We start from the raw sequence: 57,671 nt of genomic DNA, 5'->3' as shown, positions 1-57,671 counted from the left end.
CCGATCGCCATCGTGATGGCGGTCATCGCCCTCGCCCGATCCACCGCCCGCCGCGGCCGCGCCCTTCTCGGACTCGCCCTCGGCATCGCCGACCTCGTCGTCCTGGCCTTCCTGGTCACCGGAAACGGCACCGTCTCCTGGAGCTTCGGCAGCTGACCGACGGCGTCCTGCGGCGGCACACCCGGCCGGATCGGGCTCCGGTTCGGGCAAGTGGCACGACACCTGTCCGGCGTGCGCGGGTACGGACCGCGATGCGCCCGGCATACGCCCCACCCCGGGCTCGTAGAATCGAGCCCACCATGGCTTACCTCGACCACGCCGCGACCACGCCGATGCTTCCGGAGGCGATCGCGGCGATGACCGCCCAGCTCGCCGTCACCGGTAACGCGTCCTCACTGCACGCCGCCGGGCGCCGGGCCCGCCGTACCGTCGAGGAGTCGAGAGAGACCCTCGCCGACGCCCTCGGCGCACGCCCCAGCGAGGTGGTCTTCACCTCCGGCGGTACCGAGGCCGACAACCTCGCCGTGAAGGGCCTCTACTGGGCCCGCCGCGACGCCGACCCCCGACGCACCCGCGTACTCGCCGGTCCCGTCGAGCACCATGCCGTGCTGGACGCCGTCGACTGGCTCGCCGAACACGAGGGTGCGACCGTCGAATACCTCCCCGTCGACTCCTACGGCCGCGTCCACCCGGACGCGTTGCGCGAGGCGATCGAGCGCAACCCCGACGATGTGGCGATGGTCACCGTGATGTGGGCCAACAACGAGATCGGCACCATCATGCCGGTACGTGAACTGGCTGCCGTGGCCGGTGAGTTCGATGTGCCGATGCATTCGGACGCGGTGCAGGCCTTCGGTCAGGTGGAGGTCGACTTCGCCCGGTCGGGACTGGCCGCCATGACCGTCAGCGCGCACAAGATCGGCGGTCCGTTCGGCATCGGCGCGCTGCTGCTCGGCCGCGCCCACACCCCCGTACCCGTGCTGCACGGCGGCGGCCAGGAGCGGCATGTGCGCTCCGGGACCCTCGACGTGCCCGCCATCGCCGCCTTCGCGGTGGCCGGCCGGCTCGCCGCCGACGGCCGCGAGGAGTTCTCCCGGGAGATCGGCGGACTCCGTGACCAGCTGGTCACGGCCGTGCTCGCGGCCGTTCCCGACGCGATCCTCGGCGGTGATCCGGCGCCGGGCGGCCGGCTCCCGGCGAACGCCCACTTCACGTTCCCCGGCTGCGAGGGAGACTCCCTGCTCCTGCTGCTGGACGCCCAGGGCATCGAGTGCTCCACCGGCTCCGCCTGCACAGCGGGAATCGCCCAGCCCAGCCATGTACTGCTGGCCACCGGCACCGACCCGGACCTGGCCCGCGGCACGCTGCGGTTCTCGCTCGGACACACATCGACCAAGCAGGACGTCGAGGACGTCGCACGGGCGATCGGCCCGGCGGTCGAGCGCGCGCGGACGGCGGGCCTCAGCTGAACCGGGCGGCGGGCCCCGCTCTCACCGGGCGCCCGCAGCCCGAACCAGTTCGATGTACCGGTCCCAGTCCCAGTGCGGGCCCGGATCGGTGTGGTCGGTGCCCGGCACCTCCACATGCCCGATGATGTGCGTCCGGTCCACCGGTATCCGGTACCGGCCGCAGATCGCGGCCGACAGCCGCGCCGACGCCTCGTACATCGCGGCCGTGAAGTCCTGCGGCCGGTCCACGAACCCCTCGTGCTCGATGCCGACGCTGCGCTCGTTGTACGACTTGTTCCCCGCGTGGAACGCCACGTCCAGCTCACGGATCATCTGTGTCACATGGCCGTCCTTGCGCACCACGTAGTGCGCCGCCGCACCGTGGCCGGGGTCCTGGAAGACCCTGACCGCGCCGCGGAAACTGCCCTGGGTCACATGGATGACGACCCGGTCTATGGCGTAGTCGGCGGGGCGGTCCGCCCGCCGCCAGTTCGCCGGGGACGCCGCTGTCCACCGCGCCCGTGCGTAATCCAGCTCGCCGGGCTTGCGGGGCTTCTCCACACCGGGCAGCCGCCACCAGGCGTGCTCCAGCTTCTCCCGGGCCAGCGCCGCCGTGCCCACCGCCGTGACAGCAGCACCGATCAGCAACCCGCGCCGGCTGACGCCGTGCTCCGGTCCGGTCCCCGCCGACCGCCCGGCGCCTGCCGTCTCCTTGGTCCCCATGAGATCGACAACGCATATCCGAGAGCATTCGGTTCCCGGCGCCCCGTACCCTGGTGGAGCTATGACTCAGACTTCCCAGCGCCCCCTCCGTGTGCTCGCCGCCATGTCGGGCGGTGTCGACTCCGCCGTCGCCGCGGCCCGCGCCGCCGAGGCGGGCCACGACGTGACCGGTGTGCACCTGGCACTCTCCGCGAACCCGCAGTCGTTCCGTACCGGAGCGCGCGGCTGTTGCACCATCGAGGACTCCCGTGACGCCCGCCGCGCCGCGGACGTCATCGGCATCCCGTTCTACGTCTGGGACCTGGCGGAACGCTTCCGCGAGGACGTCGTGGAGGACTTCATCGCCGAGTACGAGGCGGGCCGCACGCCCAACCCGTGTCTGCGCTGCAACGAGAAGATCAAGTTCGCGGCGCTGCTCGACAAGGCGCTCGCGCTCGGCTTCGACGCCGTCTGCACCGGCCACTACGCCACCGTCGTGCTGAACGAGGACGGCAGCCGCGAGCTGCACCGCGCCTCGGACATGGCCAAGGACCAGTCGTACGTCCTCGGTGTGCTGGACGAGAGGCAGCTCGCCCACGCGATGTTTCCGCTCGGCGACACCCTCACCACCAAGGACGAGATCCGCGCCGAGGCGGAGGCCCGTGGCCTGGCCGTGGCGAAGAAGCCCGACAGCCACGACATCTGCTTCATCGCCGACGGCGACACCCAGGGCTTCCTTGCCGACCGCCTCGGCGGCAAGGCCGAGGGCGACATCCTCGACGAGTCCGGCAACAGGCTCGGCACCCACGAGGGCGCCTTCGGTTTCACCATCGGCCAGCGCAAGGGCCTGCGCATCGGCCACCCCGCCGCCGACGGCAAGCCGCGCTACGTCCTCGACATCTCCCCGGTGAACAACACGGTGACGGTCGGCCCTGTGGAGGCCCTCGACGTCACGGCGCTGACGGCGATCAAGCCCCGCTGGTGCGGCACGGCCCCGGCCGGCCCCGGTACGTACACTGCGCAGCTCCGCGCCCACGGCGGTGAGACCGAGGTGACCGCCGAGCTCGTCGACGGCACGCTGAACGTCACCTTCACGGAGCCGGTACGGGGCGTGGCCCCCGGACAGGCGGTCGTGCTGTACGACGGGACACGAGTGGTCGGCTCGGCGACGATCGCGACGACGGTCCGGCGCACCGAAGCCGCGGTCGCGCGGGGCTGAAGCGGTTCCTCCGCGGCGGGCCGGGCTCGGGCCGCGACGAGGCGTCGCGGCCGCGGGACCTACGACGCCCGGCTGACGTACATGTCCTTCGAGAAGAACTCCGCCAGCACCGGCGCGACCACCTGTGGCGCCAGATCATGCGTCTGGCCCGTCAGTGTGCGGTGCCGGGCGCGCGGGATCGCGTCCGCGAGGACACGGGTCAGGGTGCGCATCGGGGTGGGACTGAACCCGCCCGTGAGCACCATGGTGCGCGCCGTGACGGATCCGAGACGCTCGGCGGGGACCGTGCCGTTGCCGAGGATCGCGTCGTCGTACGCCAGGGTGTGCGCCAGTGATTCGAGGCCGCGCCACATTGCGGCTTGCCGCATCCGGGCGATCATGTCGGCCGGGATCCCCGCGAGCGACAGGAACAGCTCTAGTGCCGCCGCCCGGTCCCCGGCCGACAGCAGGCGGTGCAGCCGGCTCGCGTAGCGCGCCTTGGCCCGGCGGCCCGGTGCGTCCGGGGCGAACGGCGGTTCGTACACCGCGAGCAGGTCGACGGGCAGCCCCGCGGCCTGCGCCTCCAGCGCCAGGGCGCCGCCGGACGACATCCCGAACACCGAGGCCCGCCCACCGACCCGATCGATCATCGCCGCCAGATCCTCGACCTCGCGCTCCACCGCGTACGGCGCACCGTCGCCGCTGGAGCCGCGGCCGCGCCGGTCATAGGTCACGACGCTGAACCGCGACGCCAGAAGTTCCGCCAGCGGTGCCTCGGTCGCCGCAGTGCTCAGCGCCCCGCCCACCAGAATCACGGGCGGCCCGTCACCGCTGCGCCGGTGGGCGATCAAAGTGCCGTCACGGGAAGGGGTCTTGTCCATGTGTGGATGGACCGTGGCGCACGGCAGAACTCATCGCTGCGGCGAGGAAGTGTTTCGAGATTCTTCAACTCCGCAGTTCAGCACGGTGTCCGGCGATCAGTCGGAGACCGTCTCGGTGTCGTAGAAGCAGAAGTGGTCCTTGATCGCGGTGACTTCGGGCTTGGGGTCCGGATAGGCCCAGACGAGATCGGCCGCGTCCGGCAGTGACCAGTACGAGGCATCCCCCTTGAACGGGCAGTGGGTGCGGGTGTCCGAGGCCGTGAGCAGTTCCGTGCGGACGTCCTCGGGCGGCAGGTAGTAGCGGACCGGACAGCCCGTCTCGCGCAGTACGAGCGGACGGCGGCTCTCGGCGAGCAGCTGACCGTCACGCACCACGCGCACATGCTCGGTGCCGGGCTCGACGGTGATCACATGTCCTGTGGTGGAAGTCATGTCTTGTTCAGCCGTGCCGTGCGCCGGATTCTTCCCCGGATCGACACCCCGTCCCGTCGCGTGTCCGTGGGGGCACTTACGGTTGATGCATGAACATCTGCGTCTTTCTCTCCGCCGCCGACCTCGACGACCGCTACACCCGGCCCGCCCGCGAGTTCGCCGAACTGATGGGCCGCGGCGGACACACACTTGTCTGGGGTGGCTCGGAGAGCGGGCTGATGAAGGTGGTGGCCGACGGGGTGCAGGAGTCGGGCGGGCGGCTCGTCGGGGTCTCGGTGGACTTCATGGCCGCCCTGGCCCGGACCGATGCCGACGAGATGGTGATCGCACGCGATCTCGCCGAGCGCAAGGCGCTGCTCCTGGAGAAGGCCGACGCCGTCGTGATCATGGTGGGCGGTATGGGGACGCTCGACGAGGCCACGGAGATCCTGGAGCTGAAGAAGCACGGCAAGCACGACAAGCCGGTCGTCCTGCTGAACACGGCGGGTTTCTACGACGGGCTGCGTCTGCAGTTCCAGCGCATGGAGGACGAAGGCTTCCTGCCCCTTCCCCTCACCGACCTGGTGTTCTTCGCGAAGGACGGGGTCGGGGCGCTGGCCTACCTGGAGGAGTGGTCCGGCATTCAGTAGCCACGCGGCCGGATGCGACCATGGGCGCATGTCCACTCACCTCATCACCGGCGCCGGCTCCGGCATCGGAGCAGCTGTCGCCCGCCGTCTCCTGGAGCGCGGTGACGAACTCGTGCTGCTGGCCCGTGACGCGGGCCGCGCCAAGGAGCTGGCCGCGCTCCACCCCGGGGCCCGCACGCTCGTCGGCGACCTCGGCAACCCGGACCGGCTGTCCTGGGCCTTCGCGCAGCAGTCGCTCCCGGAGCGGATCGACTCGCTGCTCCACGTCGCGGGTGTCGTGGAGCTGGGCCAGGTCGGGGAGCTCACGCCCAAGGCATGGCATTTCCAGCTCAACACCAACCTGGTCGCCCCTGCGGAGCTGACCCGGCTCTTCCTGCCGCAACTGCGCGTGGCCCAGGGCCATGTCGTCTTCGTGAACTCGGGTGCAGGGCTCAGCGCGAACGCCCAGTGGGGCGCGTACGCCGCGAGCAAGCACGGGCTGAAGGCGCTCGCCGACTCGCTGCGCCAGGAGGAGCACGGAAACGGTGTCCGGGTGAGCTCCGTCTACCCCGGACGTACTGCCAGCCCCATGCAGGCCAAGGTGCACCAGCAGGAGGGCAAGGAGTACGACGCCTCCCGGTTCATCGACCCGGAGTCCGTGGCGACCACGATCGTGATGGCGATCGACCTGCCGCGCGACGCCGAGGTCAACGACCTCACGGTCCGCCCCGGGCGCTGAAGCCCCGACCGCCGGGCCCGCGCCGGGCCCGGCGGCCCGGACCGTAGGCTTCCTGCGTGACCGAGAAAAGCAAGTTCAGCGGGTGCCGCGCGACCGGGGTCGGATCGATGCCCGGGGGAGATGCGCGGGAGGCGGCGAAGACCGTCACCGGGTCCTTCGCGGACGGTGAGGGTCTGCCGCATCTGCCGGAACTGCCCGCACGCGGGCCCGGCGCCGACATGATCGGGCGGACCATCGGACTGCTCGTCGACATGTACGGCCATGTCGAGCCGAGCGGCTGGCGCATCAGCGACCGGCCGGGCCGTGACACCCGGCGGGCCCGCTCCTGGCTGGGTGAGGACCTCGACGCCCTGGAGGAGTTCACCCAGGGGTACGAGGGGCCGCTCAAGGTCCAGGCCGTCGGCCCCTGGACGCTCGCCGCCGCGCTGGAACGGCGGGGCGGCGAGGCCGTGCTCGGCGACCCGGGGGCCTGCCGCGATCTGGCGGCCTCGCTGGCCGAGGGGCTGCTGGGCCATCTCTCGGAGGTACGGCGCAGGATGCCCGGCGCCCGGGTGATCCTCCAGCTCGACGAACCGTCCCTGACCGGCGTACTGCGTGGGCACATCAGGACGGCGAGCGGCTACCGCACCTACCGGGCCGTGGACCGGCAGGTGGTGGAGGGCACGCTCCGCGATGTCCTGGCGGCGAACGGGGAAGAGGCGACGCTCGTGCACACCTGCGCGCCGGACGTGCCGTTCGCGCTGCTGCGCCGGGCCGGGGCCGACGGGATCTCGTTCGACTTCTCACTGCTCACCGAGCGTGAGGAGGAGGCGATCGGGGAAGCGGTCGAAGGCGGTACGCAGCTCTTCCTCGGGGTCGTGCCCGGCACCGACCCGGCTTCGGACGCATTGTCGGACCCGGGCGGTAGCGTCATGGGTGTCAGGACGCTGTGGCGCAGGCTGGGGCTGAATCCGGGGACTCTTGCCGAGTCGCTGGTGATCACCCCGTCGTGCGGGCTCGCAGGTGCGTCGCCCGCGTATGCGCGCGCCGCGCTCGCCCACTGCGCCCGGGCCGCGAGATCGCTCGCAGACAACCCTGAGTAAGCGGGTATCGGGTAACGGGAGGACGAGACGATGGCCAGCGGACAGAAATCGGAAGTGCCCGCGGAGGCGCAGCAGCGGCATGCGCTCCTTGCCGAGCAGATCGAGGAACACCGCTTCCGGTACTACGTGAACGACCAGCCGGTCGTCAGCGACGCCGAGTTCGACCGGCTGATGCGCTCGCTGCAGGACCTGGAGGACGAGTACCCGCAGCTGCGTACGCCCGAGTCGCCGACCCAGAAGGTCGCGGGGCCGTACCGGACGGAGTTCACCTCGGTCGAGCACCGCGAACGGATGCTCTCCCTGGACAACGCCTTCGACGACGAGGGGCTGGCGGTCTGGGCCGAGCGCGTCGCCAAGGACGTCGGCGCCGCCCCCTACCACTTCCTGTGCGAGCTCAAGGTGGACGGCCTCGCGGTCAACCTCACGTACGAGCAGGGGCTGCTGACCCGCGCCGCGACCCGTGGCGACGGCCGCACCGGCGAGGACATCACTCCCAATGTCCGCACGATCGCCGAGATCCCGCACCGGCTGAAGGGCGACCGGATCCCGGCGCTGGTCGAGATCCGCGGCGAGGTCTTCTTCCCGATGGAGGCATTCGAGGAGCTCAACGCCCGGCTGGTCGCGGTCGACGACAAGCCGTTCGCGAACCCGCGCAACGCGGCGGCGGGCTCACTGCGCCAGAAGGACCCGAAGGTCACCGCCGGCCGCCCGCTGCACATGGTGGTGCACGGCATCGGTGCCCGTGAGGGCTTCCGGATCGACCGGCTCTCGCATGCCTACGAGCTGCTGCACGAATGGGGCCTGCCCACCGCGAAGTACAACAAGGTCGTCGACTCCCTCGACGATGTCAGGGAGTTCATCGCCTACTTCGGCGAGAACCGGCACTCCGTGGAGCACGAGATCGACGGAGTCGTCGTCAAGCTCGACGAGATCGCGCTCCAGGGCCGGCTGGGCTCCACCTCGCGCGCCCCGCGCTGGGCGATCGCCTGGAAGTACCCGCCGGAAGAGGTGAACACCAAGCTGGTGAACATCCGGGTCGGTGTCGGACGCACCGGCCGGGTCACTCCGTACGCACAGGTCGAACCCGTCGAGGTGGCAGGCTCCGAGGTCGAGTTCGCCACCCTGCACAACCAGAACGTGGTGAAGGAGAAGGGCGTCCTCATCGGGGACACGGTGGTGATCCGCAAGGCGGGCGATGTGATCCCGGAGATCCTCGGCCCGGTCGTCGATCTGCGGGACGGCACCGAGCGGGCGTTCGTGATGCCGACCCACTGCCCCGAGTGCGGGACGGAGCTGCGGCCCATGAAGGAGGCCGACATCGACGTCCGCTGTCCCAACGCGCGCTTCTGCCCCGCGCAGTTGCGCGAGCGCGTCGCCTATCTCGCGGGCCGCAAGTGCCTGGACATCGACCACTTCGGGTATGTCGCGGCGGCCGCCCTGACCAAGCCGCTGGAGCCCACCGAGCCGCCCCTGCGCGACGAGAGCGACCTCTTCGGGTTGACGATCGAGCAGCTGCTGCCGATCCGGGCCTACGTCCTGGACATGGACAGCGGACTGCCCAAGCACGACCCGAGGACCGGCGAGGAGAAGACCGCCCTGGTCTTCGCCAACCAGCACGGCGAGCCGAAGAAGAACGCCGTGGCGATGCTGGAGTCGATCACCGCCGCCAAACAGGCGCCGTTGGCCCGGATCCTCACCGGGCTCTCGATCCGGCACGTCGGCCCGGTCGCGGCCGAGGAACTGGCCCGGCAGTTCCGTTCGATGGACCGCATCGAGGCGGCGACCGAGGAGGAACTGGCCGCAGCGGACGGCGTCGGACCCATCATCGCCGCCTCGGTCACCCAGTGGTTCGCGGAGGACTGGCACCGGGAGATCCTGCGCAAGTGGCGGGAGGCCGGGGTCCGGATGGCCGACGAGAGTGCGGGTGAGGACGAGGCGCCGCGTCCGCTCGAAGGGCTCGTCGTCGTCGTCACGGGCACGCTGGCCGATCACACCAGGGATGGCGCGAAAGAGGCCCTGCAGAGCCGTGGGGCAAAGGTGACAGGATCCGTTTCGAAGAAGACCTCCTTCGTGGTGGTCGGCGACAATCCGGGCTCGAAGTACGACAAGGCGATGCAACTGAAGGTTCCGGTTCTGGACGGGGCGGGCTTCGCCGTACTGCTCGAACAGGGTCCTGACGCGGCACTCGAGGCGGCTGTGCCGGTCGTCGGACCGGTCGCGGAGTAGCCGGGCCGCTGCGGCCCGGACGGGCGAACGGCATGACCGGGAAGCCCGGTTCACCCGTTCGGTGCATACCAGATGCTGAGTGATGGTCAGTTCGCATTCGGGCAAGAGCTGTAGAGCGCTGCCCGTACGGGCGTTCCGCGGCCTACTGTTGAGATGTGCGCGTGCCGTGCCCGGTTGCGTGACGGTGATCCCGGCTGCGTGACAGCCGTGGGTTCGTGGTGGCATGGGAGCGGGACGAGCAGGTGACATCGGCACCGCCGGCTGTGAGAGGGACGGAATGAAACCGACCGAGAGCACCGCACCGGTGTCGCGGCTGCAAGGTTTCCTCGGCCTCATGCCCAAAGTGGGTGCCGCCGTTGTACTGGTCGCCACCGTTCAGCTGGCGACCGGCTTCTACCGGACCGTGAGCGCCGGGCACGCACTCTTCCCGAACGGTGCGGCCGGCTGGTCGCTCGCCGTCCTCACCGGGATCATCGTCGGCCATCTCGTCGCGCTCGGGCGGGACCGCTGGTGGGGCGGCACCGGATCGGGTGCCGCCCTCACCCTTGCCGTGCTGCTGCTCTACGGCTGGGTGCCCGCCGGCCTGGTCAGCCTGGTCGTCGTCGTGCTCGTCGGGGTGGCCCGCAGACACCGCTGGTGGCAGGGGCTGCTGCACGGTGCGGTGGACATCCTGGGGATAGGTGCGGCGGCTCTGGTCCTCGCCGCGTTCGGCGACGTGCAGAGCGTCGAGTCGCCCTGGAAGCCACTCGACTGGGGCATCGACGCCGTCCCGGAAGTCGTTCTGGCCGCGTCCACGTACCTCGTCGTCACCAGGGTCCTCCTCTGGTACGCACGGACACCCCAGGGCGGCGGGCTGCCGACCATCGCCCGCACCGCCCTGCTGCGCCAGGGGCTCGTGGCGGTCGCGCTCCTCGGGCTCGCCCCACTGATCTGCGTCGTCGCGATCGCCACCCCCGTACTGCTGCCGCTGTTCGCCGTTCCGCTGATCGCCCTGGACTCCACCCTCTGGATCGCCCGGGCGCGGGCCGAGGAGCAGCTGCGGGACCCGCTGACCGGGCTGCCCAACCGGCAGTGGCTGCTGGAGCGCACATGGACAGCGCTGGAGGACGCCGAGAACATCGGCGCCAGATCCGCGCTCGTCCTGATCGACCTCGACCGGTTCCGCGCGGTCAACGACACCCTCGGCCATCTCGCGGGGGACCGGCTGCTGCTGCAGATAGCGGAGCGCCTCCGGCTGGCCCTGCCGCGCGGAGCGGAGGCCGCGCGGCTCGGCGGCGACGAGTTCGCCGTACTGCTGCCGACCGCGGACTCCACCACCAGTGCCCAGCGCGTCGCCCGCCATCTGGTCGCAGAGCTCTCCTCACCACTGGACCTCGACGGCCTCACGCTGGTGCTGGAGGCCAGCGCCGGAGTCGCCGTCTACCCCGACCACGCGCTGGACGCCGAAGGGCTGCTCAGACGGGCGGACGTGGCGATGTACCAGGCCAAGCGGGACCGTACGGGCGTCGAGGTGTACGAGTCGAAGCGGGACAGCAACACCCCGGACCGACTCGGACTCCTCGGGGACCTGCGGCGCGCGCTGGACGCCGGCGAGGTGGAGCTCCACTACCAGCCGAAGGTCCGGTTCGACGGTCAGGTGGCCGGGCTCGAGGCGCTGGTGCGCTGGGTGCACCCGGAGCGCGGCCGGGTTCCTCCGGACGAGTTCATCGCCATCGCCGAGTCCTCGGGTCTGATGCCGCACCTCACCGATTACGTGCTGGAGACGGCGCTGGCCCAGGTCGCCCGGTGGCGGGCGCAGGGCCTGTTCGTCCCGGTCGCGGTCAACGTATCCCCGCGCGACGTCCACACCCCGGGCTTCGCGGGCGGCGTGGCGGCGCGGCTCGCCCGGCACGGCGTCCCGGCCGGCTCCCTCCAGCTCGAGATAACGGAACACGTGCTGCTGGAGGACCCGCAGCGCGCGGCCGACACGCTGGCCGGCCTCACCGGGCACGGCGTGAAGATGTCCCTCGACGACTTCGGTACGGGTTACTCCTCGCTGGTGCACCTGCGCCGGCTGCCGGTCAGCGAGCTGAAGATCGACCGGTCCTTCGTCGCCCGGCTGGCCGTCGACAACGAGGACGCGGAGATCGTCCGCTGCACCATCGACCTGGCCCACTCGCTAGGCCTGCTGGTCGTCGCCGAGGGCGTCGAGGACGACGAGACGTGGGAGCGGCTGCGGGATCTGCGCTGCGATGCGGTGCAGGGGTGGCTGGTCGCGGCCGCGATGCCGCCGCAGGAGACGACGGCGTGGCTGCGGGCGCGCGGCGAGCACGGCTGGCGGCGGCCGGCGGAGCTGAAGGCGGCGGCCGCCGCGGCCGCTGCCGCCGCCGCATCGGGGGTGACGGGCGTGACGGCAGCGGTGGCCGAGTTGGAGCAGCGGCAGCCCGGGCGGTCCGCGCAGTCGCGTCCGGCGACGACCTGAGCGGGCCCGGCGGCCCGGATCCCGGCGGCGGAATCGAGCCGATCACCCCCGATACGGGCGCGGCCGGGGGCTGACCGGAGGCGAGTGATCCATGGGTGGCGGCCCCGTCGGCGCCGGACCCCATAGGATTGGGGCCAAAACCACAACACTCACCCCTGAGGATCGCTGCATGCCTGGCATCACGCGCGAGGAGGTCGCCCACCTCGCCCGGCTGGCGCGTCTGGAGCTGAAGGGCGAAGAGCTCGATCACTTCGCCGGTCAGCTCGACGACATCATCGGCGCGGTCGCCCGCGTCTCCGAGGTCGCCGACCAAGACGTACCGCCGACCTCCCACCCGCTGCCGCTGACCAATGTCATGCGCGCGGACGAGGTCCGTCCGTCGCTCACCCCCGAGCAGGCGCTCTCCGGCGCCCCGGCCCAGGAGCAGCAGCGTTTCAAGGTGCCGCAGATCCTGGGGGAGGACTAGAAGTCATGACGGACAACAGTTCCATCATCAAGCTCACCGCCGCCGAGATCGCCGGGAAGATCGCTTCCGGCGAGCTCACGGCCGTCGAGGTCACCGAGGCGCACCTGGCCCGGATCGACGCGGTCGACGAGAAGGTCCACGCCTTCCTGCACATCGACCGTGAGGGCGCGCTCGCGCAGGCCCGCGCCGTCGACGCGAAGAGGGCCGCGGGCGAGAAGCTCGGCCCGCTGGCCGGTGTTCCGCTCGCGCTGAAGGACATCTTCACCACGAAGACGATGCCGACCACCGTCGGCTCGAAGATCCTCGAGGGCTGGGTCCCGCCGTACGACGCGACCCTGACCAAGAAGCTGAAGGACGCCGACGTCGTCATCCTCGGCAAGACCAACATGGACGAGTTCGCCATGGGGTCCTCCACCGAGAACAGCGCCTACGGCCCGACCGGTAACCCGTGGGATCTCACCCGGATCCCGGGCGGCTCCGGAGGTGGCTCCTCGGCCGCGCTCGCGTCGTTCGAGGCCCCGCTCGCCATCGGCACGGACACCGGCGGTTCCATCCGCCAGCCCGCCGCCGTCACGGGCACCGTCGGCGTCAAGCCCACCTACGGTGCGGTCTCCCGCTACGGCATGGTCGCCTTCTCGTCCTCCCTCGACCAGGGTGGCCCGTGCGCCCGCACGGTCCTGGACGCGGCGCTGCTCCACGAGGTGATCGCCGGACACGACCCGCTGGACTCGACGTCCATCGACGCCCCGGTCCCGCCGGTCGTCGAGGCCGCCCGCAACGGCAGCGTCGACGGCATGCGCATCGGCGTCGTCAAGCAGTTCTCCGGCGAGGGCTACCAGGCCGGTGTCGTCCAGCGCTTCAACGAGTCGGTCGAGCTTCTGAAGTCGCTCGGTGCCACCGTCGTCGAGCTGGACTGCCCGTCCTTCGACCTGGGTCTGTCGGCGTACTACCTGATCGCGCCGTCCGAGTGCTCCTCGAACCTGGCCCGCTTCGACGCCATGCGGTACGGCCTCCGGGTCGGCGACGACGGCACGAAGTCCGCCGAGGAGGTCACCGCGCTCACTCGCGAGGCCGGCTTCGGCGACGAGGTCAAGCGCCGCGTCATCCTCGGTACGTACGCACTCAGCTCCGGCTACTACGACGCGTACTACGGCTCGGCGCAGAAGGTCCGCACGCTCATCACCCGGGACTTCGAGAAGGCCTTCGAGCAGGTCGACGTGATCGTCTCGCCGACGACGCCGACCACCGCCTTCCCGATCGGCGAGCGCGCCGACGACCCGATGGCGATGTACCTGGCCGACCTGTGCACCATTCCGACCAACCTGGCCGGCAACTCCGCGATGTCGCTGCCCTGCGGTCTGGCGCCGGAGGACGGCCTGCCGGTCGGTCTGCAGATCATCGCCCCCGCCATGAAGGACGACCGGCTGTACAAGGTCGGGGCCGCCGTCGAGGCCGCCTTCGTGGAAAGGTGGGGGCACCCGCTGCTGGAGGAGGCTCCGTCACTGTGAGTGCACTGACCAAGGCCAAGGGCTTCAAGAAGTCCAAGACCGGTACGTACCTGTCCATCGGCACCACCGCGTTCGGCGCGGTCAGCGTGCTCAAGCAGGCCAAGAAGGCACGCTCCGAGCACGACACGCTCCGGCTGGTCGACGCCGTCGTCTCCGCTGCCGCCATCGCCACCGGCATCGCTCTTCTCTACCGAGAGCTGAAGCGCCTGGGCGACGACGACGTACTGCTGGGTTGAGAGGGAAAGTTTCACCGTGACTGTCACTGACCTGGTGCCGTACGAGGACGCCCTCGCGACGTACGACCCCGTCATGGGCCTGGAGGTCCATGTCGAGCTCGGCACCAAGACCAAGATGTTCTGCGGCTGCTCCACCGAGCTGGGCGCGGAGCCGAACTCGCAGACGTGCCCGACCTGCCTCGGCATGCCCGGCTCGCTGCCGGTCGTCAACGCCATCGGCGTCGAGTCCGCCATCAAGATCGGTCTCGCGCTGAACTGCGAGATCGCCGAGTGGTGCCGCTTCGCCCGGAAGAACTACTTCTATCCGGACATGCCGAAGAACTTCCAGACCTCGCAGTACGACGAGCCGATCGCCTTCGACGGCTATCTGGACGTCCAGCTGGAGGACGGGGAGACCTTCCGGGTGCAGATCGAGCGCGCCCACATGGAGGAGGACACCGGTAAGTCGCTGCACGTCGGCGGCGCCACGGGCCGTATCCACGGCGCGTCCCACTCCCTGCTGGACTACAACCGTGCGGGCATCCCGCTGATCGAGATCGTCACCAAGCCGATCGAGGGAGCGGGCGCGCGAGCCCCCGAGGTCGCGAAGGCGTACGTCGCCGAGCTGCGCGAGCTCATCAAGGCGTTGGGCGTATCCGAGGCCCGCATGGAGCAGGGCCAGATGCGCTGCGACGTGAACCTGTCGCTGCGCCCCAACGGCACCGAGACGTTCGGTACCCGCTCCGAGACGAAGAACGTGAACTCGCTGCGTTCCGTCGAGCGCGCCGCCCGTTACGAGATCCAGCGCCATGCCGCGGTGCTGAACTCCGGCGCCAAGGTCGTGCAGGAGACCCGGCACTTCCACGAGGAGGACGGCTCCACCACGGCCGGCCGCATCAAGGACAACGCCGAGGACTACCGCTACTTCCCGGAGCCGGACCTGGTGCCCGTCGCCCCGGCCCGCGACTGGGTCGAGGAGCTGCGCAAGGGGCTTCCCGAGCTGCCGCGGGTACGCCGCAACCGGCTGCGCGAGGAGTGGGGCGTCTCGGAGTTCGACATGCAGTCGATCCTCAACGCGGGCGCGGTCGACCTGATCGTCGCCACGACCGAGGCGGGTGCCCCGTCCGACCAGGCCCGCAAGTGGTGGATGGGCGAGCTGGCCCGGCAGTCCAACGAGACCGGTGTCGCCCTGGACGCGCTGGCGATCACCCCGGCGCAGGTGGCCCGGGTGACCGAGCTCGTCGCCTCCGGCGACCTCAACGACAAGCTGGCGCGCCAGGTCATCGAGGGTGTCCTCGCGGGCGAGGGCGACCCGGACGCAGTCGTCGAGAAGCGGGGCCTGAAGGTCGTCTCGGACGAGGGCGCGCTGGGCGCGGCCGTGGACGAGGCCATCGCCGCCAACGCGGCCGTCGCGGACAAGATCCGCGGTGGCAAGGTCGCGGCGGCGGGTGCGCTCGTCGGCGCGGTCATGAAGGCCACCCGCGGCCAGGCGGACGCGGCCCGGGTGCGCGAGCTGATCCTGGAGAAGCTCGGCGTCGAGGGCTGAGTCCTTCGCGCAGCCGCGGCTGCGTACGTACGTAGGTGAAGGGGCGGTACACCCGGCCGACGGGTGCACCGCCCCTTCATGATTCCTCGCGCTTCCGGAGAGAGAGTCCGCTGAACACCGTCACCGCCGAGATCGTCTCCGTCGCGCTGCTTCTCGCGGTGCTGGCGTTCGCCGTCGCACGCCCCCGGGGGCTGCCCGAGGCGACGATCGCCGTACCCGCCGCCGTACTGGTGGTGGGCATGGGCGCGGTGCCGTTCGCGGAGGCACGGGCCCAGGTCGGCAGCCTGCTGCCGGTCGTCGGCTTCCTCGCCGCCATTCTCGTGCTGGCCCAGCTCTGCGCCGACGAAGGACTGTTCACCGCCGCCGGCCATATGGTCGCCCGCCTCTGCCGGGGACGGACCGGGCCGCTGCTCGGCGGGGTCTTCGTCGTGGCGGCGCTGATCACGGCCGTCCTCAGCCTGGACGCCACGGTGGTCCTGCTGACGCCCGTCGTCATCGCCACCGCCGCCCGTGTCGGCGCCCACCCCCGCCCGTACGTCTACGCCTGCGCGCATCTCGCCAACTCGGCGTCCCTGCTGCTTCCCGTCTCCAACCTCACCAACCTGCTGGCGTTCACCGCGAGCGGCCTCTCCTTCACCCGCTTCGCCGCACTGATGTCGCTGCCGTGGCTGGCTGCCATCGCCGTCGAGTACGTCATCTTCCGCCGCGTCTTCGCCGACGACCTGGCAGCGGGCGCGCACCCGCCGGATCCGGACGAGGAGCCGACCGGCGTCCCCGTCTTCACGCTCGTCGTCCTCGCCCTGACACTGGCGGGCTTCGTCATCACCTCGTTCGCGGGCGCGGAACCGCTGTGGGCCGCGCTGGCCGGGGCGGCGGTGCTCGCGGTCCGGGCGCTCGGTCAGCGCAGGACGACGGTCAAGGGCCTGGTGCAGGCCGCCCACCCGCTGTTCTGCCTCTTCGTGCTCGCCCTCGGTGTGGTGGTCAAGGCGGTCGTCGACCACGGCCTCGGCGCCGGGATCGGCGCGCTCCTGCCCGGCGATTCGTCACTGCCCGCACTTCTGGCGGTGGCAACCGTGGCCGCCGTGCTCGCCAACCTGATCAACAACCTGCCCGCGATCCTCGCCCTGCTCCCGGTCGTCGCGGCGGCCGGGCCCGGGCCGCTGCTCGCCGCCCTGATCGGGGTGAACCTCGGCCCGAACCTCACGTACGTGGGCTCGCTCGCCACCCTCCTGTGGCGCCGCATCCTGCACACCCATGGCGTCGCACCCGAACTGGGCCACTTCACCCGGTTGGGGCTGCTGACCGTACCGGCGACACTGGTGGTGTCGACGGTCGCGCTGTGGGGGGCGCTGCACACGATCGGGGTATGACCGGTACCACGGCCGGGCGAGGCGTTCGGGCTCTCCGCGGTGGCCTGCTGGACGTTCACCGCCGGGCCGCACGGTGGTCTTTCTGCCGCCACCTGGCTTGATTAGCTTCCCGGCTGTAGGACCGGACTCGGGAGGCTCAACTTGACCACGGACATCTCACGGCGACGACTCCTCGCGCTCGGTGGCGGCGCCCTCGGTGCCGCGGCGGCCGGGTCGCTGCTGCCTCCGTCGCTGCAGGCCGCGCTCGCCGCGCAGCCGGTGCGCCCGGCGGGGTCCGGCGGCCTCGGGGACATCAGGCACGTGGTGATCCTGATGCAGGAGAACCGTTCCTTCGATCACTACTTCGGGACTCTGCGCGGTGTACGCGGCTTCGGCGACCGCAACGCGATCGAACTGCCCTCCGGCAAGCCCGTCTTCGAGCAGCCGGGAGCATCGGACACCTCCGTGCTGCCGTTCCCGATCCGGGACGCCGCCGCGACGCAGAAGAAGGACCTCCAGTACGTCAACGCCCTCGACCACTCCTGGAGCGGCGGCGGCAAGGCGTGGGCCGGCGGCTGGATGAACGGCTGGGTGACCGCGAAGACGGCCGCCACCATGGCGTACTACGACCGCCGCGACATCCCGCTGCACTACGAACTGGCCGACACGTTCACGGTCTGCGACGCGTACCACTCGTCCATCCACACCTCCACCAGCCCCAACCGAAACCACTTGTGGAGCGGGAAGACGGGCTTCGAGGCGAACGGCAGGCGGGCGGTCGGCAACGACGCGTACAGCGAGGGCACCCACCCGGGCTACGGCTGGAGCACCTACGCGGAACGGCTGGAGAAGGCCGGGCACAGCTGGAAGACGTACACCGAGTGGGAGAACTTCACCGACAACCAGATCGAGTTCTTCGCGACGTTCAAGGCGATCGCCCGCAAGGCGCTGGCGAAGACCGGCGGCCACACCTACATGGAGTCCTTCTACGCGGCAGTCCGTGACACGGACGACGCGGCGGAGCGCGAGCGGCTGCTCGGACTGCTGGAGGACGGGGTCGCCACGCTCACCGAGGCCGAGCGCAGCCTCTTCGAGCGAGGGCTGCGCCGGGTCGAGACCGGCACGCTGGCCGACGCGTTCGCCGAGGACGTCGCGGCGGGCACACTGCCCGAGGTCTCCTACCTGGTGCCGTCGGCGGTCGACTCCGAGCACCCGAGCGTCTCCTCCCCGATCCACAGCGCGACGATCGTCTACAAGGTCCTGGACGCGCTGGGCAGGCACCCCGATGTGTGGCGGCACACCGCCGTCATCATCAACTACGACGAGAACGACGGCTTCTTCGACCATGTCCCGCCGCCGGTCGCGCCGCCCGAGGTGACCGACGAACAGTGGGAGTCCAAGCCCACCGGCCTCGGAGTGCGCGTGCCGCTGCTCGTCGTGTCGCCGTGGACCGTGGGCGGCTTCGTCTGCTCCGAGGTCTTCGACCACACCTCCGTGATCCGCTTCCTGGAGCGGTGGACCGGCGTGCGGGAACCGAACATCAGCGACTGGCGGCGCACGGTCACCGGTGATCTGACGTCTGCCTTCGACTTCACGCGCGGACGGCGTCGGCCCGAGATGGAGCAGCCGGGCGTCATCCCGCCGTTCAGCGGACGCTGGGTGCCGAAGCCGCCCGCCGTCCAGCAGATGCCCGTACAGGAGCCCGGTGCCCGGCCCGCCCGTCCGCTGCCGTACCAGCCGGACGCGCAGGCGAAGATCGTGGACGGAGCGGTGCGGGTCGCCCTCAGCAACACGGGTCGTTCATCGGCGCACTTCGCGCTCTACCCCTACGCCGGAGAGTTCCCCGTTCCGCAGCACCGGGACGTGAGGGGCACGGCGATATGGACGGTGCCCGTCAGCGGTGAGGCGTACCGGTTCACGGTGACCGGGCCGAACGGCTTCCGCCGCGAGTTCGCCGGAACCGCCGAAGGCGGACCCGAGGTCGCCACCTGGGTCGACGCCCACGAGCGCGATGTGCACCTCACCCTGCGCAACACGGGGCGGCGGACACTCACCTACACCGTCCGGCCGCTGGGCTACGTCGACGAGGCGGACCTGCGGGACTGGACGAGGACGATCAAGGTCAAGCCGGGGCGGAGCCGTACGGTCGTCCACTCGGCGGCCGACGCGCACGGCTGGTACGACCTGGCCGTCACGGTCGACGGGGACGACGCCTTCAGCCGTCGGCTGATGGGACACATCGAGAACGGCCGGGCCAGCGTCTCCGGCTGACCGGAACAGGCCGTCGTGGGTGTGCCCACCTGGACGGGGACGCGCGGGAGGGCGGGAGATGGCCGGGACGCCGGGCATGTAAGGGAATAATCAGACACTGTGAGCATCGCCACGAAACGGGCAAATGATCAACAGTGGCTGCCAGAGTGACGGTTCTCAGGTCATGTGTTCTTTGCGGGCAGTTCATCAGATCTCCCGAAAAAGATCCACGAACCACCAGGGAGCACGTCCGTTGGCTGCCATCGCCCGCTGGTGCGTCACGCACCGTCTCCTCGCTGTCCTCGTCTGGCTGCTCACCCTCGGCGGCGCGGCCACCGCGGCGGGCATGGCGGGCTCCGCGTACTCCAACGACTACGAGGTGCCCGGCACGGAGTCGGGCAGGGCCACCCAGCTGCTCGAGGACGGCTTCACGAACCTCGGCGGTGACACCGACACCGTCGTCTGGCACACCACCGGATCCACCGTCCGGGCCACCGACGTCGTACAGACGATGACGCGGACGCTGCACGCGGTCGAGGAGCTGCCGGGTGTCGGAGGCGTCACAGGGCCCTACGGGGCCTCCGGCGTCGGGCAGATCAGCGCGGACGGACACACCGCCTACGCCGTGATCACCTTCGACCACCAGGCCGACGACATCCCGGTGCAGCAGGCCCGGGCCGTCGTCGAAACCGCGAAGGCGGCCGCAGGTGACGGGCTCCAGGTGGAGGTGGGTGGCTCCGTGGCCGCCCTCACCGAAGCGTCGTCCGCCCACCTCAGCGAGGTCATCGGCGTGGTCGTCGCCGCGGTCGTCCTCTTCCTCGCCTTCGGCTCGCTCGCCGCCAGCCTGCTGCCCGTCGCCACCGCCCTCGTCTCGGTCGGAACGGCGTACGCGGGCATCGTGCTGCTCGGGCACCTGATGACCGTCGCCGACTTCGCCCCCATGCTGGGCATGTTGATCGGGCTCGGCGTCGGCATCGACTACGCCCTGTTCATCGTCACCCGGCACCGCAGAGGGCTGCGGCGCGGCCTGCCGGTCGCCGAGGCGGCGCGGAACGCCGTCACGACCACGGGGCGTGCCGTCGTCTTCGCCGGGGCCACCGTCTGTATCGCACTGCTCGGCATGCTGATCCTGCGGCTCGGGTTCCTCAACGGCGTAGCCATCGCCGCGTCGCTCACCGTCGTGCTGACCGTCGCCGCCTCGGTGACGCTGCTGCCCGCACTGCTGTCGTTCGTCGGGATGCGGGCACTGAGCCGACGTGAACGCAGACAGCTCGCCGAGCAGGGACCGCAGCCCGAACTGCCCACCGGCTTCGCCGCGCGCTGGTCCGCCTTCGTCGAACGGCACCCCAAGCTGCTCGGCGTGGCCGCGGCCGCGGTGATGCTGGTTCTCGCGCTGCCGACGTTCTCACTGCATCTGGGCACCTCCGACCAGGGCAACAACGCCTCGTCGTCGACCACCCGACAGGCGTACGACCTGCTGGCCGACGGCTTCGGGCCCGGCGTCAACGGTCCGCTGACGATCGCCGCGCAGCTCGACGGCGCCGACGACCGGCTCGCGATGGACGCCCTGCCCGCCACGCTGCGGGCCACCGACGGCGTGGCATCGGTCAGCCCCGTCACGTACAACAGCAGCGGCGACACGGCGTTCGTCACCGTCGTCCCGACGTCGTCGCCGCAGTCCCAGCGGACGAGCGCCCTCGTCGACCGGCTGCGCGCGGACGTCGTGCCGCACGCCGAGGAGAACACCTCGCTCCGGGCCCATGTCGGCGGGGTGACCGCCGGCTACGACGACTTCGCGCAGGTCATCATCGGCAAACTTCCGCTCTTCGTCGGGGTCGTCATCGGGCTCGGCTGTCTGCTTCTCCTGCTGGCCTTCCGGTCGATCGGCATCCCGCTGAAGGCGGCCGCGATGAACGTCGCAGCCGTCGCCTCCTCGTTCGGGGTCGTCATCGCGATCTTCCAGTGGGGGTGGGGGAGCGAACTGCTCGGACTCGGCAGCGCCGGCCCCGTCGAACCCTTCCTGCCGGTGATCATGGTGTCCGTGCTCTTCGGGCTCTCCATGGACTATCAGGTGTTCCTGGTCGGCCGGATGTACGAGGAGTGGCTGGAGACCGGCGACAACCGGCGGGCGGTCCGGGTCGGCCTCGCCGAGACCGGCCGGGTGATCAACTCCGCCGCAGTGATCATGATCTCGGTCTTCCTGGCCTTCGTCCTCAGCGGGGACCGGGTCATCGCGATGTTCGGCATCGCGCTCGCGGCGGCGGTGGCGCTCGACGCCTTTGTCCTGCGGACTCTGCTGGTACCCGCACTGATGCACATGCTGGGTGGTGCGAACTGGTGGCTGCCGAGCTGGCTGGAACGGCGGCTGCCGCGCATCAGCATCGAGCCGCCCGAATGCTGGGAGCCGCATGCGAGCATTTCCGGAGCGCGCAGCAGCGAGGACGACGGATCGGCCGCACAGCGCGTCCACCGAGATCTCATGCGGTCTCCTGGGACGGACCTCCAGGAGGGGCGGACCTCTCGAGACCGACCTCGACCGACACAGAAGGAGCATGATGTTCGCGGTATCCCTGGGTGACGACGGTGCGGAACTGCGCCCGCTGGAGATCTGGCAGGCGGAGGAGTTCCTCGCCCACATCGACCGGGCACGCGAACTCGTCGACCCGTGGATCCCCTTCGCCTCCTTCGCCACCGACCTCGAATCGGCGCGCGCCCTGCTGCAGCGGTACGCCGACAAGCAGGCGGCCGACACCGGCCGGCTGTACGGCATCTGGTCGGACGGGACCCTCGTCGGCGGCGTCCTCTTCCGGGTCTTCGACACCGAGTCCGGGAACTGCGAGGTCGGCTGCTGGCTGGAGCCGGCGGGGGAGGGGCGCGGCCTGGTGACCCGCGCGGTGCGGAAGCTGATCGACTGGGCGGTCGAGGAGCGAGGCATGCACCGTGTGGAGTGGGTGGCGTCCTCCGTCAACACCCGCAGTGTCGCGGTCGCGAAGCGGCTCGGGATGACGTGCGACGGGGTGCTGCGCCAGAACTACCCGTACCGCGGGGTGAGGCACGACTCGGAGATATGGTCCGTCCTGGCGCCCGAGTGGCGCGCGCAGCGGGGCTGACGCGGCGCCGGGGAGCCGGGCGGGTCTGCCGGACCGGCCGCGGCCGTTAAGGGCGTTCTCATACGGGCCGCCTAGCGTGCGGCCCATGAACCCCACGACTTCCAAGACCCCCGCAGCTCCCACTGCCGAAGGCGACCACGAGGAGAAGGCGGCGGACCGCCTCGACGAAGGGGCGATCGAAGCCGAGGGCGACCGTGCGGTGAGCGACGGCAGCGGCCCCGACGCGGACCGGGACTCCGACCTGGACCACGACTTCGAGGACGACCTCGAGGACGACGACTCCGACCGGGCACCGTCCGGGCTCGCCGCGGCCGCCGCGGCCGTCGCCGCCGCCGGCCTCGGTGTCGTCGGTCTCACCGGGGCCTGGACCGGCCGGGTAGTCGCCGAGCGCGAAACCCTGCTGGGACAGATGAAGACCGCCTCCGGCGGCTCCGTGGCCCGGCAGATCTCCGAGATCTACGGTGACGCCTGGCACTCCACGGCTCTCGTCAACGGCCTCTTCGCCCTGCTTGCCCTGCTCGTCGGTGTATTCGCCCTGGTCCGCCCGGCCTTCGGCGCACCCGCCGAGGAACCGCAGCCCGGCTGGGTCCGCGCCGTCGCGACGGCCGGCATCGCGCTCGGCGTCCTCGGCGTACTGATCTCCGTCGGCATGTACTTCGACCTCATCGTCGCCCTGCCGGCGGCGAGCGCAGCCGCCGGCTGAGAGCCACGACCGAGCAGTACGCAACAACCGGCGGCGCCCTAAGGCATCCACTCGGGGGGCCTAGGTCCGCATGCGGCAACCGTCGCGTGCGCCTAAGGCCCCCACCCCGTAGAGATGCGGAACTCGCCCGATGTGGCGGCACCCCCTGGGAGACGACAGTAGAGGCACGGCAGAAGCCGGGCCCGGCAGATCCGGGCCGGCCCACCGACTGCCCCTCCACCAGGCCTCAACAGGCCGTCGTCATCAGGGAGAAGCACATGTACGCGTACGAACTCCACAAGATCAACGAAGCCGAACTCCTCCGCCGGGCCGAGCTGGAGCGCGTCGTCCGGCAGGCCCGCCGGGCCCGCCGCGCCGCGCGCCGGTCCGGACGCCAGGAGGACGAAGGGGTGGTGAGTACGTTCCGGAATCGGTTCGTCCGCGCCGCGTGACGAGCGCGCGATGAGCGCCGATTCCCCTTCCACCGCCACCGTGTCGGACCCATGTGCGATGCTCGGCGGCGTGGAGACCAGGTCCGTCAGTCCCGTGTTCGTCGGCCGCGCAGGTGAACTCACCTCGCTCACCGATGCGCTCGCCCGCGCCACCGCCGGGCCCCCCGGCCGTCCGGGAGCCCCGGGCGGAGAACCGCAGGCGCTGCTCATCGGTGGCGAGGCGGGCGTCGGCAAGACACGGCTGGTCGAGGAGTTCCTGACGGCGGCGGGCCGACGTGAGGCCGTCGTCGCCGTCGGCGGCTGCGTCGAGATCGGCGCCGACGGGCTGCCGTACGCCCCGTTCTCCACGGCGCTGCGCGCCCTGCGCCGCACCCTGCCCGACGAAATGGCCGCGGCCTGCGCCGGGCAGGAGGGCGAACTGGCCAGGCTCCTCCCCGAACTCGGCGACGCCGACCGGGACGCCACCGACGAGCACGGCACCGCCCGCCTCTTCGAGCTCACCGCGCGGCTGCTGGAACGCATCTCCGCCGACCGGCCCGTCGTCCTCGTCCTGGAGGACCTGCACTGGGCCGACGCCTCCACCCGGCACCTCCTCGCCTATCTCTTCCGCACGCTGCGCAGCGGCCGCCTCGTCGTGGTCGGCACCTACCGGGCCGACGACATCCACCGCCGCCACCCCCTGCGCCCCCTCCTCGCCGAACTGGACCGGCTCCGCACCGTCCGCCGGATCGAACTCGCCCGCTTCAACCGCGCCGAGGTCGGTCGCCAGCTCACCGGCATCCTCGCGGCCACCCCGGAACCTGCACTCGCCGACGAGATATTCGAACGGTCCGACGGCAACGCCTTCTTCGTCGAAGAGCTCGCCTGCAGCCTGGAGTGCGGCGACAGCGCCGGACTCTCCGACTCGCTGCGCGACCTCCTCCTCGTCCGTGTCGAGGCGCTCTCCGAAGACGCCCAGAAGATCGCCCGGATCATCGCCGAGGGCGGCTCCACCGTCGAGTACGGACTGCTGGCCGCGGTCTCCGGTCTCGCCGAGGACGACCTCATCGAGGCGCTGCGGGGAGCCGTCGGCGCCAACCTGCTGCTCACCACACCGGAAGGCAACGGCTACCGCTTCCGGCACTCGCTGGTCCGCGAGGCCGTCAGCGACGATCTGCTGCCCGGCGAACGCTCCCGGCTCAACCGCCGCTACGCCGAGGCACTGGAAGCCGACCCCACCCTCGTCCGCGCGGGTGAGCGCGCCACCCGCCTCGCCAGCTACTGGTACGGCGCCCACGATCCGGCCAAGGCGCTCCCCGCCGTGCTGAAGGCCTCCGTCGAGGCCCGCCGCCGCTACGCCTTCTCCGAGCAACTGCGGCTGCTGGAAAGGGCCATGGAGCTGTGGGACGACGTCCCCGACGAGGTGCGCCGCACTCTGCGCCCCATCGACTACGCCGAGGTCTACCCGGCGTGCGGCGGCGAACCGGACTCCACCCCGCTGCGCTACCTCGACCTGATGGCCGAGGCCACCGTCGCCGCCCGCTTCGGCGGCGACCGCGAACGAGCCCTCGCCATCTCCAAGAAGGCCATGCGGGTCCTGGACGGCGAGGCGGACCCGCTGCGGGCCGCCTGGTTCTGGGTCCAGCGCTCCCACTTGGTGCAGGCCCTCACCCGCGGTGACGGCTGGCAGGAACTGGCCACCGCCCAGGACCTGGTCCGTGGTCTGCCGCCGTCCGCCGTCCACGCCGACGTCCTCATGAGTGTGGCCGGCTGGGGCGCCCTGCACCGCCCCGGCGCCGAGACACTGGCCGCCGCCGACCGGGCCGTGGAGTACGCCCAACTCGTCGGCGACGAGTACATAGAGCTGCACGCCCGGCTCACCCGAGGCTGGCTCACCGCCGACGCCGGCGCCGTCGACGAGGGAATCGCCGAGATGTACGCCGTCCGAGACCGCGCCGATGAACTCCACCTCGTCGGCATCATGGGCCGCGCCAGCATCAACCTCCCCTCCACACTCGAATCGATGGGCCGCTCCCTGGAAGCCGTGGCCGCCGCGGACCACGGGATCGAGGTCTGCCACCGCCACGGCATCCCCGACACGGAGGCCTGGGTCCGCTCCAACCAGGCGATGTCGTACTTCTCCCTCGGCCATTGGGAGGAGAGCCAGGCCACCATCGACGTGGCCGCCCGCGTCGCCCAGTCCCGCAAGGCGCACGGCCTCGTCGCCTCGCACCGCACCGAGCTGGCCCTCGCTCGCGGTGACCTCGCCGAGGCCGAGGTGCAACTGGCCCTGAGCCAACGCTACTTCGGCTCCCGTGACCCGCAGCCCCAGCACCTCATCGCCCCGGTCCGTCACGCCGTGACCCTTGCCGTGCAGCAAGGCCGCCTCCCCGAGGCGCGGGCCGCATTCGAGGCCCAGGCGGAACAGGGCTTCCCGCCCGGTACCCAGCGGTACGCGCTGCCCCTGCTCCAGATCGCCGCCACGGCCGAGGCGGACGCCCGTGGCCTGCCCGCCACGGAGCCCGGACGCCCGGCGATCCTCGCCCTGATCCGTGAGCACCTGAAGCAGTTGCCGATGCTCGTCCCGGTCTGGGCCGCTTACGGTCTGCTGATCAACGCCGAGCTGGCCCGCGCGGAGGGCACCGACACCCCCGACCACTGGTCCCGTGCGGCCGCCGCCTTCGCCCCCCTGCGCCGCCCCTACGAGCTGGCGCAGGTCCACCACCGCTGGGCCGAAGCCCTCCTCATCGCCTCCGGCGACCGGCCCAGGGCCACCAGCCTCCTGTGCGACGCGCACTGCACCGCGGAACGGCTCGGTGCACGTCCGCTGACCGAGACCATCGAGCTGCTGGCCGGCCGCGCCCGTATCACGCTCGCCACCTCCGTCGACGAGATCCCGACCGCCGTCACCGTGCCGGCCGACGACGCCACCATGGACAGGGCGACGGAACGCGAGCACGCCGAGGAGCAGCTCCAGGCCGCGGCGGCCGCGGCGGTGGAGTCATTCGGGCTGACGCGGCGCGAGCAGGACGTGCACCGCCTCGTCGCCGCCGGGCACACGAACCGGAGGATCGCCGAGGAGCTCTACATCTCACCCAAAACCGCGAGTGTGCACGTCTCCAACATTCTCGCCAAGCTCGGCGTCTCCAGCCGCGGTGAGGCCGCGGCGCTCGCCCATCGCCTCCGTCTGTACCGTGCCCACGAGGTGTCCTAGCCGGGTGCGAGTGCGGGTGCGGGTGCGGTGGAGGTCCCGGCCCGTCTGTCGTCAATCGTCGGACGGGGTCGACGCCGCGTCCTCGTCCCCGGTCCCGTCCCCGGTCCCGTCCCCGTCCCCGTCCTGGTCCTCGTCCCCGCCCTCCGGCTCCGGACGGCGGACCGTCACCTTTCCCGACGCGAGGTCTATCGGGCCGCGGCCGGGATCGCCCACGCCCAGGTCCACCCGAGACAGTTCCAGGCGCTTCTGCTCCTCCGCGGCGTGCTTGCGGCCCGGGGCGAAGAGTTCCTCGAAGAAGTTGAACACCGGCTCGCCCTTTCACCTGCTGTAGCCGCTACCGCACCTCCAGCACCAGGGCTCTGTCGTCTCCCGGTTCCGGTGTGCCACGGGTATCCGTGTTGCTCGTGACCAGCCAGAGTCTGTTGCCGCCCGCCGCGAGCACGGTGCGCAGCCGGCCGTACTCACCTTTCAGGAACGATTGCGGGGCGGCCAGAGGTTCCTTGTCCGGGTTCTCCGACAGCGGGATCCTCCAGAGTCGCTCACCGCGCAGGCCCGCCATCCAGATCGAGCCCTTGGCGAAGGCGATCCCGCTCGGGGACGCCTCGGATGTCTTCCACTGTGCCACGGGGTCGACGAAACCCTTCTTTCCGACCTTCCCCTCGTGCTTCGGCCAGCCATAATTCCCACCGGGCACGATCTGATTGAGCTCGTCCCACGTGTCCTGACCGAATTCGGACGCCCACAGCTGTTTCCGGCTGTCCCAGGCCAGCCCCTGCACATTGCGGTGACCGTACGAATACATCAACAAGCCGGGTTCGGGGTTGCCCGGTGCCGGTCTGCCGTCCGGTGTCATCCGAAGGATCTTGCCCGCCAGGGAGGCCTTGTCCTGCGCCAGGCCGGTGTTCCCCGTCTCACCCGTCCCCGCATACAGCATGTGGTCCGGGCCGAATGCGATCCGGCCGCCGTTGTGGATGTTGCCCTTCGGGATGCCCCGCAGGATCGTCTGCGGCGCGCCCAGCTGCCGGCCGGCGTCACCGTGCTCGTCGTACCTCATGCGGGCGATGCGGTTGTCGGACCCGGTCGTGAAGTACGCGTACACCAGATGGTCCGAGGCGTAGGTGGGCGAGATCGCGATGCCCAGCAGCCCCCCCTCCCCGGCGGGTGACACCCCGGGCACCGTGCCCAGCAGCGTCTTGCCCCCCGTTCTCCCGTCGACCCGCGTGATCGTTCTCTCGTCGCGCGAGGACACCAGCAGATCGCCGCCGGGCAGCTCAGCCAGACCCCATGGTGAGGCGAGCCCCTCGGCCAGTGTCGACACCACCTTCACCGAGCCCTTCTCGGGCGGCAACGAGGTCGGCGGCGGCAGGGCGGAGGACGAGGAGGACACAGCGGGGGAGGAGGGCGGTGGGTGCGCCGTGCTCGCCGCGTCGCCCCCCGTGCTCCCTGAACCGTCGCTCGACGAACACCCCGCCGTCACCATCAGCGACCCCACCGCGACTGCGGTCACCATCGCGCGGCGCGCAACGGGAAACCCTCGCGGACGTTCCACCCGGGCTCTTACGGATCCGAATACAGAAGCGCGCACAGCACCGATCCCTTCGACGGCTGCCTGACTACTGTTCTTACACCGCAGCCCCGCCCCGGGTTCCGCATGACCGCCGAGTTTCTGCGTTCAGTCCCACGACCCGAGCGCCCGAGGCAGCCGCGCGATCTCCGCCAGGTCCTGCGCCGTCAGCTCCAGCCCGGCGGCCCCCGCGTTCTCCACCGCCCACCGCTCCCGCTTCGTCCCCGGCACCGGCACCACATGCGGGCCCTGGCGCAGCACCCAGGCCAGTGCCACCTGTGCCGGAGTCGCCCCGTGCCGTTCGGCGATCCGCCGCAGCCCCACCAGCACCGGCTGGTTCGCCGCCATCATCTCGGCCGTGAACCGCGGATGCCTGGCCCGTAGGTCGTCCGGCTCGAAGCCCTGGCCCGGCGTCAGCGTGCCCGTCAGATAGCCGTTGCCCAGCGGCATCGCCGCCAGCAGTCCCACGCCCCGCGCCTCGCACCACGGCAGCAACGTGTCGAGGGCCTCCGGCGACCACACCGAAAGCTCCGCCTGGACCGCGCTCACCGGAAAGACCTGCTGCACCCGCTCCAGTTGGCGAATCGTTCCGTCGTGCATCCGCGCTCCCGGCCGGCGCGAGGCCCGCGCCCCGACCGCGCTCAGCCCGAGCGCCCGCACCTTCCCGACGGTGACCAGCTCGGCCATCGCGCCCCAGGTCTCCTCCACCGGCACCTCGGGATCGGCCCGGTGCAGCTGGTACAGATCGATCACATCGGTCTGCAGCCGCCGCAGCGACGCGTCACAGGCCCGGCGCACGTAGCCGGGACGACCGTTGGCCACGATGTGCTGATCGCCCACCAGCAGCCCGCACTTGGTGGAGACGAAGGCATCGGCGCGGCGCCCCTTGAGGGCCCTCCCGATCAGCAGCTCGTTGGTGAACGGGCCGTACATGTCCGCCGTGTCGAGCAGTTGGACACCTGCGTCGAGCGCGGCGTGCACCGTCCGCAACGCACGGTCACCGTGCTGCTGGGACGTGCTGTACGCCCAGCTCATCGGCATGCAGCCGAGCCCGACCGCACCCACGGCGAGTGCCGCCGCACCGAGACTCCTGCGCTCCAACTCCCCGAACCCTCCCTCGGCCCCGCCGTCACGGGACCCCGCACCGCACCCAAAAGTAACCTCTGCCGTCGCGCGTACTTCGCATAGCCTCCTGACCATGACTTCTACGACGACTCCCGATGTATGGCTGCCGATTCCGGCCGATGAGATCGAAGGGCTCCCCGAGGGTCTCAACTACCGTTTCTGGGACGGCGAGCAGGACTTCCCCGCCGACCCCGCGGACTGCGCCTTCTACGTCGTTCCCTACATGAAGGGGCCGGAGATCGCGGTCCGCCCGCTCGCCGGGATGGGGGCGGTCCAGGTCGTCCAGACGCTCTCGGCGGGCATCGACCATGTCCAGCCGGGGCTCGGCCGGCTGTCCGCCGGGGTGCGGCTGTGCAACGCCAAGGGGGTCCACGAGGCCTCGACGGCGGAGCTCGCCCTCGCTCTGGTTCTCGCCTCGCTGCGCGGCTTCCCCGGGTTCGTCCACGGTCAGGACAAGGAGGAGTGGCGGGCAGGTTTCTACCCGGCGCTCGCCGACAAATCCGTTCTGATCGTGGGGTACGGATCGATCGGTGCCGCCATCGAGGACCGGCTCGCGCCCTTCGAGTGTGCGCGGGTGGCGCGCGTCGCGCGCTCCGCGCGGACAACAGCACGCGGCCCCGTACACACACTCGACGACCTGCCCGCACTGCTGCGCGAAGCCGACATCGTCATTCTGTCCACCCCGCTGAACCCTTCCACGCAAGGGCTGGTGAGCGCCGACTTCCTCGCCGCGATGCCGGACGGCGCGCTGCTCGTGAACGTCGCCCGGGGCGGAGTCGTGGACACCAAGGCCCTGCTGTCCGAACTCGAGTCCGGGCGGCTGTGCGCGGCACTCGACGTCACCGACCCGGAACCGCTGCCCGCCGGCCACCCCCTCTGGCATGCTCCGAACGTCCTGATCACTCCGCATGTGGGCGGCAGCACCTCTGCGTTCCTACCGCGTGCCAAGCGGCTGCTGGCCGGACAGCTCACCCGGTTCGCCGCGGGGGAGCCGGTACAGAACGTCGTACTCACCACCGGCTGACCACGCTGCGAATCCGTTCTGCTGCGCAGAGTGTCGGCAACTGCCCAGGTCGTCACGGAGAGTAGAGGAACTATGTCCCTGTGTGACGAGTCTGGTGTATCGTCCCGAATGGGGGCTGCGCCGTGGAAGGGACGGCGCGGGGTGGCAGCGGAACGCGAGGGGGGCGACGGGCGATGCAGGGCCGATGGGCGAACGATCCGACGCGGCACGGCGGTCGACGGAGACCACCTGGGCGCCCATCGTGCCGCGCCCTCACCCGCCCGACAGCGTCGGGGACACCTCGGTGAGCGCCCCGGCGAGCGCTCTCGGGGCGTTCTTCTCCCGGCGGTCGACCGCCGGACGGGCGTCCGGGGCGGTCTCGCAGATCCTTCTCGGCCTGGTCTGCGGAGGGTACGCCGTGGGGGCGGCCTTCGGCTGGGGCTCGTCCGAGCTGGCCCTCGTCATGGGCGACTTCGGCCTCAGCGCCGCTGCCCTGATCGCGGCCGTCTCCTGCTTCCTCTACGCGCGCTTCGGGTGCGACCGGTTCCGGCCCGCCTGGCTGCTGTTCTCGCTCTCCTCGCTGATGGCCGCCGGGGGGAATGCCGTCTGGGGCTGGTACGAAGTCGTGCTCGGCGTCGAAGTGCCCAGCCCGTCGCCGGCCGACGTCTTCTTCCTCTGCTTCGCGCCGCCCGCCATCGTCGGGCTGCTCGTGCTCGCCAAGCGCCCTGTCACCAGGGCGGGTTGGCTCTGCCTGGTGCTGGACTCCTGGCTGATCGGCGGATCGCTCCTCACGCTCTCCTGGAGCCTGGCACTCGCCCACACGGCGCATCTCGCCGACGCCGAGGGGGCGAGCGTGGCCCGCGCGGCGCTCTCGCTGGCCTATCCGCTGCTCGACATCGTGCTGGTCTCCATGGTGCTCGCCCTGCACTTCCGGCGGGCCAACGCCAACCGCTCCGCGGTGAACACGGCCATCGCCGCCCTCGCCCTGACGGTCCTGTGCGACGCGCTGTTCACCTCGCCGCTGCTGCGCCAGACGTACCATTCCGGCCAGTTGCTGGACGCCGGCTGGTTCGCCGGTTCGCTGCTCCTCGCGTACGCCCCCTGGGGTGCGAACCGGCTGGGAGACAACGCTGTCGAGCAGCGCCCGGCCCCGCGCACCACCAGCCGTCCGATCGCCGGTTCACTGGCCGCGCTCACGCCATATCTCGCCGCGGCCGTCTGCACCCTCGGCATTCTCTACAACGTCATCGAGGGCCGCCGGGTGGACCGCGTCGTGGTCTTCACCGGCTGCACGGTGGTGCTCGCCCTGGTCGTACGACAGGGCATCATGCTCGTCGACAACATCGCGCTCACCCAGGAGCTGGCGCAGAAGGAGAACCACTTCCGCTCCCTGGTCCAGGGGTCCAGCGACGTCATCATGATCGCCGCCCCCACCGGCATCCTCCGGTACGTCAGCCCCGCCGCCTCCGGTGTCTACGGGCGGGAGGCCGACGATCTCATCGGCGCCGAGCTCGCCTCGATCATCCATCCCGAGGATCTGGGGCGCGTGGTCCACGAAGTGCGGCGGTTCCTGGCCGCGCCGCCCAGCGAGGAACCCACCACCCGGATCGAGTGCCGGTTCAGATCCGGCACCGGTGACTGGCTCAACGTCGAGTCCACCGTCAACCGGCACCAGGGCGGGCTGATCCTCAACAGCCGGGACGTGACCGAACGGGTCAGGCTGCAGGCCCAGTTGCAGCACAACGCCGAGCACGACCCGCTCACCGACCTGCCCAACCGCGCCCTGTTCACCGACCGGGTCCGCCAGGCTCTCGGCGGCCGCCGCGCCGGTGACCCCGGTACCGCGGTGCTCTTCATCGACCTCGACGGCTTCAAGGCGGTCAACGACCGTCTCGGCCACCAGGCGGGCGACGAGCTGCTCGTCCAGGCCGCCCGCCGTCTCCAGGAGTCCGTGCGGGCCGGGGACACCGCGGCCCGCCTCGGCGGCGACGAGTTCGCGGCGCTCATCCTCGGAGACGGCACGCGCGACCAGGGCGCCCGGGAGTACCAGGTCCACGAGATCGCAGACCGGCTGCGCCTCGCGCTCTCCCAGCCGTACCGGATCGGCGGCGGCGAGGTCCGCGTAGCAGCCTCCATCGGGGTCGCCTTCGCCGAGCCCGCCATCACCCCCACCGACCTCATGCGCAACGCCGACCTCGCCATGTACCGCGCCAAGGCGGCCGGCAAGGACCGCGTCGAGCTGTACGCCCCGCAGATGCAGGCCGAAGTGGTACGCCGATCCGAGCTGGCGGCCCGGCTGCGCACCGCCCTGCGGGACGGCGAGTTCGCGCTGCTCCACCAGCCCGTGGTCCATCTGGCCACCGGCACCGTCGCCGCCGTCGCCGCACAGGCCCGCTGGCGCTCCGCGCAGGGAATCCTGTTCACCCCCGCGGAGTTCCTTCGCGTCGCCGAGGACAGCGACCGCACCGCGGAGCTCGGCCGCTGGCTTCTCGAAGAGGCCGTCGAGCAGGCCGCCGACCGGGCCAGGGCCGGGCACCAGGTCGCCGTGGCCGTCCGACTGTCCGCGCGCAGGCTGCTGGACAGGGCGATGCCGTTCGGCTCCGTCGAGGCGCTTCTCACCCGGCACGGCCTGCCCTCGGGGGCGCTGATGATCGAGGTCTCCGACAACGACCCCCGGGTCTCGTTCGACGAGCTCGAGCAGCGTCTCGTCGGGCTGCGCCGGCTCGGCGTACGGATCGCGCTCGACGGCTTCGGCAGCGGCTACGCGGCGATCAACGCGCTGCGCCGGCTCCCCATCGACGTACTGAAACTGGACCGTGGTCTCGTCGAGGGCGTCGTGGAATCGGCCCGCCTGCACAAGATCACCAGTGGGCTGCTGAGGATCGCCTGCGACCTCGGCCTGCAGTCGGTGGCCGACGGGGTCGACGTGCCGGAACAGGTCCTCGCGCTGCGCGCCATGGGCTGTACGCACGGCCAGGGGATGGCCTTCTCCGGGCCGCTGGACGAGTACCGTCTGCGCCGGACACTGGTGCGCGGCGAGTTCCCGGTGCCCGGCGGCCCCACTGCTCAGCCCGTCCTGACGGGCGGCTCGATTCCGCTGCTCAGCGGACCACATTCTGAGATGCCTATCCCACCTACTTGACACGTTGTGTGCGTCGGAGAGAGGGTCAATGCCATGCGCACCCGAATTCTCGTACTTGGAAAGCGCGTCGGCTGAAGCAGAGTCCCTCGTTGACACTCTGCAGACCGCACCGGCGCGCTCCCCTCGCTTGCCTCACGGCACGAGGGGTTTTTTGTTGCACTGGCACACCTCAAAACCCCGCAAAAACCCTCAGCTTCGAGAAGAGAATGCCGATGACCGAGCAGGCCACCGGGGCCCATCATCCCCAGCCGCGGGCCCGTAACGGCGGATCGTCCTCCGCCACCGTTGAGCACGTCACGGGTGCGCAGTCCCTCATCCGGTCTCTTGAGGAGGTGGGGGCCGACACGGTATTCGGCATTCCCGGCGGCGCCATCCTTCCGGCGTACGACCCGATGATGGACTCCACCCGGGTCCGTCATGTGCTGGTCCGTCACGAGCAGGGCGCCGGACACGCCGCCACCGGCTACGCGCAGGCCACCGGCAAGGTCGGTGTCTGCATGGCCACCTCCGGCCCGGGCGCCACCAACCTGGTCACCCCGATCGCCGACGCGCACATGGACTCCGTCCCGATGGTCGCGATCACCGGCCAGGTCGCCGCCAAGGCGATCGGCACGGACGCCTTCCAGGAAGCCGACATCTGCGGCATCACGATGCCGGTCACCAAGCACAACTTCCTGGTCACCCGGGCCGAGGACATCCCGCACACGATCGCCGAGGCCTTCCACATCGCCTCGACCGGCCGCCCGGGCCCCGTCCTCGTCGACATCGCCAAGGACGCCCTGCAGGCGCAGACCACGTTCAGCTGGCCGCCGACCCAGGACCTGCCCGGCTACCGTCCGGTCACCAAGCCGCACGCCAAGCAGATCCGCGAGGCCGCCAAGCTCATCACCCAGGCCAAGCGGCCGGTGCTGTACGTCGGCGGCGGCGTCATGAAGGCCGGGGCGACCGCCGAGCTGAAGGTCCTCGCAGAGCTCACCGGAGCGCCCGTCACCACCACCCTGATGGCGCTCGGTTCGTTCCCCGACAGCCACCCGCTGCACGTGGGAATGCCGGGCATGCACGGTTCGGTCACCGCGGTCACCGCGCTGCAGAAGGCCGACCTGATCGTCGCCCTCGGCGCCCGCTTCGACGACCGCGTCACCGGCAAGCTGGACAGCTTCGCCCCGTACGCCAAGATCGTCCACGCCGACATCGACCCGGCGGAGATCGGCAAGAACCGCGCCGCCGACGTGCCGATCGTCGGAGACGCCCGCGAGGTCATCGCCGACCTCGTCCAGGCCGTCCAGGCCGAGCACACCGAGGGACACACCGGTGACTACTCCGCCTGGTGGAAGGACCTCAACCGCTGGCGCGACACCTACCCGGTCGGCTACGACCTCCCCGAGGACGGCAGCCTCTCCCCGCAGCAGGTCATCCAGCGTATCGGCGAGCTCGCCCCCGAGAACACGATCTTCGCGGCGGGCGTCGGCCAGCACCAGATGTGGGCCTCGCACTTCATCCAGTACGAGCAGCCGGCCACCTGGCTGAACTCCGGCGGCGCCGGAACGATGGGTTACGCGGTCCCGGCCGCGATGGGCGCCAAGGCCGGCATGCCGGACCGTACGGTCTGGGCGATCGACGGCGACGGCTGCTTCCAGATGACCAATCAGGAACTCACCACCTGCGCGCTCAACAACATCCCGATCAAGGTCGCGATCATCAACAACGGCGCCCTCGGGATGGTCCGCCAGTGGCAGACCCTGTTCTACAACCAGCGGTACTCCAACACCGTGCTGCACTCCGGCGCGGACACCGAGGGCGCCCCGGCGAAGGGCACCCGCGTGCCGGACTTCGTCAAGCTGTCCGAGGCCATGGGCTGCTACGCGATCCGCTGCGAGGACCCGGCCGATCTGGACAAGGTCATCGCCGAGGCCAACGCGATCAACGACCGCCCGGTCGTCATCGACTTCATCGTCCACGAGGACGCCATGGTGTGGCCGATGGTCGCCGCCGGCACCTCCAACGACGAGGTCATGGCCGCCCGTGGTGTCCGCCCCGACTTCGGCGACAACGAAGACGACTGAGAGACAGAGAGAGACCGACTCCATGTCCACCAAGCACACGCTCTCCGTCCTGGTCGAGAACAAGCCCGGCGTCCTCGCCCGGATCACGGCCCTGTTCTCCCGACGCGGCTTCAACATCGACTCGCTAGCGGTCGGTACCACCGAGCACCCCGACATCTCACGCATCACCATCGTCGTGGGTGTCGAGGACCTGCCCCTCGAGCAGGTGACCAAGCAGCTCAACAAGCTGATCAACGTACTGAAGATCGTCGAACTCGAGCCGTCCGCTGCGATCCAGCGTGAGCTCGTCCTGGTGAAGGTCCGCGCCGACAACGAGACCCGCTCCCAGATCGTCGAGATCGTCAAGCTGTTCCGCGCCAAGACCGTGGACGTCTCCCCGGACGCCGTCACGATCGAGGCGACCGGCGGCGCCGACAAGCTGGAGGCCATGCTCAAGATGCTGGAGCAGTACGGCATCAAGGAGCTCGTCCAGTCCGGCACCATCGCCATAGGGCGCGGCGCGCGCTCGATCACCGACCGTTCGCTGCGCGCCCTCGACCGTACGGCCTAGCCGCCACCCCTCTCGCCGCTCGTATGGCGAGACCCGAAAACGTAATGGACGCACCCCGCCGTACGGTGGGACGCAACACCTGCACACCAAGGAGAAGACCCAGTGGCCGAGCTGTTCTACGACGACGATGCCGACCTGTCCATCATCCAGGGCCGCAAGGTCGCGGTCATCGGCTACGGCAGCCAGGGCCACGCCCACGCGCTGTCGCTGCGTGACTCGGGTGTCGACGTCCGTGTCGGTCTGCACGAGGGCTCCAAGTCCAAGGCCAAGGCCGAGGAGCAGGGCCTGCGCGTGGTGACCCCGGCGGAGGCCGCCGCCGAGGCCGACGTCATCATGATCCTCGTCCCGGACCCGATCCAGGCCCAGGTCTACGAGGAGTCCATCAAGGACAACCTCAAGGACGGCGACGCGCTGTTCTTCGGCCACGGCCTGAACATCCGGTTCGACTTCATCAAGCCGCCGGCCAACGTCGACGTCTGCATGGTGGCCCCGAAGGGCCCGGGTCACCTGGTCCGCCGTCAGTACGAGGAGGGCCGCGGCGTTCCGTGCATCGTGGCCGTCGAGCAGGACGCCTCGGGCAACGGCCTGGCGCTCGCGCTGTCGTACGCGAAGGGCATCGGTGGCACCCGCGCCGGCGTCATCAAGACGACCTTCACCGAGGAGACCGAGACCGACCTGTTCGGTGAGCAGGCCGTCCTCTGCGGTGGCACCGCCGCTCTGGTCAAGGCCGGTTTCGAGACCCTGACCGAGGCCGGATACCAGCCGGAGATCGCCTACTTCGAGTGCCTCCACGAGCTGAAGCTCATCGTCGACCTGATGTACGAGGGCGGCCTGGAGAAGATGCGCTGGTCGATCTCGGAGACCGCCGAGTGGGGCGACTACGTCACCGGTCCGCGGATCATCACGGACGCCACCAAGGCCGAGATGAAGAAGGTTCTCGCCGAGATCCAGGACGGCACCTTCGCCAAGAACTGGATGGCCGAGTACCACAACGGTCTGCCCAAGTACAACGAGTACAAGAAGGCCGACAGCGACCACCTGCTGGAGACCACCGGTCGTGAGCTGCGCAAGCTCATGAGCTGGGTGAACGACGAGGACGCGTAAGTCCTCAGCCGCGGGGCGGGTCTTCGGACCCGCCCCGCGGCGCATCCCCCGCATCACCGCTGGAAGAAGGCGGCGCCGTACGTGTGTACAAGTCGTCCAGCCCCATGTGGGTGATCCTTCCATCGGGGCGCAGAATGCGCCCTCGCGCATGACTACACTTCTCCACACATACACGCGTCAGGCCCACAGTGTCGTGCGTCTTCCACGCGGCAAGCCCCCTCCACCGCCTGCGGCCGTCGGGACGGCCGTCCGCACTGGACTTGTGAGGACTCACGTGAGCTCGAAACCTGTCGTACTCATCGCTGAAGAGCTGTCGCCTGCCACGGTTGACGCCCTGGGACCGGATTTCGACATCCGGCACTGCAACGGCGCGGACCGCGCCGAACTCCTCCCCGCGATCGCCGATGTCGACGCCATCCTGGTGCGCTCCGCCACCAAGGTCGATGCCGAGGCCGTCGCCGCCGCGAAGAAGCTGAAGGTCGTCGCCCGCGCGGGAGTCGGTCTGGACAACGTCGACGTGTCCGCGGCCACCAAGGCCGGCGTGATGGTCGTGAACGCCCCGACGTCCAACATCGTCACCGCCGCCGAGCTGGCCTGCGGTCTGCTCGTCGCCACCGCGCGTAACATCCCGCAGGCCAACACCGCCCTCAAGAACGGCGAGTGGAAGCGCTCCAAGTACACCGGCGTCGAGCTGAGCGAGAAGACCCTCGGTGTCGTCGGCCTCGGCCGCATCGGCGTGCTGGTCGCGCAGCGCATGTCGGCCTTCGGCATGAAGATCGTCGCGTACGACCCCTATGTGCAGCCGGCCCGCGCCGCGCAGATGGGCGTCAAGCTCCTCACGCTCGACGAGCTGCTGGAAGTCTCCGACTTCATCACCGTGCACCTGCCGAAGACCCCCGAGACCCTCGGTCTGATCGGTGACGAGGCGCTGCACAAGGTGAAGCCCTCGGTGCGGATCGTCAACGCCGCGCGCGGCGGCATCGTCGACGAGGAGGCGCTCGCCTCCGCCCTCAAGGAGGGCCGCGTCGCCGGCGCCGGTCTCGACGTGTACGCGAAGGAGCCCTGCACGGACTCCCCGCTGTTCCAGTTCGACCAGGTCGTCTGCACCCCGCACCTCGGCGCCTCCACCGACGAGGCGCAGGAGAAGGCGGGCATCGCGGTCGCCAAGTCCGTCCGCCTCGCGCTCGCCGGTGAACTCGTGCCGGACGCCGTCAACGTGCAGGGCGGTGTCATCGCCGAGGACGTACGTCCTGGCCTGCCGCTCGCCGAGAAGCTCGGCCGGATCTTCACCGCGCTCGCGGGCGAGGTCGCGGCCCGCCTCGATGTCGAGGTGTACGGCGAGATCACCCAGCACGACGTCAAGGTGCTCGAACTCTCCGCGCTCAAGGGCGTCTTCGAGGACGTCGTCGACGAGACGGTGTCCTACGTCAACGCCCCGCTCTTCGCGCAGGAGCGCGGTGTCGAGGTCCGCCTCACCACCAGCTCCGAGTCGCCGGACCACCGCAATGTGGTGACGGTGCGCGGCACGCTGGCGAGCGGCGAGGAGGTCGCGGTCTCCGGCACGCTGGCCGGCCCCAAGCACCTTCAGAAGATCGTGGCGATCGGCGAGCACGATGTGGATCTGGCGCTCGCCGACCACATGGTCGTCCTGCGTTACGAGGACCGTCCCGGTGTCGTCGGCGCCGTCGGCAAGATTCTCGGCGAGGCCGGTCTCAACATCGCCGGCATGCAGGTCTCGCGGGCGGCCGCGGGCGGCGAGGCGCTGGTCGTCCTCACCGTCGACGACGACGTCCCGGCAGCGGTCCTGAACGAGATCGCCGAGGAGATCGGCGCCGCCTCGGCCCGTTCGGTGAACCTCACCGACTGATCGCAGACCCTGTGCGAGCCGGCGTACCCGGCATGTAGACGTGCGTCTTACACAAACGTCTGCATGCCGGGTACGCTGCTTTTCATGGGACACCGTGAGGATCTGCTCGAAGGCGCCAAGCGCTGCCTGCTGGAGAAGGGGTACGCCCGGACGACGGCCCGCGACATCGTCGCGGCCTCCGGCACCAACCTCGCCTCCATCGGTTACCACTACGGCTCCAAGGAGGCCCTGCTCAACCTCGCCTTCCTCAAGGTGACGGAGGAATGGGGCGAGTTGCTCACCAAGCAGCCGGACGATGCCGGGCGCGACGACGGTTCCCCCCGGGCGCCTCTCGACCAGTTCCGCGACGTCTGGGAGCAGGTGATCGGCAGCTACGAACGGACACGGGCCGTCTGGCAACTCCAGATGGAGGTCGTGTCCCGGGTCGACTCCGACCCCGAGCTGCAGAAGGCCCTGGCGGGCCCGCAGCGCGAAGGCCGGAACGGGCTCGCCGAGAACATGCTGGGCATCGACCCGGAGACCGACCCGGAGCGGGCGCGGGTCGCCGGGCTGTTCTGTCAGGCGCTGCTGGCAGGTGTGATGGTGCAGTGGATGATCGACCGCGACTCGGCGCCGTCGGCGCAGGACCTGACGGACGGGCTGAAGGCGGTGCTCGAGGGACGGGTGTCGTAGGCGATCGCGTGGTCGCGGCCACGCCGTGTCCTCCGTCGCCGGACGGGCTGAGATGTGCGCGACCCGGCCCGGTCAGGCGCCGGGCGGTGGTGGCAGGGCCCGGCACAGCGCCTCCAGGGCCGCGCCGTAGGCATGGTCCGGCGGCGTCGCATAGCCCACCACCAGACCGTCCTCGGCGGGCATGGTGGCGGCCGGATGACGGAAGTCGGCGAGTGGGTCCAGGCCGAGACCCTGCCAGGCGGCGGCCTTGACGGTGGAGCGTTCGGTGCCGGGCGGCAGTCGCAGGACGGCGTGCAGTCCGGCGGCGACGCCGGTGGGCGTGATGTGCGGGGCGTGTGCGGCCAGGGCGGCGACCAGCTGGTCACGGCGGTGCCGGTAGCGCTGCCGCATCCGGCGGATGTGCCGGTCGTAGTGGCCGGATTCGATGAAGTCGGCGAGCGCGAGCTGGTCCAGGACGCTCGCCCAGCCCTCGCGTTCCCCCTTGGCGGCCAGCACGGCACCGACGAGATGCTCGGGCAGCACCATCCAGCCCAGACGAATGGCGGGGGAGAGGCTCTTGCTGACGGAGCCGAGGTGGACGACCCGGTCCGGACCGAGGCCCTGGACGGCGCTCACCGGCTCACGGTCGTACCGGAACTCCCCGTCGTAGTCGTCCTCCAGGACCAGACCGCCACGGGTACGGGCCCAGTCGACCACGGCGGTACGCCGCTCCGGGTGCAGCGGACCGCCCGTCGGGAACTGGTGGGCCGGGGTGAGCAGCACACTCCGTACGCCCGGCAGTCCGGTCAACTCGCCGGTACGGGCCCCGTGTTCGTCGAGCGTCAGCGGGACCGTACGTACCCCGGCTGCGACCAGCAGCGAACGGTGGAAACCGAGCCCGTACGACTCCACCGCCAGTGGGCCGCGCAGCACGCCGCCGCCGAACAGCAGCCGGAGGGCGTGCGCGAAGCCGGAGCAGATCACGATCCGTTCGGGGGAGCAGTGCACCCCGCGGACACGCGCCAGATAGCCGGACAGCGCACGGCGCAGCTCGACGCGGCCCTGTGGGTCACCCGGGCCGAAGGCGTCGTTCGGCGCGGCGTTCACGGCGCGGCGGGAGGCCGCGAGCCATGCGGTACGAGGGAAGGACGCGGCGTCCGGCTGCCCTTGGCGAAGGTTGTGCACGGGCGGGGCCGGGCGGGACGGCGCCTTCTTCGGGATCCGGGCAGGGGTGGCGGCAGGGGCGCGGTGCGCGACCCGGGTGCCGGACCCCTGACGGGCGGTCAGCCAGCCCTCGGCGACCAGTTCGGCGTAGGCGTCGGCGACGGTGTTACGGGCCAGGCCGAGGTCGGCGGCGAGCGAGCGGTACGGCGGCAGCCGGGTGCCGGGCGGCAGCCGTCCCGCCCGGACCGCGTCGCGCAGCGCGCGGATGAGAACGGCCCGGCGACTGCCCGGACCTGCCAGCTCCAGCAGCAGGTCACTGCCGATCCGCTCCGCCGAATTGACCCATGATTCCGACATCGGAATGCACCCTACGTGAGGTCGCCCGGCTCCGTAGCGTAGTGGTCATGACGAACACCGAAGCAGTCACCCGAACCGCCCGAGTCGACTTCGCCAAGGCCGCCCCGAAGGCGTTCAGGGCCCTCATCGGCTTCGACGCCGCGGCGCGGCAGGGCCTGGACCCGTCGCTCGTCGAACTGGTGCAGATCCGGTCCTCCCAGCTCAACGGGTGCGCGTACTGCCTGCACATGCACACCAAGGACGCCCGCAAGGCGGGTGAGAGCGAGGAGCGGCTGCACATGGTCGCCGTCTGGCCGGAGGCCGCCCACTTCTTCACGGAGAAGGAACAGGCGGCACTCGCGCTCACCGAGGCCGTCACCCTGGTCTCCCGCGGCGGCGTCCCGGACGACGTCTACGCCCGCGCGGCGGCCCACTTCGACGAGCCCGAACTGGCCGGGCTGCTGGCCCTGATCTTCACGATCAACACCTGGAACCGCATCGCCCTGAGCACCGCGAAGGTGGCCGGTACGGATGAGCGGGGGGCCCGCTGACCGGCGGCGTTCCCCGGCCTCGTCGCAGGGGCGTCCGTCCGGGATGTCCAGCCCTCAGAGTCGCGCCCTCTTCAGGGCCAGGTGCAGCAGCAGCCGGTCCTCTCCGTCGTTCAGATCCAGACCGGTGAGCTGCTCGACCCGGGACAGCCGGTAGTACAGCGTCTGGCGGTGGATGCCGAGTTCGGCCGCCGTGCGGCTCGCCTGGCCCGCGCAGTCGAGGAACACCTCGGCGGTGCGGGCCAGGTCCGTGTGCGGCGGGGTGAGCAGGGGGCGCACCGCGGGGTCCGGGGTGGTGTCCGGCGTCGGGGGGAGTGCGGTCAGCAGGCGGTACGGGCCGATGGCCGACCAGTCGGCGACCGGGCCGAAGCGCGACTCCGCAGCCGCCGCGCGGGCCGCCGCCGAGGCCTCGTGCCAGGCCGCCGCCAGCTCCGGCAGGCCCCGGCGCGGGAGCGCGACCCCGGCGGTGGCGGTCCGGCCTGCGTTGGTGCGCAACCGGTCCGCCGCCGCCGTCGCCGGGTCCAGTACGTCGGGGGAGCGCAATCGGATCAGCGCGGCCAGCGACAGGGTGCCCGCCCCGGCCGGTGACGGGACCGTCGACAGTGCCGCCGCGGACGGCACCGTACGGGCCGACGGGGTCTCGTCCGGCCACGGGGTCACACACACCACCGTGTGCAGCCCGTCCGCGTCCGGGCCCAGCGCCTCCCGCAGCGCGGCCACCGCCATGTCGTGCTGCCAGCCCCGGCCGGCTGTCAGCACCGCGCCGAACTCCCGGGACAGATCCGCGCCGGCCCGCGCCTCGTCGGAGAGCAGCGCCCCGATCCTGGCCGCCACGTCCATCGCCGCGGTCAGCTGTCCGTCGGTCGGTCCGGGGTCCGCGTCGAGCAGCCATACGTACCCGAGGACGACACCCCGATGGCGTACCGGCAGACAGATACGGCCGCGGAACACCCCGGCCTCCGGAGCGGCGGGGATGCGGACCGGGCCGGTGGCGCGGGCGATGCCGAAGCCCTCGAACCAGGAGCGGACCGCGGGTGTGGAGCGACGGGTGAGGATCGACCGGGTGCGGACCGGGTCCATCGCCATGTCGTCGTCGCTGTCGTGCGCCCCGAAGGCGACCAGGCCGAAGTCCCTGTTCTCCAGTGTCGCGGGGGCGCCGAGCAGCGCGGAGATCTCGTCGACCAGCTCCTGGTAATCGCCCTTCACCCGACCATTCTCCCACCCCTTCAGACATATGTCTGAGATCCAGGACATGGATGCGTGACAGCTGTCGATGGCACAGGATCGGAGGGATCCTTAGATTTCACGGTGGTTCTCCGTGCTGTACCGGTCTGATTCAGTTCCTGCCGGTTCGGCCCTCGTTCATATCTTTCCGTTGGAGGTGCCCCGTGCTGGCTCCCGTGATCCTCGCTGCGTCGCGCAGTGACAAGATGCGCCGTTTCATCTCGGCCGCTCCGGGGACCAAGCAGGTCGTCGACCGGTTCATCGCCGGCGAGACGGTCGAGCAGGTCGTCCCGATCATCAAGGACGCCACCGGGAAGGGCCTCGAGGTCACCCTCGACGTCGTCGGCGAGGACATCACGACGCCGGAGCAGGCCACCGCCGCGCGCGACGCGTACCTGGAGCTGATCGACCGCCTGAAGGACCTCGGCCTGGGCACCAGGGCCGAGATGTCCATCAAGCTCTCGATGTTCGGCCAGGCGCTTGAGGGCGGCCACGAGATGGCGCTCGCCAACGTCCGCCCGGTCGTCGAGGCCGCCGCCGCGATCGGCACCACGGTCACCCTGGACGCCGAGGACCACACCACTCTCGACTCGATGTTCGCCATCCACGAGGAGCTGCGGAAGGACTTCCCGCAGACCGGCTGTGTCATCCAGGCCTACCTGTTCCGCACCGAGGACGACGCCCGCCGCCTCGCCGCCGCCGGCAGCCGGGTCCGCATCGTGAAGGGCGCCTACAAGGAGCCCGCCTCCGTGGCGTACCAGGACAAGGCCGAGATCGACAAGGCGTACGTCCGCATCCTGAAGACCCTCATGGAGGGCGAGGGCTACCCGATGATCGGGTCCCACGACCCGAGGCTCATCGCCATCGCGCAGGAGCTCGCCCGCAAGGCCGGGCGCAAACTGGACGAGTACGAGTTCCAGATGCTCTACGGGATCCGCAGCGACGAGCACGTCCGGCTCGCGGCCGAGGGCCACCGGATGCGTGTCTACACCGCGTACGGCACCGACTGGTACGGCTACTTCATGCGCCGCCTCGCGGAGAAGCCGGCCAACCTGCTGTTCTTCGCCCGCTCCATCCTCACCAAGGGCTGACCCGCCCGCCCCGCTGCCCCCACCCCGCTGAAGCAAGGAGACAAGGCACTCATGGACGCTGTGACCCAGGTCCCCGCGCCGGTCAACGAGCCGGTCCACTCCTACGCCCCGGGTTCCCCGGAGCGCGCCCGTCTGGAGGCGAAGCTCAAGGAGCTCGCCGAGAACCCGATCGACCTGCCGATGACCATCGGTGGCGAGAAGCGGATGGGTGGCGGCGAGCGTTTCGACGTCGTACAGCCGCACAACCACAAGGCCGTCATCGGTACGTTCGCCGGAGCCACCGAGCAGGACGCCCGGGACGCGATCGACGCCGCCCTCGACGCCGCCCCGGCGTGGCGTGCGATGTCGTTCGACGACCGCGCCGCGATCATCCTGCGCGCCGCCGAGCTGCTGTCGGGCCCCTGGCGCGAGACGCTGGCCGCCTCGACCATGCTCGGCCAGTCGAAGACCGCCCAGCAGGCCGAGATCGACACCCCGTGCGAGCTCGTCGACTTCTGGCGCTTCAACGTGCACTACGCGCGCCAGATCCTGGCCGAGCAGCCCCCGGCCAACTCCCCGGGTGTGTGGAACCGCATGGACCACCGCCCGCTGGAGGGCTTCGTCTACGCGATCACGCCGTTCAACTTCACGGCGATCGCGGGCAACCTGCCCACCGCCCCCGCTCTCATGGGCAACGTCGTGGTGTGGAAGCCGTCCCCGACGCAGACCCACTCCGCCGTGCTGCTGATGCAGCTCCTGGAGGAGGCCGGTCTGCCCAAGGGCGTCATCAACCTGGTGACCGGCGACGGCATCGCCGTCTCCGAGGTCGCCCTGAACCACCGCGACCTGGCCGGTATCCACTTCACCGGCTCGACCCCGACCTTCCAGCACCTGTGGAAGACGGTCGGCAACAACATCGCCAACTACCGCACCTACCCGCGTCTGGTCGGCGAGACCGGCGGCAAGGACTTCGTCGTCGCGCACCCCAGCGCCGACCGCGCCGTCCTGAAGACCGCGCTGACCCGTGGCTCCTTCGAGTTCCAGGGCCAGAAGTGCTCGGCCTCCTCCCGGGCGTACGTCCCGGCCTCCATCTGGAACTCCGGTTTCAAGGAGGAGTTCGCGGCCGAGGTCGACTCCATCACCATGGGTGACGTCACCGATCTGTCGAACTTCATCGGCGCCGTCATCGACGAGCGTGCGTTCGCCAAGAACAAGGCCGCGATCGACCGGGCCAAGGCCGATGATTCCTGCACCGTCGTCGCAGGTGGCACGTACGACGACTCGGTCGGCTACTTCGTCCGTCCGACGGTCGTCGAGTGTGCCGACCCGGCCAACGAGGTCTTCACGACCGAGTACTTCGGCCCGATCCTCGCGGTCCACGTGTACGAGGACGACAAGTACGACGAGATGCTGGAGCAGATGGAGTCGGTCTCCGACTACGCGCTGACCGGCTCGGTCATCTCGGGCGACCGCGCCGCGGCCGCGTACACGATGGAGAAGCTCCGCTACGCGGCGGGCAACTTCTACATCAACGACAAGTCGACCGGCGCCGTCGTCGGCCAGCAGCCCTTCGGTGGCGGCCGTGCCTCGGGCACGAACGACAAGGCGGGCGCCCCGCAGAACCTGCAGCGCTGGACGCTGACCCGCGCCATCAAGGAGACGCTGGTCCCGCCGACCAACTACACCTACCCCCACCAGGGCTGACGCCCTCCGGGGTGCGGCACACCCGCACCCCGCCACAGATCCCGCCCCCGCCCGGCTCCCCCAGCCGGTCGGGGGCGGATTCCATTTCCGCCCGTCGGTACAGGAAGCATCGGCGCAGGAAGCGCTCCACCACCACGTCGCCCGCCTCGGCCGGCCGGCCGCAGCGGTCCAGCACCTGCCGACAGCGTCCGCGGGCACCCTGCTCGAGAACAGTCGGTGCGCCCACGGACAGCGGCCCGCGCCGCCGGGTGAGCCGTCGGGTGATCCGGACCCGCTACCGGTTCAGCGGTCGCAGGAGGTACGGCCCGGGGACCAGCGGCAGGCCACCGCGGCGAAGCCGCCGTCGGAAACCACATCCACCGACAGCGCGTCGCCGCCCCGCACGGTACGGGCCGTGCGCACCGGTCCCGCCGGTCCGTCCGTCAGCGTCTCGACCAGCCAGCGTCCGGATCCGATCCGCAGCGGCACCTCGGCGGTGTGCGCCGCACCCGCGTACACACCGCCGATGAACCACCTGTCGCCGGACCGGCGGCCCAGCACCGCACTGCTCCCCGGCTCCCCGGCCAGCAGCCGCGTACTGTCCCAGGCGTCCGGCAGCTGCTCCAGGAAGTGCCGGGCCTCCGGGCGTGCCTCGTACGACTCGGGTGTGCCCGCCAGGTTCTGGATGCCGGACTCGTACAGGACGGAGAGCCCCAACTCGCTCGCGTCGGAGCCCGCGTTGGGCCGGTTCGGGCGTTGGAAGGCGCCGGGCGTGAAGTCCATGGAGCCGATCACGTTGCGCGTGAAGGGGAGCGTGGTCAGGTGCTGGGCGGTGTTCGCCTTCTTCTCCTCACCGTTGACGCCCTCCAGCGACATGACGTGCGGCCAGGTGCGCTGGATGCCCTTGGGGATCGTGGAACCGTGGAAGTTGACCAGGAGGTGGTGGGCCGCCGTCTCCGGGAGGATCCGGTCGTACCACTGGAACGTCTCCTGCGCCTCCGAGTCCATGAAGTCGATCTTCACGCCCTTGACGCCCCACTTCTCCAGCGTCGGCAGCCACTGGGCCCGCTCCTCGGCGGTGTCGAGGTCGCGGTGATGGATCCAGACCTGGATGCCCACGCCCTTCTCCTTTCCGTAACGCACCAGTTCCGGGATCCAGCTGTGGGTCTGCCAGTCGGGGTCGGTGACGTCCCACTGCGCCGGGTCGAAGTACCAACCGGCGTCGACGACGGTGTACGGCCAGTGGCGGGCGGCCGCGTAGTCGACGTATCCCTTCTGCATCTCCAGGCTCTGTCCCGCCGGACGGCCGCCGGCCAGCCAGGTCCACAGGGCCCGGCCGGGCTTGATCCAGGAGGAGTCGCGGACCTTGGACGCCGGGGCGAGGTCGTCCGTGAACGTCGACTCGGTGACGGTCGCCAGGTCGCCGGTGACCACGGCGCGCCACGGGGTGGTGAGCGCACCGGTTGTCTGCACCTGCGCGTCCCAGAGCTTGACGCGGTAGGTGGAGGACCCCGCGTCGTGGGCCAGTCGGGCCCCGGAGTAGCTGCCGGTGAGATCGGACTCGGCGACCAGGGCATAGCTGCTCCCGGTACGGAACAGTGCCTGCATCATGTACTCGCCGGCCGGGGCGCCGGCCGCCGTGTACGCGTTGAACAGGTTCTCGTTGTCCTTGCGGTAGTCGCCGAGCCAGGCGGAGGAGCCCTCGGGCAGGGTGAACGCCGAGGCCTCCCGCAGTACGTCGCCCGTGCCGCCCGGCAGGTCGTACCGGTACGCGACCCCGTCGGCCGACGCCCGCACGACCACGTCGAGCCGGGCGCCCGCCCCGGTGCGGAAGCGGAAGCGTGCCTCACGCATGTGTACGGTGCGGTTGCGGGTCTTGCCCGCGGCGGTTCGGTAGTGCTCGCGGACCGTACGGTCGCTGCGGCCGAGGAACGACAGGCCGGTGGAGAGGTCGGCCCGTTCGGTGACGATACCGACGGGCGAGGGGGCGAGCACGGTCTCACCGGCGCGGGAGACGGACAGGTCCAGTGCCCCGCTCGCCCGGTCCAGCCGCAGTTCGGCGGTGGGCCCGTCAGGTCTGTCCCGTACCGTCCATCCGGCCTCCGCGGCGCGCGCGTCGACGGTGAGCAGCATCGTCGACGCGAGGGCGCCGCAGAGGACGATCGAAAGTGTCCTGATCCGGTTCCGTAATGACACGGGTCCTCCCTCAGTTCACGGTTCATATGACGGATCATTGATCCGATGATTGGGAGGATGATGGGCCCCTGAGGGGCAGTCAAGGGTCCTGACGGGTAATACATCGGATCACTTGTAGGGATGACTGAACGACGTCCAGGATCTCCTGCTGTGTCGGTGTTCAGTGCCAGCCATGCACGATGAGCGACAGTCCGGCCGCGAACCCGCAGCCGAGCAGTACCAGATACCCTCCGTACTGCCGCCGGTGACGCCGCATCAGCAGCCCGAACCCGGCGAAGCCCAGTCCCACCGTCAGAGTCCGTGAACCACGCGCCGTCGCCGACGCGGCGAGCCACTCCGCCGTCCCGGTCCCGGCCCGGCCCGCCTCGGCGCCGTACACCTTGAACGGGATGCCGTTCCACGGCTGGTGGCGCACCGCCGAGGCCCCCTCGAGCGCCAGCTCGTGCCGGACCTCGGCCCGCATCCGCTCCGTGGTCAAAGGTGCCGGCAACTGCACTCCCACGGAGGTCAGTTGGACGGCGAGCAGGCCGCCCGCCAGGCTGCCCGCGAGCGCGCCGAGGGACATCTTCAATGCCGTGCGCGGCACCGCCGCGCACGCCACCGCAAGCAGCAGCTCCGGCATCAGCGGCCAGCTCAGCGCCTCCGCCGCCGCCCAGCAGAACGCGAGCGGCAGACCCCACCGCGACGTGACGACCGCCGCCACCCGGCGCCGCGTCACCGAATCCCGCAACGGCTCGGCCGTCGTACACGCGTGCAGCGCCACGACCGCGTCACGGGCCTTCTCCGGGGTGACCGTCGGGGGCAGCGGATCGCCGATCGCCACCCGGACCAGCGACGAACGCAGCCGCCCGTGCTTGGGCAGCAGCCGGTCCGTCCCGCCGATCCCCACCGGCACGACCGGAACCCCCGCCCGCTCCGCCAGCACCAGCGCACCCCGGTGGAACGAGCCGAGCTCGCCGTTCCTGCCACGGGTGCCCTCGGGGAAGAGGACGACCGCCCGGCCTGCCCGCAGCTCGTCCGCCATGGACAGCAGATCGTCCATCCCGCCGCCGCTGCGCCGCACCGGGAACCCGGCCGCGAGCCTGCGGCAGATCCGGCGCCGCCAAGGCGAGCCGAACCAGTAGTCCGCCGCAGCCCCGATCGCCGGGGTGTGCCGGGCGTCGAGCGCTGCGAGCAGCGCGGCCGTGTCGGCGTGCGAGGAGTGGTTGGCGACCACCACACAGCCGCCCCGCGGCAGTCGGCCCCGCCGCTCCACCCCGCCGGTGAGGCTGAGGACCCCCCACCACAGGCCGCGGCGGACCGCGGCGGAAAGGCGGGAGCGTACCGGGAGCACGGACGGGACACCCTGGCCGTCGGTGCGCTCGAGCGTCGTCATCACACCGTCACCATCGTCAGGAGAAGGGCCACCAGCAGGGAGTCGATCCGGTCGAGCAGGCCGCCGAAGCCGGGCAGCCAGCTACCCGCGTCCTTCACCCCGGACTCCCGCTTGACCATCGATTCCAGCAGGTCACCCAGGACACAGCCGCCGAGCACCGCACCCCACAGCGGCAGCGCGAACGCGCCGATGAGCAGCAGGAGCAGCGCCGTTGCGACCGCCGCGCCCATCACCCCCGCCCAGGTCTTGTTGGGGGAGAGCGGCGACAGCGGCCGGGACAGCGGTCCGCGACGACCCATTGCCGTACCGCCGCACCAGGCACCGACATCGCCGAGCGCCACCGCCAGGCCCACCGCGACCCCCGTCCCGCCGAGCGTCACCAGGCCGGTCAGTGCGACCGGGATCCACAGCAGTCCGAACGCGGTACGGGCGGTGCGGGTGAAGCCGGATCTGTCGTCCCCGGCCAGCAGCGAAGGAACCGCGGCGGCGATCAGCAGCAGAGCCGCCGCCCGCAGGTCGAGGAGGTGCGGTGCCAGCCACGCGAGGGCCGGGAGGGCGACCGCCGCCGTGACGAGCACCGCATGGTCCCCGCGTGCCGACCCCGCCATCCGGACGAACTCGCTCACCGCGATCACCCCGAGCCCCGCGGCCAGGACGAACGTCCCGCCGTCGCCCAGGAGGTACGCCCCCAGGAAGACCGGTGCGACCAGCGCCCAGGTCCGCCACCGCCTGCGCAGCTCGGCGCGCATCCGGACCTTCGACGGCAGTACGGCGACGGCGACCCCGCCGGCCCCCAGCACGCCGGCGACCAGCGGCACGGCCCGCGCCGCCGCCTCCTCGGCGATCAGTGCCGCGCTCATGCGAGGTCCCGCCACAGCCGGACCAGCCGGACGGCCGCGGTCAGCAGCGAACCGACGGCGATCGCGGCCAGGACCGGAACCACCCAGCCGCTCGCCGCCGCGACGACGACCAGCAGGCAGCGCTCGGTCTTGCCGACCGGGCCGCCGTTGCGCCGGGGCGCGCCGGCCGCCGCGCCGGCCAGCGACACCCAGGACGGCAGGGTCGCCGCGAGCCCGGCCGCCGCCACCAGCCACAGCGGGGCGAGCGTCAGGAAGCCGGCCAGCATCAGCAGATCGGCCGCCCGGTCGCCGAGTTCGTTGAGTACCGCACCGCGCCGGGTGGTCCGGCCCGTCTCGCGGGCCAGCGCCCCGTCGAGGTTGGCGAAGGCGAGCCGGGCGGCGAGCAGTACGGCGACCGGCAGGGCGGCGAGGCCGGTGGGCAGCCAGGCCAGTGCGGCGGCGGCACCGGCCGCCGAGGCCACACCGGCGGCGGTGAGGGTGTCGGGCGACACCTCGCGGCGGACGAGCGTGGCGCGGACACCGGAGAGCCGGTCCGCGTACCACGGCTTCAGAGCGTAGAGGCCGTTCATGGGCTCAACTCTCTTTCGGCGCGCACCTCTTCGACACGTGGCAGGTACTCATATGCGCACTGAGTACCTGTTGGCGCAGGTGCCTGAGAGGCTGGGGGACATGACTGAGCCGTTGTGGCACACCGTGCACACCTACGAGCTGACCCCGACCGCCCGCGACGGGATCCGCGCCTTCCTCGACACCGCCTTCGAGGGCGGCTTCAGCGACGACGACTGGGACCACACCCTTGGTGGCATCCACACCTACGCACGCGACGACAGCGGGCTTCTCGCGCATGGGAGTGTCGTCCAGCGCCGGGTGATCCACGCTCACCGCTCGTACCGCGTCGGATATGTCGAGGGCGTGGCGGTCCGCGCCGACCGGCGGCGCGAGGGACTCGGCGACCGGGTGATGACGGCGTTGGAGGCGGTCATCGACGGGGCGTACGCCTTCGGGGCACTGTCCGCCTCCGACACCGGGGCCGCGCTGTACGCGGCGCGCGACTGGCAGGTGTGGCAGGGGCAGATCGGCGTGCAGGGGCTGAGCGGCGTGGTGCCGCTGCCGGACGAGGAGGGCAGCACGTACGTCCGTGGCGCGGCCGGACGCCCGCTGCCCTCCACGTCCCGGAAGTTGATCTTCGACTGGCGTGACGGCGATGTGCTGTGACGGGACCTACCGCAGCGCCCCGCGTCCCGGGCCGCGCGGCGCTGCAAGCGCAGGGGACACGGCTGGAGCCGCTGCGGGCAGGGCCTGACCGTCGGGGCGTGACCGTCAGATCCTGGCCGGTCAGCCGCTGATGCTCGCCGCACCCGTCTCGATGTGGCCCGTGTACCGGCGCGAATAGGCGAGACCGTTGTCGCCGTAGTTGTCCTGCGCGTTCTGGTAGACCTTCCAGCTGACCCCGGCCCGCTCCAGGGCCTCGCCCGGGCCGGGAGAGGGGCCGGCGGCGACGCGGCGGAGTTCGAGGACGACGGAGCGGCGCTCTCGATGGTGTCCGGTGGTCTCGGAACGACGATCATGCCGCGGCTCTCCCTGGAGGGAGTACCCGACGACGTCGGGATCACCGATCTCGGACCGGAACGGCCGAGCCGGTCCTTCGGCTGCCTCACCGTTCCTGAGCAGGCACGATCCCTGGCCGTGCGGGCCCTGATCCGAGAACTGCGGGTGGGTGACGCCAAACCTCCGTCTCAGATAGTAGGAAGTCCGAGTAATTGTGGAGACAGACCGGCCGGGCTGCCCTAGCTTTGTAGAAGCCGAACGTCTCGCTAGATCCAGCGACCGGCGGTCGTGAGTACGTGCCCCTGTGCAGGCAACCCCTGCGGCACCCGCTCCCCGCCCCTTCCGGCGCCTCGAAATCCCGATCTCGAAATCACGTTCACGATTTTTCGATCTCGAAATCCTCGCGATCTCAAGGAGTCGATCCACCATGGCCGAGACGACTGTCCGCCGCGTCCGTCACACCCACCGCCCGACCGAGTCGGAGCGCCAGAATGCCGCCGCCGCCCTGCAGCGAGCCCTCGACCGCAGGGACAACGGCGGCTCCACCGGTCACTGAGACCGGGGCTTCAGCTCATCCGCGGCTGATCTCGAAGTGGTCGATGCGCTCGCCCGACTCGGCGAGCGCGGTGACCTTCATCCGGGCGTGCCGTCCGGGCTCGACCTCGACCGCGAGGAACGAGAAGCCGGTGTAGCGCACCCGCGACCACTCCACGGTCTCGGTGGCCCTGCCACCGCCCTTGACCACGTGGTACGTGTTCACGCTCTCCTGGTCCTTGACGTGCCCCTCGTACGTGTCCGGCGCCGGGAAGTCGTACAGCGCCTTGCCCGCGCCGCCCGCCGTGACGTACACGATGCCGTCCCGCGTCGGGTCGGTGCGCTCGCCGATCGGCACCTTCCGCGCGACCGCGTTCTTCAGGATCGCGTCGGTGCGCTCGTAGACGTGGTTGTGGCCGTTGATGACCAGGTCCACCTGGTGCTTCTCGAAGAGCGGCACCCAGGCGTCCCGCACCCCGCCGTCCGAGGCGTGCGCGTTGGTCGTCGAGAAGGCGCAGTGGTGGAAGAACACGACGATGAAGTCGATGTCGTGACGGGCCCGCAGCTCACCGAGGCGCCGGTCGAGCCAGCGGGTCTGTCCGCCGTCGCTGATCCCGAAGTTGGCGGGGATCTCGTACGAGACGTCGTTGGCGTCGAGCGCGACCACGCCGACATTGCCGTGCACGAACGAGTAGGCGCCGGGCTGGCCCACCGGGTCGGGGCCGTTGTCCGGCAGCGACCAGCGGGCGTTCTGGCCGCCGTAGCCGTCCGGCGAGTACCAGGCCTCCATGTCGTGGTTGCCGGTGGTCACCATCCAGGGCACGGTCTTCGACACGGTCTCCGTCTGCGCCAGGAACTGGTCCCAGGTGCGGGCGTCGTACGTGTCGCTCGTCTGGCCGGAACCGGACGGGTCGGCGTAGCAGATGTCGCCCGCGTGCAGGTGGAAGGCCGGGTTCTGGCCCAGGATCAGCTGGTCGTTGCCGAGGGCGTGGTAGCTGACGCCCTGGTCGCCGAAGGCGGTGAAGGTGAAGGGCTCGGCGTGCGAGGGCGCGGTGGTGAAGGTGCCGAGAGTGCCCAGGTTGCGGGTGTCGGCCGGGTCGAAGCCGTCGTGGCCGACGCCGTAGTAGTACGTCGTGCCGGGTTGCAGCCGGTCCAGTCCCGCGTGCACGTAGAACTGCTCGGCGGCCGCGATCTTGCCGTCGTTCAGCAGCGGGGTCGTCAGATGCCGCACCTCGGCGTCGATCTTCCGGCTCAGCGCCCACGGCTTGAGGCCGATCCGGATGTACGGGCGCCTGACGGCGAACGGAACCTGCCAGGAGATCCGCATCTGCGTCTTCGGGTCGGCGCCGTACGCGAGATGCCGGCCGAACGGGGCGACGAGCGAACCGTCCACCTGGGTGGAGGAGCTGCGCGAGGAGAGCACGGTGGGCGCGGCGTAGGCGGGCGAGGCGGCGAGTCCGGCGCCGACGACGGCCGCGGTCGCGGCACCGGCGCGGAGCGCGCCACGCCGGGTGAGCCGGGTGCGCAGGTAGTCGTGCTGCTCAGCCATGCTCATTCGGTCGGCGAGCTTCTCGGGAATGCCGAAGCGAGGGATGTCCATGGCCAGAACATCCACCTGTCGGCTGACGCCTTGCCTTCGAATGGATGAACGGTACACGTACAGCTCCCCATGTGTCCGTATGGTGGACGTGAAATGTCATGGGGTGGGACGAGCAGTAAGGTGCCGACATGTCTCGCAGCATCAATCTCGCAGTGATCCCTGGTGACGGTATCGGCCAGGAGGTCGTGGCTCAGGGCCTCAAGGTCCTCAATGCTGTTCTCCCGCAGGATGTGAAGCTGGAGACCAAGGAGTTCGACTTCGGCGCCAAGCGCTACCACGCGACCGGTGAGACCCTCACCGACGCGGATGTCCAGGCGCTCAAGCAGCACGACGCGATCCTGCTCGGCGCGATCGGTGACCCCTCGGTCCCGTCGGGCGTCCTGGAGCGCGGTTTCCTGTTGAAGCTCCGTTTCCTCTTCGACCACCATGTGAACCTGCGGCCGTCGAAGCTGCTTCCGGGTGTCGCGACCCCGCTCAAGGGCCAGCCGGAGATCGACTTCGTCGTGGTCCGCGAGGGCACCGAAGGTCCGTACACCGGCAACGGCGGCTCGATCCGCACCGGCACCCCGCACGAGGTCGCCACCGAGGTCTCGGTCAACACCGCGTTCGGCGTCGAGCGTGTGGTCCGGGACGCCTTCGCCCGCGCCCAGGCCCGCCCGCGCAAGAAGCTGACACTGGTCCACAAGAACAACGTGCTGACCTACGCCGGGCACCTGTGGACCAACATCTTCAACAAGGTCGCGGCCGAGTTCCCGGACGTCACCACCGACTACCTGCACGTGGACGCGGCGACGATCTTCCTCGTCACGCAGCCCGAGCGGTTCGACGTGATCGTCACCGACAACCTCTTCGGCGACATCATCACCGACCTCGCCGCGGCCGTCTCCGGCGGCATCGGCGTCGCGGCCTCGGGCAACATCAACCCGAGCGGTGAGTTCCCCTCGATGTTCGAGCCGGTCCACGGCTCCGCCCCGGACATCGCGGGTCAGGGCAAGGCCGACCCCACGGCCGCGATCCTCTCCGTCGCCCTCCTGCTGCGCCACCTCGGCTACGAGGCCGAGGCCGCCCGCATCGAGGACGCCGTCTCCGCCGACCTGGCGGAACGGGGCGACACCCCTCGTACGACCTCGGAAATCGGCGACGCGCTCGCGGTACGCGTAGCCGGCTGACCCGACGACTCCACTTCGAAGCCGCCGGGTCGCAACCGCACCCGGCGGCTTCTCCTGTGTGGTCCCGGGTGCCACCATCGATCCCTGGACCGCATTCACGTCATTTCGTGCACGGCCCCCGTCGAGCCATAATCGAACGGGGCCGTGGCTTGCGATAAAGCTCGGACGTCCTAGCACCTGTCTGACAGGAGCGGCGTGAGCGCGGTCCCTCCACACAAAACCGGTGAAGGACACGCACTCATGACGACGACCACGATCGAGCTCAAGCCTTCTTCCACCCCGCTGTCCGACGCGGAGCGCGAGGCGATCCTGGCCAACCCCGGATTCGGCCGCTACTTCACCGATCACATGGTGATCATCAAGTGGACCGAAGGCCGCGGCTGGCACGACGGCCAGCTCGTCCCCTACGGCCCGCTGTCCATCGATCCCGCCACCAACGTCCTGCACTACGCGCAGGAGATCTTCGAGGGGCTCAAGGCCTACCGCCAGCCCGACGGATCGGTGGCCACGTTCCGCCCCGAGGCCAACGCCAAGCGCTTCCAGCGCTCGGCGCACCGTCTCGCCATGCCCGAGTTGCCGGTGGAGACGTTCATCGAGGCGTGTGACGTGCTGGTCCAGCAGGACAAGGCGTGGGTTCCGGCGCACGGCGGCGAGGAGTCGCTCTACCTGCGCCCGTTCATGATCGCGTCCGAGGTCGGCCTCGGTGTGAAGCCTGCCAACGAGTACCTCTTCATCGTCATCGCCTCGCCCGCCGGCGCCTACTTCCCCGGTGGTGTGAAGCCGGTCTCCATCTGGCTCTCCGAGAACCGGGTCCGTGCCGTCCCCGGCGGCATGGGCGACGCCAAGACCGGCGGCAACTACGCCGCGTCCCTCCTCGCCCAGGCCGAGGCCGCCGAGAAGGGCTGCGAGCAGGTCGCGTACCTCGACGCGGTCGAGCACAAGTGGGTCGAGGAGCTCGGCGGCATGAACCTGTACTTCGTGTACGGGGACAAGATCGTCACCCCGGCCCTGACCGGCTCGCTGCTCGCCGGTGTCACCCGTGACTCGCTGCTCCGGGTCGCCCGTGACCTCGGCTACGAGTCCGAGGAGAGCCGCGTCTCCATCGACCAGTGGCGCGCCGACACCGAGAACGGCACTCTCACCGAGGTGTTCGCCTGCGGCACCGCAGCCGTCATCACCCCCGTCGGCATCGTCAAGTCCGCGGGCGGCGAGTGGACCCAGAGCGGCGGCAAGCCCGGCGAGGTCACGATGAAGCTGCGCGACCGGCTCCTCGACGTCCAGCGCGGTATCGCGGAGGACACCCACGGCTGGATGCACCCGCTCGGGTGATTCGCGGTCCCGTACGACTTCGCCCGCCCCGGTAGCCGCCAGGGCGGGCGAAGTCGTTTGTGTGCGGCCGTCGCACGCGGGTGACAGAGCAGGCGGCTGTCGGGACGAGGTTGCGTACAGCGCTGAGCCGGCTCCGGGACGGTGTCGCTTCCGTGCGGATCCACCGGTATGAGGCGACCCCTGTCCGACGATTTGAGTACCGCTCTATGTGAGGCTGAGTACGACGCCTCGTAAAGGGTTCTCCTGTAGGAAATTCATGATTAGAGTGATGCTCAAACAGGAGGTGTGGTGACGTGCGACTGACCCCGACCGAGCGCGACCGGCTGCTGCTGTTCGGCGCCGCCGAACTGGCACGGGCGCGCCGCGCGCGTGGACTGAGGCTCAATATCCCCGAGGCGACCGCGCTCATCGCGGACACCGTCTGCGAGGCGGCCCGGGACGGGCGTCGGCTCGCTGAGGCGATCGAGGCCGCGCGCAGCGTGCTGGGACCCGACGACGTCCTGCCCGGCGTGGCGGACGTGGTCACGGAGGTGCATGTGGAGGCCGTCTTCGACGACGGATCCCGGCTCGCCGTCGTCTCCGACCCCATAGGTGCCGCCGCCGGTGTCCGGCCGGCGGACGCCGCGCCCGGCGCCGTGCTGCCCGCACCGCCGCACGCCGAGCCCCGGCCCGAGCTGCGGCTGACCGTGCGCAACACCGCGTCCGTCCCGGTCAGCGTCACCTCGCACTTCCACTTCTTCGAGGCCAACCCGCGGCTCGACTTCGACCGGGCCGCGGCGTACGGAATGCGGCTGTGCGTCCCCGCCGGAGCGTCGGTCCGCTTCGATCCGGGTGGCGAGAGCGAGGTCGGCCTGCTGCCGATCGGCGGCGCCCGGATCGCGATCGGCTTCGCAGGCCTGGTCGACGGTCCGCTGGACGCGCCCGGAGCGAAGGAAGAGGCCCTGCGGCGTGCGGCGGCCTGCGGCTATCTCGGAGCGGAGGACGCCTGATGGACCCCTACGCATACGCATCGGTCCACGGTCCGCGCGCCGGCGACCGGGTCGTCCTCGGCGACTCCGGCCTGGTGGTGCGCGTCGAGTCGGACGCGCAGGCGCCCGGCGACGAGTTCCTGGCCGGCTTCGGCAAGACCGCGCGCGACGGCCTGCACCTCAAGGCCGCCGCCGTACGCGACACCTGTGACGTCGTCATCAGCAACGTGCTGGTCATCGACGCGGCGCTGGGCATCCGGAAAGTCTCCATCGGCATCCGCGAAGGCCGGATCAGCTCGATCGGACGGGCCGGGAACCCGGACACGCTCGACGGTGTGGACGTCGTCGTCGGTACGGGTACCACGATCGTTTCCGGCGAGGGCATGATCGCGACGGCCGGTGCCGTCGACACCCATGTCCATCTGCTCTCGCCGCGCATCATGGAGGCCT

At 70.6% G+C, this 57,671-nt stretch carries 48 protein-coding genes and 1 pseudogene (2 of these 49 cut by a window edge); 36 read left to right on the top strand and 13 right to left on the bottom strand.

All coding sequences use genetic code 11. The features are described from left to right. Positions 1-156 carry the end of a DUF4190 domain-containing protein gene (locus OG963_RS16225; RefSeq protein WP_256223395.1) on the top strand. It extends 177 nt beyond the left edge of the window, so 156 of the gene's 333 nt are visible here — the last part of the coding sequence; the start codon falls outside the window, past its left edge; its stop codon occupies positions 154-156. 143 nt (positions 157-299) lie between these two features. After that, positions 300-1,469 carry a cysteine desulfurase family protein gene (locus OG963_RS16220; RefSeq protein WP_093772411.1) on the top strand — a complete coding sequence of 390 codons (1,170 nt, stop codon included), beginning with the start codon at positions 300-302 and terminating at the stop codon, positions 1,467-1,469. Between the two features lie 21 nt (positions 1,470-1,490). Here OG963_RS16220 and OG963_RS16215 read toward each other — a convergent pair whose 3' ends face one another. Beyond that, entirely contained in the window at positions 1,491-2,171 is a 681-nt protein-coding gene (locus OG963_RS16215; RefSeq protein ID WP_093772409.1) for an N-acetylmuramoyl-L-alanine amidase, read from the bottom strand. A gap of 61 nt (positions 2,172-2,232) precedes the next feature. Here OG963_RS16215 and mnmA point away from each other — a divergent pair, with 61 nt between their 5' ends. Next, positions 2,233-3,369, top strand: a complete 1,137-nt coding sequence (mnmA, locus tag OG963_RS16210; RefSeq protein WP_093772407.1) for a tRNA 2-thiouridine(34) synthase MnmA — start codon at positions 2,233-2,235, stop codon at positions 3,367-3,369. Positions 3,370-3,428: 59 nt separating this feature from the next. On the opposite strand, the gene OG963_RS16205 is transcribed toward mnmA, so the two are convergent. After that, entirely contained in the window at positions 3,429-4,229 is an 801-nt protein-coding gene (locus tag OG963_RS16205) for an alpha/beta fold hydrolase (protein ID WP_371799192.1), read from the bottom strand. Positions 4,230-4,325: 96 nt separating this feature from the next. Beyond that, positions 4,326-4,661, bottom strand: a complete 336-nt coding sequence (locus tag OG963_RS16200) for a DUF427 domain-containing protein (RefSeq protein WP_093772403.1) — start codon at positions 4,659-4,661, stop codon at positions 4,326-4,328. Between the two features lie 89 nt (positions 4,662-4,750). Between OG963_RS16200 and OG963_RS16195 the strand changes: the two genes are divergently transcribed. The 16 genes from OG963_RS16195 to OG963_RS16120 all read left to right on the top strand — a co-directional run bounded on the left by OG963_RS16195 (position 4,751) and on the right by OG963_RS16120 (position 26,548). Next, positions 4,751-5,290 (top strand): TIGR00730 family Rossman fold protein, encoded by a 540-nt coding sequence (locus tag OG963_RS16195; RefSeq protein WP_030930943.1) that lies wholly within the window; start codon positions 4,751-4,753, stop codon positions 5,288-5,290. A gap of 28 nt (positions 5,291-5,318) precedes the next feature. Beyond that, positions 5,319-6,008, top strand: a complete 690-nt coding sequence (locus OG963_RS16190) for an SDR family oxidoreductase (protein ID WP_030930941.1) — start codon at positions 5,319-5,321, stop codon at positions 6,006-6,008. 56 nt (positions 6,009-6,064) lie between these two features. Next, positions 6,065-7,090 carry a methionine synthase gene (locus OG963_RS16185; protein WP_093772401.1) on the top strand — a complete coding sequence of 342 codons (1,026 nt, stop codon included), beginning with the start codon at positions 6,065-6,067 and terminating at the stop codon, positions 7,088-7,090. Positions 7,091-7,120: 30 nt separating this feature from the next. Further along, on the top strand, positions 7,121-9,316 hold the full coding sequence (gene ligA, locus OG963_RS16180) for an NAD-dependent DNA ligase LigA (protein ID WP_371799191.1): 2,196 nt from the start codon (positions 7,121-7,123) through the stop codon (positions 9,314-9,316). Between the two features lie 277 nt (positions 9,317-9,593). After that, a complete protein-coding gene (locus tag OG963_RS16175; RefSeq protein ID WP_371799190.1) occupies positions 9,594-11,777 on the top strand; it encodes a putative bifunctional diguanylate cyclase/phosphodiesterase in 2,184 nt (727 codons plus the stop codon). Positions 11,778-11,946: 169 nt separating this feature from the next. After that, positions 11,947-12,243 carry an Asp-tRNA(Asn)/Glu-tRNA(Gln) amidotransferase subunit GatC gene (gene gatC / locus OG963_RS16170; RefSeq protein WP_015036350.1) on the top strand — a complete coding sequence of 99 codons (297 nt, stop codon included), beginning with the start codon at positions 11,947-11,949 and terminating at the stop codon, positions 12,241-12,243. A 5-nt stretch (positions 12,244-12,248) separates the two neighbouring features. Then, complete coding sequence (gatA, locus tag OG963_RS16165; RefSeq protein ID WP_093772395.1) at positions 12,249-13,751, top strand: Asp-tRNA(Asn)/Glu-tRNA(Gln) amidotransferase subunit GatA; 1,503 nt, start codon at positions 12,249-12,251, stop codon at positions 13,749-13,751. Continuing rightward, the gene (locus OG963_RS16160; RefSeq protein ID WP_030930926.1) at positions 13,748-13,987 is read left to right on the top strand and encodes a hypothetical protein; all 240 of its coding nucleotides are present in this window, start codon (positions 13,748-13,750) and stop codon (positions 13,985-13,987) included. Before gatA ends, OG963_RS16160 begins: the two co-directional genes overlap by 4 nt. 16 nt (positions 13,988-14,003) lie before the next feature. Further along, positions 14,004-15,512 (top strand): Asp-tRNA(Asn)/Glu-tRNA(Gln) amidotransferase subunit GatB, encoded by a 1,509-nt coding sequence (gatB, locus tag OG963_RS16155; RefSeq protein WP_327126888.1) that lies wholly within the window; start codon positions 14,004-14,006, stop codon positions 15,510-15,512. A gap of 110 nt (positions 15,513-15,622) precedes the next feature. Then, entirely contained in the window at positions 15,623-16,882 is a 1,260-nt protein-coding gene (locus tag OG963_RS16150) for an SLC13 family permease (protein WP_371800300.1), read from the top strand. 141 nt (positions 16,883-17,023) lie between these two features. Next, positions 17,024-19,132, top strand: coding sequence for a phosphocholine-specific phospholipase C (locus OG963_RS16145; protein ID WP_093772391.1), 2,109 nt, complete (start codon positions 17,024-17,026; stop codon positions 19,130-19,132). Positions 19,133-19,364: 232 nt separating this feature from the next. Next, entirely contained in the window at positions 19,365-21,689 is a 2,325-nt protein-coding gene (locus OG963_RS16140; protein WP_093772389.1) for an MMPL family transporter, read from the top strand. Further along, entirely contained in the window at positions 21,667-22,221 is a 555-nt protein-coding gene (locus tag OG963_RS16135; protein WP_371800299.1) for a GNAT family N-acetyltransferase, read from the top strand. Before OG963_RS16140 ends, OG963_RS16135 begins: the two co-directional genes overlap by 23 nt. Positions 22,222-22,306: 85 nt before the next feature. Then, positions 22,307-22,924 (top strand): hypothetical protein, encoded by a 618-nt coding sequence (locus OG963_RS16130; protein ID WP_371799189.1) that lies wholly within the window; start codon positions 22,307-22,309, stop codon positions 22,922-22,924. 257 nt (positions 22,925-23,181) lie between these two features. After that, on the top strand, positions 23,182-23,355 hold the full coding sequence (locus OG963_RS16125; protein WP_176902128.1) for a hypothetical protein: 174 nt from the start codon (positions 23,182-23,184) through the stop codon (positions 23,353-23,355). 10 nt (positions 23,356-23,365) lie between these two features. After that, positions 23,366-26,548, top strand: a complete 3,183-nt coding sequence (locus OG963_RS16120) for an AAA family ATPase (RefSeq protein ID WP_371799188.1) — start codon at positions 23,366-23,368, stop codon at positions 26,546-26,548. A 51-nt stretch (positions 26,549-26,599) separates the two neighbouring features. Here the strand turns inward: OG963_RS16120 and OG963_RS16115 are convergent, their stop codons facing one another. The 3 genes from OG963_RS16115 to OG963_RS16105 all read right to left on the bottom strand — a co-directional run bounded on the left by OG963_RS16115 (position 26,600) and on the right by OG963_RS16105 (position 29,177). Next, positions 26,600-26,854, bottom strand: a complete 255-nt coding sequence (locus OG963_RS16115) for a DUF6191 domain-containing protein (protein ID WP_371799187.1) — start codon at positions 26,852-26,854, stop codon at positions 26,600-26,602. Positions 26,855-26,882: 28 nt separating this feature from the next. Next, positions 26,883-28,133, bottom strand: a complete 1,251-nt coding sequence (locus tag OG963_RS16110) for a sorbosone dehydrogenase family protein (RefSeq protein WP_371126308.1) — start codon at positions 28,131-28,133, stop codon at positions 26,883-26,885. An 87-nt stretch (positions 28,134-28,220) separates the two neighbouring features. Further along, complete coding sequence (locus tag OG963_RS16105) at positions 28,221-29,177, bottom strand: aldo/keto reductase (protein WP_176902157.1); 957 nt, start codon at positions 29,175-29,177, stop codon at positions 28,221-28,223. A 133-nt stretch (positions 29,178-29,310) separates the two neighbouring features. On the opposite strand from OG963_RS16105, the gene OG963_RS16100 reads away from it, so the two are divergent. The 7 genes from OG963_RS16100 to OG963_RS16070 all read left to right on the top strand — a co-directional run bounded on the left by OG963_RS16100 (position 29,311) and on the right by OG963_RS16070 (position 39,638). Continuing rightward, positions 29,311-30,261, top strand: coding sequence for a 2-hydroxyacid dehydrogenase (locus OG963_RS16100; RefSeq protein ID WP_093772377.1), 951 nt, complete (start codon positions 29,311-29,313; stop codon positions 30,259-30,261). A 283-nt stretch (positions 30,262-30,544) separates the two neighbouring features. Next, positions 30,545-33,382, top strand: coding sequence for a bifunctional diguanylate cyclase/phosphodiesterase (locus tag OG963_RS16095; protein ID WP_256223454.1), 2,838 nt, complete (start codon positions 30,545-30,547; stop codon positions 33,380-33,382). Between the two features lie 206 nt (positions 33,383-33,588). Next, positions 33,589-35,445: an acetolactate synthase large subunit gene (locus OG963_RS16090; RefSeq protein WP_030928850.1), complete on the top strand. Its 1,857-nt coding sequence runs from the start codon at positions 33,589-33,591 to the stop codon at positions 35,443-35,445. A 22-nt stretch (positions 35,446-35,467) separates the two neighbouring features. Beyond that, the gene (gene ilvN, locus OG963_RS16085; RefSeq protein WP_030928848.1) at positions 35,468-35,995 is read left to right on the top strand and encodes an acetolactate synthase small subunit; all 528 of its coding nucleotides are present in this window, start codon (positions 35,468-35,470) and stop codon (positions 35,993-35,995) included. A 102-nt stretch (positions 35,996-36,097) separates the two neighbouring features. Continuing rightward, positions 36,098-37,099, top strand: coding sequence for a ketol-acid reductoisomerase (gene ilvC / locus OG963_RS16080; protein WP_093772369.1), 1,002 nt, complete (start codon positions 36,098-36,100; stop codon positions 37,097-37,099). Between the two features lie 274 nt (positions 37,100-37,373). Beyond that, positions 37,374-38,966, top strand: a complete 1,593-nt coding sequence (serA, locus tag OG963_RS16075; RefSeq protein ID WP_030928842.1) for a phosphoglycerate dehydrogenase — start codon at positions 37,374-37,376, stop codon at positions 38,964-38,966. 84 nt (positions 38,967-39,050) lie between these two features. Then, entirely contained in the window at positions 39,051-39,638 is a 588-nt protein-coding gene (locus tag OG963_RS16070; RefSeq protein ID WP_093773327.1) for a TetR/AcrR family transcriptional regulator, read from the top strand. A 72-nt stretch (positions 39,639-39,710) separates the two neighbouring features. Here OG963_RS16070 and OG963_RS16065 read toward each other — a convergent pair whose 3' ends face one another. Continuing rightward, positions 39,711-41,138: a PLP-dependent aminotransferase family protein gene (locus tag OG963_RS16065; protein ID WP_093772365.1), complete on the bottom strand. Its 1,428-nt coding sequence runs from the start codon at positions 41,136-41,138 to the stop codon at positions 39,711-39,713. A gap of 47 nt (positions 41,139-41,185) precedes the next feature. On the opposite strand from OG963_RS16065, the gene OG963_RS16060 reads away from it, so the two are divergent. Next, a complete protein-coding gene (locus OG963_RS16060; protein ID WP_030928833.1) occupies positions 41,186-41,668 on the top strand; it encodes a carboxymuconolactone decarboxylase family protein in 483 nt (160 codons plus the stop codon). A gap of 54 nt (positions 41,669-41,722) precedes the next feature. On the opposite strand, the gene OG963_RS16055 is transcribed toward OG963_RS16060, so the two are convergent. Further along, positions 41,723-42,871: a helix-turn-helix domain-containing protein gene (locus OG963_RS16055; RefSeq protein ID WP_319325849.1), complete on the bottom strand. Its 1,149-nt coding sequence runs from the start codon at positions 42,869-42,871 to the stop codon at positions 41,723-41,725. A 182-nt stretch (positions 42,872-43,053) separates the two neighbouring features. On the opposite strand from OG963_RS16055, the gene OG963_RS16050 reads away from it, so the two are divergent. Together OG963_RS16050 and pruA are read left to right on the top strand one after the other, a co-directional pair. After that, complete coding sequence (locus OG963_RS16050; RefSeq protein WP_093772361.1) at positions 43,054-43,980, top strand: proline dehydrogenase family protein; 927 nt, start codon at positions 43,054-43,056, stop codon at positions 43,978-43,980. A 51-nt stretch (positions 43,981-44,031) separates the two neighbouring features. Beyond that, positions 44,032-45,663 carry an L-glutamate gamma-semialdehyde dehydrogenase gene (gene pruA / locus OG963_RS16045; protein ID WP_371799186.1) on the top strand — a complete coding sequence of 544 codons (1,632 nt, stop codon included), beginning with the start codon at positions 44,032-44,034 and terminating at the stop codon, positions 45,661-45,663. Positions 45,664-45,945: 282 nt separating this feature from the next. Here pruA and OG963_RS16040 read toward each other — a convergent pair whose 3' ends face one another. The 4 genes from OG963_RS16040 to OG963_RS16025 form a co-directional block, all read right to left on the bottom strand. Then, positions 45,946-47,775 carry a glycoside hydrolase family 97 protein gene (locus OG963_RS16040; RefSeq protein WP_093929510.1) on the bottom strand — a complete coding sequence of 610 codons (1,830 nt, stop codon included), beginning with the start codon at positions 47,773-47,775 and terminating at the stop codon, positions 45,946-45,948. Between the two features lie 223 nt (positions 47,776-47,998). Continuing rightward, a complete protein-coding gene (locus tag OG963_RS16035; RefSeq protein ID WP_371799185.1) occupies positions 47,999-49,213 on the bottom strand; it encodes a lysophospholipid acyltransferase family protein in 1,215 nt (404 codons plus the stop codon). Beyond that, positions 49,213-50,073 (bottom strand): phosphatidate cytidylyltransferase, encoded by an 861-nt coding sequence (locus OG963_RS16030; RefSeq protein WP_093772357.1) that lies wholly within the window; start codon positions 50,071-50,073, stop codon positions 49,213-49,215. The genes OG963_RS16035 and OG963_RS16030 overlap by 1 nt, the downstream gene beginning before the upstream one ends. After that, complete coding sequence (locus OG963_RS16025) at positions 50,070-50,642, bottom strand: CDP-alcohol phosphatidyltransferase family protein (protein ID WP_093772354.1); 573 nt, start codon at positions 50,640-50,642, stop codon at positions 50,070-50,072. Before OG963_RS16025 ends, OG963_RS16030 begins: the two co-directional genes overlap by 4 nt. Before the next feature lie 100 nt (positions 50,643-50,742). Here OG963_RS16025 and OG963_RS16020 point away from each other — a divergent pair, with 100 nt between their 5' ends. From OG963_RS16020 to OG963_RS16010, 3 genes and pseudogenes are all read left to right on the top strand, one after another. Next, on the top strand, positions 50,743-51,288 hold the full coding sequence (locus tag OG963_RS16020) for a GNAT family N-acetyltransferase (protein ID WP_093929509.1): 546 nt from the start codon (positions 50,743-50,745) through the stop codon (positions 51,286-51,288). Positions 51,289-51,579: 291 nt separating this feature from the next. Beyond that, positions 51,580-51,864, top strand: a pseudogene (locus tag OG963_RS16015) (LysR substrate-binding domain-containing protein); the annotation flags it as partial. Positions 51,865-52,048: 184 nt separating this feature from the next. Then, positions 52,049-52,177 (top strand): hypothetical protein, encoded by a 129-nt coding sequence (locus tag OG963_RS16010; protein WP_093772350.1) that lies wholly within the window; start codon positions 52,049-52,051, stop codon positions 52,175-52,177. Between the two features lie 15 nt (positions 52,178-52,192). On the opposite strand, the gene OG963_RS16005 is transcribed toward OG963_RS16010, so the two are convergent. Further along, on the bottom strand, positions 52,193-53,755 hold the full coding sequence (locus OG963_RS16005; protein ID WP_093772348.1) for a metallophosphoesterase family protein: 1,563 nt from the start codon (positions 53,753-53,755) through the stop codon (positions 52,193-52,195). A 128-nt stretch (positions 53,756-53,883) separates the two neighbouring features. Here OG963_RS16005 and OG963_RS16000 point away from each other — a divergent pair, with 128 nt between their 5' ends. The 4 genes from OG963_RS16000 to OG963_RS15985 all read left to right on the top strand — a co-directional run. Further along, on the top strand, positions 53,884-54,924 hold the full coding sequence (locus tag OG963_RS16000; protein WP_093772345.1) for a 3-isopropylmalate dehydrogenase: 1,041 nt from the start codon (positions 53,884-53,886) through the stop codon (positions 54,922-54,924). Between the two features lie 240 nt (positions 54,925-55,164). Beyond that, positions 55,165-56,253 carry a branched-chain amino acid aminotransferase gene (locus OG963_RS15995; protein ID WP_093772343.1) on the top strand — a complete coding sequence of 363 codons (1,089 nt, stop codon included), beginning with the start codon at positions 55,165-55,167 and terminating at the stop codon, positions 56,251-56,253. Between the two features lie 293 nt (positions 56,254-56,546). After that, positions 56,547-57,242, top strand: a complete 696-nt coding sequence (gene ureA / locus OG963_RS15990) for an urease subunit gamma (protein WP_319325840.1) — start codon at positions 56,547-56,549, stop codon at positions 57,240-57,242. Beyond that, positions 57,242-57,671: the 5' end (the start) of an urease subunit alpha gene (locus OG963_RS15985; protein ID WP_371799184.1), read on the top strand. Its footprint extends 1,253 nt past the window's final position; 430 of the gene's 1,683 nt are visible here — the first part of the coding sequence; it begins with the start codon at positions 57,242-57,244; its stop codon lies off the right edge, out of view. Before ureA ends, OG963_RS15985 begins: the two co-directional genes overlap by 1 nt.

It is taken from the genome of Streptomyces sp. NBC_01707, assembly GCF_041438805.1.
GTDB lineage: Bacteria > Actinomycetota > Actinomycetes > Streptomycetales > Streptomycetaceae > Streptomyces.
Note: the sequence above shows the minus strand (reverse complement) of the source record. Positions and strands in the feature narration are given on the sequence as shown.

What these genes read in the sequence shown, in the direction of transcription:
- OG963_RS16220 (WP_093772411.1), top strand. Translation starts at nt 300, where the DNA reads ATGGCTTACCTCGACCACGCCGCGACCACGCCGATGCTTCCGGAGGCG.
- OG963_RS16215 (WP_093772409.1), bottom strand. Translation starts at nt 2,171, where the DNA reads ATGGGGACCAAGGAGACGGCAGGCGCCGGGCGGTCGGCGGGGACCGGA.
- mnmA (WP_093772407.1), top strand. Translation starts at nt 2,233, where the DNA reads ATGACTCAGACTTCCCAGCGCCCCCTCCGTGTGCTCGCCGCCATGTCG.
- OG963_RS16205 (WP_371799192.1), bottom strand. Translation starts at nt 4,229, where the DNA reads ATGGACAAGACCCCTTCCCGTGACGGCACTTTGATCGCCCACCGGCGC.
- OG963_RS16200 (WP_093772403.1), bottom strand. Translation starts at nt 4,661, where the DNA reads ATGACTTCCACCACAGGACATGTGATCACCGTCGAGCCCGGCACCGAG.
- OG963_RS16195 (WP_030930943.1), top strand. Translation starts at nt 4,751, where the DNA reads ATGAACATCTGCGTCTTTCTCTCCGCCGCCGACCTCGACGACCGCTAC.
- OG963_RS16190 (WP_030930941.1), top strand. Translation starts at nt 5,319, where the DNA reads ATGTCCACTCACCTCATCACCGGCGCCGGCTCCGGCATCGGAGCAGCT.
- ligA (WP_371799191.1), top strand. Translation starts at nt 7,121, where the DNA reads ATGGCCAGCGGACAGAAATCGGAAGTGCCCGCGGAGGCGCAGCAGCGG.
- OG963_RS16175 (WP_371799190.1), top strand. Translation starts at nt 9,594, where the DNA reads ATGAAACCGACCGAGAGCACCGCACCGGTGTCGCGGCTGCAAGGTTTC.
- gatC (WP_015036350.1), top strand. Translation starts at nt 11,947, where the DNA reads ATGCCTGGCATCACGCGCGAGGAGGTCGCCCACCTCGCCCGGCTGGCG.
- gatA (WP_093772395.1), top strand. Translation starts at nt 12,249, where the DNA reads ATGACGGACAACAGTTCCATCATCAAGCTCACCGCCGCCGAGATCGCC.
- OG963_RS16135 (WP_371800299.1), top strand. Translation starts at nt 21,667, where the DNA reads ATGTTCGCGGTATCCCTGGGTGACGACGGTGCGGAACTGCGCCCGCTG.
- OG963_RS16130 (WP_371799189.1), top strand. Translation starts at nt 22,307, where the DNA reads ATGAACCCCACGACTTCCAAGACCCCCGCAGCTCCCACTGCCGAAGGC.
- OG963_RS16125 (WP_176902128.1), top strand. Translation starts at nt 23,182, where the DNA reads ATGTACGCGTACGAACTCCACAAGATCAACGAAGCCGAACTCCTCCGC.
- OG963_RS16120 (WP_371799188.1), top strand. Translation starts at nt 23,366, where the DNA reads ATGAGCGCCGATTCCCCTTCCACCGCCACCGTGTCGGACCCATGTGCG.
- OG963_RS16100 (WP_093772377.1), top strand. Translation starts at nt 29,311, where the DNA reads ATGACTTCTACGACGACTCCCGATGTATGGCTGCCGATTCCGGCCGAT.
- OG963_RS16090 (WP_030928850.1), top strand. Translation starts at nt 33,589, where the DNA reads ATGCCGATGACCGAGCAGGCCACCGGGGCCCATCATCCCCAGCCGCGG.
- ilvN (WP_030928848.1), top strand. Translation starts at nt 35,468, where the DNA reads ATGTCCACCAAGCACACGCTCTCCGTCCTGGTCGAGAACAAGCCCGGC.
- OG963_RS16070 (WP_093773327.1), top strand. Translation starts at nt 39,051, where the DNA reads ATGGGACACCGTGAGGATCTGCTCGAAGGCGCCAAGCGCTGCCTGCTG.
- OG963_RS16065 (WP_093772365.1), bottom strand. Translation starts at nt 41,138, where the DNA reads ATGTCGGAATCATGGGTCAATTCGGCGGAGCGGATCGGCAGTGACCTG.
- OG963_RS16060 (WP_030928833.1), top strand. Translation starts at nt 41,186, where the DNA reads ATGACGAACACCGAAGCAGTCACCCGAACCGCCCGAGTCGACTTCGCC.
- pruA (WP_371799186.1), top strand. Translation starts at nt 44,032, where the DNA reads ATGGACGCTGTGACCCAGGTCCCCGCGCCGGTCAACGAGCCGGTCCAC.
- OG963_RS16040 (WP_093929510.1), bottom strand. Translation starts at nt 47,775, where the DNA reads ATGCTGCTCACCGTCGACGCGCGCGCCGCGGAGGCCGGATGGACGGTA.
- OG963_RS16035 (WP_371799185.1), bottom strand. Translation starts at nt 49,213, where the DNA reads ATGACGACGCTCGAGCGCACCGACGGCCAGGGTGTCCCGTCCGTGCTC.
- OG963_RS16030 (WP_093772357.1), bottom strand. Translation starts at nt 50,073, where the DNA reads ATGAGCGCGGCACTGATCGCCGAGGAGGCGGCGGCGCGGGCCGTGCCG.
- OG963_RS16025 (WP_093772354.1), bottom strand. Translation starts at nt 50,642, where the DNA reads ATGAACGGCCTCTACGCTCTGAAGCCGTGGTACGCGGACCGGCTCTCC.
- OG963_RS16020 (WP_093929509.1), top strand. Translation starts at nt 50,743, where the DNA reads ATGACTGAGCCGTTGTGGCACACCGTGCACACCTACGAGCTGACCCCG.
- OG963_RS16010 (WP_093772350.1), top strand. Translation starts at nt 52,049, where the DNA reads ATGGCCGAGACGACTGTCCGCCGCGTCCGTCACACCCACCGCCCGACC.
- OG963_RS16005 (WP_093772348.1), bottom strand. Translation starts at nt 53,755, where the DNA reads ATGGACATCCCTCGCTTCGGCATTCCCGAGAAGCTCGCCGACCGAATG.
- OG963_RS16000 (WP_093772345.1), top strand. Translation starts at nt 53,884, where the DNA reads ATGTCTCGCAGCATCAATCTCGCAGTGATCCCTGGTGACGGTATCGGC.
- OG963_RS15995 (WP_093772343.1), top strand. Translation starts at nt 55,165, where the DNA reads ATGACGACGACCACGATCGAGCTCAAGCCTTCTTCCACCCCGCTGTCC.